A 57,671-nucleotide genomic window follows, 5' to 3' on the forward strand; every position below is an offset into this window, starting at 1 on the left:
ACAAAGAGAAGTGAATGAGCAGCAAATGAGAAACCAAAACCATCACACAGTCTTAAACGCGCCAGTGAAAAGTCAAAAAGTAGCTCCCCCCGTAACCCGTAACCCGTAACCCGTAGCCCGTAGCCCGTACCCTAAGTTAAATTAATCAAAAATGTTTAAACAAAAAAAGGCGCTTCCGGTTAAGGTGAGCGCCTTTTTGTTATTTTAACTGCTTCTTATTTTACGATTTTCATTTCGTCTAATAAGTTTTGTGCGTTATCTACTTTATCCATTACCCAGAGCATGTAACGTGAATCTACATGGATTGAGCGATTTAGCTCTGGGTTGTAATCCCAATCACCAATAATGCTTTCGTACACACCGTCAAACAGTAAGCCTACAAGTTCTGCTTTGCCGTTAAGTGTTGGTGAACCTGAGTTACCGCCTGTCGTGTCTACATTTGATAAAAAGTTAACCGGAACAGTATTCATGCCACCAGTGTAATCACCATAAAGCTTCGCTTTAATTTGCTCTTGCAGCTTTTTAGGCGCATTAAATGGGTCAACATCGGTGTTTTTAGCAAGCAACCCTTCAAGTGAGGTAAACGGCGTGGCCACTAAACCATCTTGCGGAGAATACCCGCCTACCGTGCCGTAAGTTACACGTAATGTGCTATTTGCATCGGCGTAAACCGGTTTGTTTTGCGCTTTATTAAAGGCAATAATCGCACTCATTAACTCTGGGCGAGCGGCTTGTAACTTACCTGCAAGGGCTTTTGACTTATCTTCCTCAGCTTTCATTACCGTGAATATGGCTTTTGCATATTGCATGAATGGGTCTTGGCTTTGGTTTAATTGGCTAAGCGTTTGCTCAAATAATGAATTACGTACAATTTCGTTATCAAGCGTTGATTTAGCGTACATTTCATCAAGTAATGCACTTTGTTTTGCTTTATCAAACCCATTTTCTAAAGCAAAGGCTTTATCAATTTCACTAAAACGCTCTGCTTTAGGTAATGCTGCATATTGCTCTAAAAAGTGCAGTAATATGGCTTTATCTACGTTTGCGTCAAAGCGACGTGACATACGCTCTAAACCCGATTTAATACGCGGTAAATCACGTTCTTGATAACCCGATTCACGCTCGCTATTTGGCTTTTGTTTTTCATAAGCTAAACGGTATAAACGACGTGCCGTGCTGATCATTTGTGAACGGTGAACATAGCCTACCATACGGTCGCGCTCACTGTGCTCTTGCGATTGTGCAACAAGTGCTGATAACTCATTAAGTACGTTACCGTAGCGCTGTTTACGTTCGCTATCGCTGTTTATCCAGCTTGTAAGTTCTTGTTCAAACTGCTTTTTACGCTCAAACATGGTGCCTTTTTTAAAGCTTTCGATCATCGAGCCATAGTTTTTAATGTAGTTGTTATAACCAGCTATGGTGCTTTCGTAAGCAATACGCGCTTTACTGCCATCTTCTGAGTTTTCTTCAATTAATGACACGTATTTAGTATTGTGCATGCGCGCTTTAGGGTAGCTGTCGTTAAATACATAATCGACCTCTGCCGCAATACGGTAACGATTGGTTCGTCCTGGATAGCCAGTAACCATGACAAAATCACCCTCTTGCACGCCTTTAGCACTTACACTTAAGTAAGACTCAGGCACGTACGGTACGTTGTCTTCGCTGTATTCTGCTGGTTTGCCGTCTTTACCTACATAGGCGCGGTAAAAACCAAAATCGCCTGTGTGACGCGGCCACATCCAGTTATCGATATCGCCACCGTATTTACCTACGCCCATAGCAGGTGCATACGCTAAACGTACATCTTTAATTTCCAGCGATTTAATAAGGTAAAACTCTAAACCACCATGAAACGAATATACATTACAACGGTAGCTTTCATCGGCTTCACACTCTGCAACGAGGGCTTTTTGATTTTTTTCTAACGCATCGTAGCGTGCTTTTGCACTTAGCTCGTCAGTGCCGCTAATTACTTTATCAGTCACGTTGGTCACTGTTTCTGTAACGTACACACGCGAACCTGGGGCAGCAGGTAAATCTTCAGCCGGTGTTTTTGCTAAAAAGCCGTTTTCAAGTATGTTGTTTTCAGGCGTTGAATTATATTGCACTGAGCCATAAATACAGTGATGGTTAGTAACAACTAAGCCCTTTGGCGAAACAAACGAGGCTGTACATCCGCCTAAGCTAATAACCGCATTCATTGGAAATTCGGTTAATTTTGAAATTGAATCAACACTGATTTCAAGGCCTTTGGCTTTTAAAATTGATTCCAGCTCTGGTAGCTGATGAGGTTGCCACATACCTTCATCGGCATTGGCCGCAGAAGAAAGTGCCAGTGAACAGGTTGCTACCAAAGTGGCAACAAGAGGTTTTAAACGCATTATAGAATCCCTTTTATTATTGAACCTGCAGATTACTCATTAAGTATGAGTAAGGTCAACTGCGCTGAGATAAATTGTTACAATATAGCGCCCAATAAACAAAAAAGGAGCTCAGGGTTTGTACCCTAAGCTCCTTTTTAAACAATATGATATACGATGTTAGTCGTCTTTTTTCACATCATTTGGATGCGCTACACCCATCCATGCTTTAAATAATGCTTTTTGCTCATCAGTGGCATTTTTATTCGCAACCACTTTTTTAGGTTTATCGAAATCTTCAGACAACACAAGCTCAGTCGACATTAATGCATCACGACGAATAAAATCAACAGTGACTTTATCGCCTGCTTTAAAGGTTTCTAGGCTGGCTGTTAAGTCTTTACCTACATGCTTTTTATTAATAGCGACGAGTTTATCGTCGGTGGTTAAGCCGCCTTGCCATGCTGCACCATCGCGGCGTACATGGGTAAGCGTAAGTAACTCGCCAGTATTTTTAGTAAATGCATCTAAGCTTGGTGTGGCCTTGGCTTTTTCTGGTAATTCAAAGCTTAAACCTACTTTTGCTAGCAGTGCATCAAAATCAAGGTTGGCTGGTGAGCTAACATTTGCCTGCCACCACGCGCTGTAATCACGCCCTGATAGTTGTTTTAAAATAGCCAGTACGTCTTGCTCAGTAAACCCTGCCGGTAATTTATGCTGTTTATAAAGCGCTTTATGTACATCTCTGTAGCTAATTTTACCTTGGCTATTTTCAAGTAGGTCGATATCTAACGCCATCGACAATAATGAACCTTCAAGATAAATATTAGTGCTGTAGTTACGTGCGTGATCGCCGCCTTGGTTTATCCATTTATCAAAACTGGTTTCGCTGGCACTTTGCACTTCACGCCCAGGGGTAGTGAGGTGGCGGTTAATGGTTTTGCTTAATACTTTAAAAAGCTCATCGTTGGTTTGAATACCCGAACGCACTAATAAATGATCTTCAAAATAGCTGGTAGAGCCCTCTGCTATCCATAGCAATTTTGAATAATTAATATTAGTGTAGTCATATGGCGCAAGCCCTTTAGGACGGTACGCTTTTACATTCCAAGTATGAATAAACTCATGAGCTGCCGTACTTATAAAACCTAAATAGTCTTCACGTTTAGCAAAGCGGTCACGTGGGCGCTGAATAATCGTTGAGTTTAAGTGCTCAGTTGCCCCGCTTGCGCCTGATGTAGCATGTACCATAAATACATAGCGTTCATACGGGTAGCTGTCCCAAATCACATTGCCGGTAGCCACTAGCTTTTTCAAATCGGTTAGCATCAGTTCAATATCGTAATTGCCCTCACCCCATACCACCAGTTCGTACTCACGACCATCAACTTCAAAAGTGCGTAGCTCGTTAATACCGGTTTCGATTGGCGAATCAACTAATACATCGTAGTCACTGGCTTTAAAGCTGTGCTTATTTTTATAATTTTCCATGCCTGACACAGAGCGCCATGCTTTAGGGACGTTTAATTCAACCGTTACTGGCTCTTGGCGAAATGATTCGCTAAACATAAAAAAGCCTGATGCATCAATAAAGGCATGGCTGTCGTCAATATGGCGGGCGCGCTTACCTAGCTCATTGGCATACACTTGGTAATCTATATTTACTTCAGTGGGTTCATTTAAATGAACGCGCCATGTGCTGTGGTCAATCTTTTCCCACTTTAATGCATTACCTTCATCATCACTGGCTTTAAAGTAGCGAACGCCATTGGCAAGATTTAAAATTTCATAACGACCAGTGCGCCATGCTGGAAGTTTCACATCTAAGAAAGACTGCGCCGTTTTAGGAAATTCTACGTTCACATCACCTAAATGATGCTCTGGCTGAGAAATGTTTAAAGCGTAATTAACGTCGGCAAATACCGGTGCTGAACAGGCAGCTAAAATTGATAAGGCAAGTAGCTTTTTCATAAAGGCTCTTTTTTATATAACGTATTGTTGTACCAAGATTAACAAGACCCATTTTAAAAGTGAATTAAAAGCGATAAATACACTTATATTTAAGATCGTTCGTATTTTGTTGCTAAAAACATTAAGTTTTTGATCTCATACCTACTATTAATATGTTTTTGTTGTAAACTAAACCAATAAAGGTATTAAAATAATGGTGTGTAGGTGTCTAGGAGCTCCAATACGGTGGAACAAAAACTAAAACAAGCAATTGACAGTAGAAAAGTAATAGAAAGCGCTCGTAAACATCAAGTTGACACCCTTTCTAACTTTGCGGCTAAGTTATCTTTAAGCTGTAAAGGACTTGATATTGAGCTTGATAACCGCCTAGCAAAGTTCCGTAGCGCATTAAACAAAGGAATGGATTTTGAAGACTTCTCTCCTTTGGTAGATGATATTTTGGCCTTGCTAAAAAATCAGGAAGCGATTCAACTAGCGCATCAACGCGACCTGTTAACCAGCGTACAAAATGCAGGAAAACAGTTACAACAAACGAAAGGCCTGCCTGACGAAACCCGCAGAACGCTGCGTCATTTATTAGATAACCAACTTGACGATATACAATCGGTGCATGGGTTTATCCCAATATTAAACCAATTGATCACCTTTTATCATCAAGCTTTAATTGCTAAAAGCAATAAAACCTTTGAACCACCCAACCTAAGTGTGCTCACTGAAAAGCTTTTTAAATTAGTTAGTGAGCTCGTGCTAGAAGAAGAAGCCAACGAATCACTGTATTTAATAAAAAAACGCATTGCTAAAAATAAAGCCGTTGACCAGTTACTTGATGCCGCAATAGATGTGATTACTTTAATTGTTAAAAGTATTCACGTTGAACGTGAATCAGCGCAAAGCTTTTTAGCTTCATTAAACCAAACACTTGAGGAGCTGCATCGCTCATTGGTATCAACCAGTGAACACTCTGAATCAATGAATGTTGAATTTGACTCAATAAATCAACGCATTGGTGAAAAGCTAGAAAGTTTAAATACACAAACAAAAAATGCGACCTCAATCACAGCGTTAAAGCAGCTAGTTGAAAACGAGTTACGCTCACTCAGTGCAGATATTTTAGAAAAAGAGCAACTCGAACAAAAAGATCGCAGAATTTTAGTTGCCAGCTTTACACAAATAAATGAAAGAATTAATAGCTTAGAAAACAAAGTCAGTAACTATAAAAAACGTTTAAATGAGCAACGGTTTAAAAGCTTACTCGACAGCCTGACAAAACTGCCTAATCGCGCGGCATTTGATGAGCGTTACAACCACGAAATTAATTTATTTAACGAACAACCGTCAGACATAACGCTAGTTGTTATAGACGTCGACCATTTTAAATCAATCAACGATCGATTTGGCCATACTGCGGGCGATATTACTTTACAAGTTATTGCCAAAGCACTGCAAAAGTCGATTAGGCAATCAGACTTTATTGCACGCTATGGCGGCGAAGAGTTTGTGCTATTAATGCCACGCACTTCACTTGAAAACGCGACAGCGCACCTCAATAAATTAAGACAGTCTATTAAAAAGATACCGTTTAAATTTAAAGACAAACAAATTGAAATTACTGTTTCGCTAGGCGCAACCCAATTTAAAGAGGGTGATACCCCTCTAAAAGCATTTGATAGAGCCGATCAAGCTTTATACGATGCTAAAAATTCAGGCCGGGATCGTCTGTGCATTAGTAAATAGTGTTATGCATTTCTACCTTTGAGTACAAGGCATAATTACGCAGTAAATTTACCCAAGAAGTATCAAGGAGAATGCCGATGCTAATACAGTTAAACCCAACAGGGGTATTAGATTTATTATCGCAGCTAGAAGTAGACCTACTAGAACAGTCATCAACAAGCGAACGCTACAGGTTATTCAGAAATTGTGTTTTAGCTGTGCTTAATGTAGGCAGCCATACCGATGTAAGTAACGATATATACGAAAAACATAAAGACTTTGATATTCGTTTGGTAAGCCGTGAACGCGGTATTAAAATTGAATTAGAGAACCCGCCGCAAACGGCCTTCGTTGACGGCCACATAGTCACCGGCATACATGAGCACATATTTTCGGTTATTCGCGATATCTTATTTATTTGCCAAAAGTATGAAAAAAACCTCCAAGAAACTAAAGCCATTACCCACATGGTTTTTGACATGCTTAGAAATGCCGACGCTCTTAAAGTAAATAGTGAACCTAACATGATTGTATGCTGGGGCGGCCACTCTATTAACGAAATAGAATATAAATACACTAAACAAGTAGGTTACGAATTAGGCTTACGCGGATTAAATATTTGTACTGGCTGTGGGCCTGGTGCAATGAAAGGCCCGATGAAAGGCGCCACTATTGGTCATGCCAAACAACGTATAACTAACAACCGTTATTTAGGTTTAACTGAGCCTAGTATTATTGCAGCTGAGCCACCTAACCCGATTGTGAATGAACTGGTTATTTTACCCGATATTGAAAAGCGACTTGAGGCCTTTGTTCGCACCGCTCATGCCATTATTATTTTTCCTGGTGGTGCAGGCACAGCTGAAGAACTATTGTATTTATTAGGTATTTTGTTGCACCCTGAAAACGAAAAGCAATGTTTACCTGTTATTCTTACCGGTCCAAAACAAAGTGAAGCTTACTTTGAGGAGCTGTGTCAATTCATTCAAATGACTTTAGGCGATGCAGCCCTAGATAAATTTGAAGTGATTATTGATGATCCTCAATTAGTAAGCCAAAAGTTAAAGTCGGCAATGAATGGTGTACGCGAATACCGTAAAAGCCAAGGAGATGCGTATTACTTTAACTGGACCTTGAAAATAGACAGTGATTTTCAGCAACCTTTTTACCCCTCTCATGAGGCTATGGCGTCGCTTGATTTACACCTTGATCAACCCAAACAACAGTTAGCGGCTAATTTACGCCGTGCGTTTTCGGGAATAGTGGCGGGAAATGTAAAAGAAGAAGGTTTAAATGCGATTAAAAAAGACGGCCCGTATGTCCTCAGTGGCGAGCCTGATTTAATGAAAGCAATGGACACACTTTTACAAGCGTTTGTAGAACAAGGTAGAATGAAACTCCCTGGCAGTAAGTATATTCCTTGTTATACAATAAAAGCGTGAGTTTATAATTGAATCCCCATTTACTTCTTATTGATGCGCTTAATTTAATTAGGCGCATCTATGCTGTTGATGCTAACCAAACGCATCACAGCGACGAACATATGTTAAAAGCATGCTGCGCTCGAGTAGCACATGCCTGCAAAAAACTCATAACAACCACTAATGCAACCCATGCAATTGCTGTATTTGATGGCGATAAAAGTTGGCGCTATCACTTTTACAAAGATTACAAACATTCGCGCGCCCCGATGCCACAAACGTTAAAAGAAGCCTTGCCACATTTTAAAGCGGCCATTGAAGAAACCGGCATTGTGGTATTTGAGCCGACTAACGATGAAGCCGATGACATTATTGCAACATTAGCCCATAAAGCCGCCAACAATCAGATAAATAACACTATTGTCTCTACCGATAAAGGGTTTTTACCGCATTTAAATGAGCAAATTGAAGTGTATGATTACTTTAAAAAACAACAGCTCACACAGCAGCATATCCAAGAACGTTTTGGCGTGGCACAACACAAACTCATAGACTTTTGGGCCCTGGCAGGAGACAAAACCAATGACATTCCAGGTGTTAAAGGCATTGGTGTTAAATCGGCGCAACAATTGGTGAATCAGTACAACACTCTCGAAGAGGCATTAAGCGATGAATCATTAAGTGCGCGCTTACAAAAAAAGCTTGCTGATGATATGGATATGTTTGTTATTTCTAAACAATTGGTGAGTTTGCGTACTGATATCCACTTAGGCTTTAGTTTAAAGCAGTTAAGGCTTAATTAGTCGCAAGTTAATGGCACTGAACGATCGCAATACGTATACTAGTAATAGTTATATTGGTCTGGGTAGGCAATGTTTAAAAAGTTTTTTAGGTATTTGATATTGGGATTAGGTTTATATGCACTGATAGCCACGTCGGTTATTATGTTTTATAAAGACGATCCACAAGCAATGATTTGGCAAGACCGCGAAGCATTCAATAAACGCTATATTGAAAAACTGCGCTTAGAAGATGCTTTTACGCTAAATGCTGTGCTTGAATATTTAGGCAGCCCAGATTTAACCTACGCCAAGCGCGATGGTGAACAGGTGTGGCAAGTTATATTTTATCGTACACAACATAAAACCTCGGATGGCATTACCACCATGGATGAATGTACCGGGTTATTATTTAAAAACGGCCAACTAATAATGTGGGGCCCAAGTGCTTATGAAAAATACCTTGAGCAAAATGATGGAACAATTTAATGGAAGCACCACTGTCGGGTAACCTAAAAAAGCTACTCGAAAGCACACAGTTGCTTTTAGCATCTCACAATAATAAAAACCAGTGGCATACTTTTTACCCGATTGTTTGTAAACTTGCAGAGCAATACGCAGCGTTATATAAACAAAACCCAGCAGCGTTACAAGCTCAGCTCAATTTGTATAAAACACACTATAGCTTTGCAACCAATTTAGTGGTTAATCAATGTGTTTTAACTTGTGCATTAAGTGCTAGCCAAAATTACGATAAACACTTAACAGAGCTTTATATCAGTGCCTCATTGGTGGAACACATTTGTGTTGCTAATCAGTTGAATAAACTAGCCCAACAGCAAACATTTACTAATACCGACACTAAAATGTGGCAGTTACGCCATAAACTCGCTGCCAAAGTGATATTGACATCACAACAACCAGCACATCAAATTGCCCATATTTTAGCTAAACTAGCCAAATACAAACACGCATTATTAAACACGCCTAAAGTCATGCTTTATGACGGAGCCAGTGTATTGGTTGCTCTGGCAAATATTTTGGCGCTTAACGTAACCTGCAACGCAAAACAGCAGCATATTAGTTTTTATAAAGCCGTAGCTGATATGTACGTAAGAACCCCCAACTCATTTGCACAGGGATTATTAAAAGGCTTAGTGGCACACGTTGGCGAATATGTACCAGGTAGCCAAGTGGTTTATGCTGACCAAACAATGATTTATTTGGCTACAGATTCGGCAGGCCGTCATATTATCGTTAATAATGCCAATACAAAAATGGCCTGGTATCGAATAAAAGCATCATTAGAGGATGGCTTAAAGGCATGGCCGTGTAATGACGAGCGCTTGTTTTTAAAAGTTTGGGACAGTGAGTACCTGCATATTGTTCATAAGAGTGACAATACACAGTCCTCTTTGTACGAATTAGTTAAACAAATAAAAAACCAACAAGAGTACAGTTACAAAGCATTAAATACATTACTTACCCCTTATCCTAATGTTATAAAATCAGTGTGCCATGCAGTAAAACAGTATAATAAAGAGCTGCAACCGGCAAAAGATTTAAGGCATAGCTTGTCTATGGTCGGTTACGATAAGGCCCCTGCGATTATTCAAGGCATGGTTTTCGAGCAGTTAGTAAATAGTATTGCCCATCCTTTACATACATTTTTGTGTACCCGCATGGGTTGTTTAGTCAACATTGTAGAGCTGTTAGTAAAACACGATAAAAATTTGCAAAGTGAACGCATTAGTTTGAGCCTATATGCCTATTTATATTATCTATTAATTAATTACAGCCCAGAAGTTTCTAGAAAAATCACCTTAGACCAAACACCGAATAAATCCTTAGATACGCCAATATGCACATTTTTTGGCATAAACAATGTTGATACCCCTCATTTAACTAATGAGCTTAATGAATTACTTAGTAGCGACCCTTGGGCAATAGCGTTATTAAAAGCTGAAACATTGCCTAAAAAGCAGCTCGATGATAGCGCTAAGTTGTGGGCAGCTTTGAAAGTTGTAGCCCAGCGCGTACTTAAACCTAACCAGCCATTAACAGCATGGCAACAGCAGATATTAAATCAACAACTCACCCGCCATGGTTGGAAAAGTGAGGCCATTTTTTATCAATCCCTGCAGCAATTAGGTCTGCACAATAGTATTTAGCTGACTTATTATCACTATAAATTAAAGTTATACCCTGTATTTGCAGTATAAACTGGCAAAATGTTCAATAAATTGGTATAAATGCCGGCTTAAATTTAGCACCCCTGTCATATAAGTAGTCTAAACTCTGTGAGTATTTTTTATTTATGTGTGTATCCAAATCTTTAAAGGAAAAGTTCATGGCCAAACAAACCATAACAGTGATCAAAGGCGACGGCATCGGCCCAAGCATTATCGACTCAGCACTTGAAATACTAAAAGCCGCAGGATGCGATTTTGATTATGAATTTGTTGACGCTGGCCTCGCTGCGCTTGAAAAAACGGGCGAATTGCTTCCACAAGAAACAATTGACACGATTGCTAAAAATAAAATCACTTTAAAAGGTCCATTAACGACCCCTGTAGGCGAAGGCTTTACATCAATCAATGTAACACTTCGTAAGCAGTTTGGTTTATACGCTAATGTTCGTCCTGTGAAGTCGTTCGCAGGTACTAAAGCACGTTACGATGACATTGATATTATTACTGTTCGTGAAAATACCCAAGGTATGTATTCAGGTGCAGGTCAAGTAGTGAGTGCTGATGGCAACGAAGCTGAGGCAATGTCTGTGATCACGCGTGAAGGCGCTGAAAAAATCGTTACTTTTGCATATGAGCTAGCTGTACGCGAAGGTCGCAAAAAAGTAACCGCTGTTCATAAAGCAAATATTTTAAAATCAACATCGGGTTTGTTCTTAAAAGTTGCTCGTGAAGTGGCTGAACGTTACCCTGAGATTGAATCAACTGAAATGATTGTTGATGCAACCTGTATGAAACTAGTAATGACACCGGAAGAGTTTGACGTAATTGTAACGACTAACCTATTCGGCGATATTTTATCTGATTTATGTGCTGGTTTAGTTGGTGGTTTAGGCATGGCGCCTGGTGCTAACATTGGTGAAGATGCGGCTATCTTTGAAGCTGTTCACGGTAGCGCACCTGATATTGCAGGTAAAAACCTAGCAAACCCTACGTCAGTTATTTTAGCGTCTATTCAAATGCTAGAGCATTTAAATATGGGCGATACGGCAGAGCGCATTCGTAGCGCAGTGGCAGATGTGATTAAATCAGGCGACCGTACTACTCGCGATTTAGGCGGCAGCCATGGTACAACTGACTTCACTCAGTCGGTAATCGACCGTCTGTAACAGTATAATTGAATTATAAAGCCAACATCTGTTGGCTTTTTTTATGCCTGCTCAAAACCGCTTGTATCACTTTAATGTAATTAATGTGTATTTAAGCCCCCTACTCCTTAAAATTAAAAATGCATAATTTCTGCTTTTAACGTGAGAATATTTCACAACAATTAGAATTTAAGATTAAAAAAGATATAAAAATGAATTTTTAATCCAAAAACTTTAGTTTTGGGTTGACATGAGCGCGCAAAAGCCTTAAAAATAACCACATACAAAAATTGTAATTTAAACAGCATTTTATTTTAAAGAGCAAAACATCATGAACACACAATTTCGTCTTTTAGTCTTACTCGTACTGGTCTTAGTGATAAGCCCAGCGGGGATGTATTAAAAGGTGAAACATGCTTTTTAAAACCCTCGCACTACGCGGGGGTTTTTTTTTGCATAAATCAGTCAACAGAGGAATGAGGATGAGTAAACAAGAATATAATGGCTCTGAATTGGTTGTTAAGTCATTAAAAGAGTTAAACGTTAAGTATATATTCGGTTACCCCGGTGGCTCAGTATTAGACTTATATGATGCGCTATTTCAGCAAGATGATATTGAACATATTTTAGTCCGTCATGAACAGGCCGCCACACACATGGCCGATGGTTACGCAAGAGCAACCGGTGAAGTCGGTGTTGTACTTGCCACTTCTGGACCAGGGGCAACAAACTGTGTAACAGGCATAGCAACTGCGTATATGGATTCTATTCCGATGGTGGTGTTATCAGGTCAGGTGCCAACCAACTTAATTGGCGATGACGCGTTTCAAGAAACGGATATTGTTGGCTGCTCTCGCCCGATTGTAAAGCATAGCTTTAATTGTAGAAGCGCTAGTGAAATCCCCAATATTCTTGCTAAAGCCTTTTATATTGCCAGCTCAGGTCGCCCAGGCCCAGTTGTCGTTGAACTTCCTAAAGACATGCTTAACCCTGAGCTAACCTTTGCTTACAACTTTCCAGCGGCAACAGAACTCAGAACCTACAACCCTAATACCAAGGGTCACTCTAAACAAATTCGTAAGGCCGTTACTGCTATTTTAGAAGCGAAAAAGCTGGTTATTTATTCTGGTGGCGGAATTGTGCTTTCAAATACATCAGAACAACTAACCCATTTAGTCGAATCGCTTAATGCCCCTATTACCAATACCCTAATGGGACTAGGCGGTATATCAGGCATTCACCCTAACTTTATTGGTATGTTGGGTATGCACGGTACATTAGAGGCAAATAAAGCCATGGCCAATGCTGATGTTATTTTAGCCCTTGGCGCACGATTCGATGATCGAGTTACCAATAACGTACAAAAGTTTTGCCCTAATGCCACTATCGTGCATGTAGATGTCGATCCGACTTCAATTTCCAAAACCATAAAAGCACATATTCCGGTTGTTGGCTGTTTAGCCACGGTACTTGAACAGTTACAAACTGCTATAGATAAAAGCCCAATAAAAATAGACCGCAGTGCACAAGAAGATTGGTGGCGACAGGTGATCAGTTGGCGCGAACAAAAATGCTTAAACTACAATACCGATGGCGATAAAATTAAACCTCAAGCAGTTATAGAGGCTATTTATAAAGCGACTAATGGTGATGCTTATGTCAGTTCAGATGTGGGCCAACACCAAATGTTTGCAGCGCAGTATTACCCATTTAAGCACCCTCGTCAGTGGATCAACTCAGGTGGCTTAGGCACCATGGGCTTTGGCTTACCAGCAGCTATGGGGGTTAAGCTCGCCTTTCCGGATAAAGAGTCTTTATGTGTGACTGGCGATGGCTCTATTCAAATGAACATTCAAGAACTTTCGACCTGTTTACAATACAACTTAGCGGTAAAAGTGATCTCGTTAAATAACCGTTCACTAGGTATGGTTAGACAATGGCAAGATATGATTTATGGCGGCAGACACTCCTCTTCCTATATGGAATCACTTCCTGACTTTGTAAAACTTGTAGAAAGCTACGGCCATGTAGGAATACGAGTCAATACACTGGATGAATTACAGCCAGCAATAGACAAAGCCATGTCGATAACCGATAGATTAGTGTTTTTAGATATTTTAGTAGATGAAAAAGAGCATGTTTACCCGATGCAAATTAAGCACGGTGGCATAGATGAAATGTGGTTAAGAAAAGGAGTAAAGGCATAATGCGTCGTATATTATCTATATTATTAGAAAATGAACCCGGTGCGTTATCACGTATAGTGGGGCTTTTTTCTCAGCGAGCTTACAACATTGATAGTTTAACTGTTGGAACCACTGATGATGAATCACTCTCGCGTATTACTGTCACCACTAAAGGCGATGATAGAATTGTTGAGCAAATCACCAAACAGGTAAATAAACTGGTCGATGTACTTAAGGTGATTGATTTAACCGAAATGAGCCACATAGAGCGCGAACTGTTATTAGTAAAAGTATTTGCTCAAGATGAAGCTACGCGAGCTGCTGTAACGCGGGTTGTAGATGTATTTCAGGGCGCTATTTTAGATATGGGGCGTCAAAGTTACAGCCTACAATTGGTAAGCAGTACCGATAAAATAGAGTCGTTTTTAGATACCTTACGTCATGAAACAGACATTATAGAAGTGGTTCGCTCTGGCGCGGTCGGCATTGGTCGCGGAGATAAGGCGCTTAAAGCTAAATAAGCGTTAAATTTACGGCAAAAAAAAAGGGCTTAATAGCCCTTTTATTATTTTTATAAACCTAAACCTTATAGGTTTACTTGGTCTTTAAGACCTTTACCTGGTTTAAAGCTTGGAATAGTCGCTGCTGAAATTTGGATTTCTGCACCTGTTTGTGGGTTACGACCTGTGCGAGCAGCACGTTCTTTAACTGAAAAAGTACCAAAACCAACTAATGCAACAGAGTTGCCTTCTTTTAGTGAAGAAGTTACAGCGCCTGTGAATGCATCAAGTGCACGTGTAGCGGCTGCTTTAGAGATTTCTGCGTCAGTAGAGATTTTTTCAACTAGTTGAGCTTTGTTCATTATTAGATTCCTATTCGTTATTATTTTGCCTTCGCAAATCCTATCTTTATGCATTTTCGAAGAGTTAGCAACAGCAAATTACGTTTTTTATCTAAAATACTAAAAAATTAGTAAAATTATAATAATTCACTGTAAAATACAGCGAGTTGGGTTAACAAAAACTTAATTTAAGCACAAATATAGTGCAGCTATGCACTGTGATGAGTCGCTATATTTTTTCTATTACTAAAGTCACTTCCCCGACCTCAACGCCAAACTTAACAATAGATGTGCGGTTTATCAAGCGCGTATTGGTGACTAAATACATCCAATCATCAAAGTTAACTTCAAAAGTGCTGCCATCGTAAGGAATTTCTACATTGTAGTTCCAATGAAAAACACTGCCATCACTTTTGCCTGTGGCCGTGCCTAAAACATCAGAAGCAGTACCGGTTAACGTGTTGTCGTCGTTTAAGGTTATTTTCCAAATACGTTTTTGGGTTTCGCCGTCATCATAAACGAAGTCTTCCTCAATAACGCCTTGGTTGCCATCCCACGTAGCGCTCAAGTCTACAACAAGCTTTCGGGTTAATTCGCCTTTAAAGTCTTGTACAACACCGTAGGCTTTTAAATCGCCGCTAAAAAAAGTCTTAAAATCGAAATTAGGTTCTGAGCCTTTGTAATGCTCTACACTCGGCGCTGAACAACTTGCAATAAAGAAGCTTACTACCAGTAGCAAAGTTACTTTGATACGTTTTAGATTAATCATATTAAATCCCTAAAAGTTGATTTCTAATCGATGGTTCTGAGGTGTTCTCACTTAGCCAAATAGCTAAGAAGTCATCTGCAAAAGTGGTGTCTTCTATGCGGCCTATTTCATTGTCATTGTGAAAGAAAATACTGCGTCCTTGCTGATCGGTCAGTAAGGTTAACGATTCACCCTTTTTAATGTCTGGCCATATGGCTAATAATTTATCTGCATAGCGAGCTGATAATTGTGATTTACCTAAATATTGCCATTGCTCTTTAGTGGCTTTTACAATGTCTTTAGCATCAAAGTCGCGCAGGTAAGTTAAAGTAAATTTAACCGGCGTTTGCTTGGGACTATAAGATCCAGAGGGAGTAAAAAGCGTTGCATCATAAACATCCCAAAAAAGGTATTCCATACGTGCCTCGCCCACTTTGTTAAACTGGGTATCAGCATAAGCAGCATGGTTAAACAGGGCATAAATTAGTACTAAATTTAAAAGCGTTTTCATAATCAGCTCCAAGCAGTAAATACAATTGTTTTATTGCTTAATAAACGCGCCAATTTTACCGTTAATAAATAAAATAACGCTAAACGTTGCAGCCCATAAAGCACCGTATAAAGGCCAAAATTGCCATAGCGGCAAGCCGAGTTCTAACACGTCGAATCGCGCCCCCGCCCAATAACTTCCTGGTGCAAACGCTAAACATACAATAAACGCTTGCCAAGGTTTGAGGGTTGTTAAAAACGACATTGAGGTGTTAATACATAGCAATAAAGCAGCCCATAAAAACACTAACCAAAGCGGAAATGGCGCTACTTTAAATTCAATCAGACCGAACTTAACCGCGATAAATTCACTTAGTAAGGCTAGTGGTAAGCACTTTAGAAGCAAAAAAGCATCCTGTTTTTTTTGCGCTGACAAATAAAACATTAATGCAATGACTACTGTTGAATAGACAATTGAATGCTGTTCAAGCAGTAGGCATAAAAACCACACTACTTGAAACAGTACAAAATTAATAAGCGAGTGCAATCTCATCATTACTACTCGTAAAACGGGGTTTGCGTGCCATTAAATGCACGGTGCTTGTTGCGCGAGTTCTAAATGCGCCCTCGCAATAAGCAAAATAAAATAGCCATAGACGATAAAATCGCTCATCAAATTTATTACTATCGAGGTTTGGCCAACTTGCAATGAAACGATCTCGCCAATCAGCAAGGGTTCTTGCGTAGTGAGCACCAATATCGCTAACTGTGTGGATATTCATATCGGTATGATTTTTTATTTGCTCACTCATTTCGTTGAGCGAAGGCAAACACCCACCAGGGAAAATATATTGCTGAATAAAGTCAGAATTTTTTAAATAATGCTGGTAACGCTGGTCGCTAATTGTAATTGCTTGAATAAGCATAGCACCGTCGTCTTTTAATAGCTGACCGCACTGAGTGAAAAAACTAGGCAAGTACTCATGACCAACCGCTTCTATCATCTCAATTGATACTAGCTTATCGTATTTACCGGTTAGTAAACGGTAATCTTGTTTGAGTAAAGTTATTTTGTTTTCAAGCCCAAGCTCTTTAATTTTATTTGCAACATAATCGTGCTGTTCATCAGAGATGGTAGTGGTTGTTACATGGCAGTCGTAGTGAGTAGCCGCATATATTGCAAATGCTCCCCAACCTGTACCAATTTCAATGACGGTGTCGCCTTGTTGTAACTCGACTTGTTCACAAATACGCTGAAGTTTGTATTGCTGTGCTTGCTCGAGGGTGGCGTCTTTACTTGGGTATACGGCACTTGAATAAAGCATTTCTTTGCTTAAAAAAGACTCGTATAAGTCATTGCCTAAGTCGTAGTGTGCAACAATATTCTTTTTAGAGCCCGAGTGAGAGTTTTTATTTTTAATGTGGTTTATACGATGAGCAATGTTACTAAAAAAAGCGAATTTCTTTTCAAATGCGTCTAGTTGGTCTTGGTTAATTGCAAAAATTTCTATCAACCGAGTTAAGTTATCACACTGCCACTGCCCTAATATGTAAGATTCTCCCGCGCCAATACTTCCCGAGAGCGCAAATGCTTTATACATAGCAGTATCATTAACGGTTACCGTTACTTTAAGCTCTGATGACATATCGCCAAATACAGACTGCTGATTATTGTCTACAAGCACTATTTGGCCTGTTTCAATAGACGAGAACGCTTTGAATACTAACTTCTTGTATAAGTTAGTAAACCAACTTGTGCGTTCTTGAACGCGTAAGCTCGATACCTTTTCCATACACTTACCTATATTATTGTTATTACTTGTTAAACAACATAAATTAATAAAAAATCATGATCTACCTGAATGACCTAAAAATGGGACTTTTTTAACAAATAGTTTAAACGCTTGATAATAAATACCTTTGAAAATAGACCATGTCATTGCTGGAAAACGCTTAAGCAATTTACTCATTTGTTCACAGCTCAGTGTTTGACGCTGTAACCTTAGTGATGCGTCAAAAAGTAATTCGTCATCACGCTTATTTTCTATACGTATCAGTATATTGTCTTGCTTTTGTCGAACAGTCCAATGGTAGTTCATATCTAAGTTCATGAAAGGTGATACGGAAAAAACTTTCTTAAAGTTCACTTTTTTTTGTAGTGGAACCAAGTAGTAATGTCGTTCATTCCATGGGGTATTACTCACCTCAGCGACCATGTAGCTAAATTGATTATCATCATGGCCAAAAAAATAAAAGTTAACGGGGCTAAAGTAAATACCCAAGCAGCGTAACTGCCCTAACATATAAACATGACTGAACTTTTCTGTAACCCCTAGCGCAGCTAACTGACCGTGAGCACGCTCTACAATGGGGTTATTGTCAGTATTCGCCAATCCTTTCAAATAATCAGACTGTTTAAATTTTAAAGCCTTAAATCCTGTGGTACCAAGTTGTTTATGTACCCCGTTAAGTGCTTCGATGTTATTTAAGTCAACCCACATCATATAAAGCGGGTAATTAAACGCGTGGTGTTTAACAGCAAAACGGCGATGTTTAACATCGCCTAAATACACTGCGTTAGTCAAACTCTACTCCAAGTTGCTTGGCCACATCAACGGCGCTGCGCACACCATCCTCATGAAAACCGTTGTACCAATACGCTCCGCAAAAGTACGTGTTATTTTGTCCATCAACGGTATGTTTTTGCTGTTGGGCGGCAATAGACTCTTGGTTAAATACAGGGTGGTGATAGGTAAATTCACGTAAAATTTTACTCTGATTAATACCTTCTAAGTGGTTCAAGGTAACGCAGAACTGTGTATCTGATTCTATCCCTTGCAGTATATTCATTTGATACGTAACCACCGCCGCTTTATCGGTATTATTATTGAGTAAATAATTCCAACTTGCCCATGCAGCTTTTCTATCCGGTAATAATGATTCATCAGTGTGAAGTACTACTGAATTTTCTGTGTACGGGATAGCACCTAAAACAGTGGTTTCTTGCTCACAAGGATCGCCAAGCAAAGCTAAAGCTTGATCAGAGTGACAGGCAAAAATGACTTTATCAAACTGTGCTTGCTGATCATCTGCAAAGGTAATTGTTACGCCTTCTGCGTTTCTAGTGACAGACTTAATGTGACTGTTAAGTTTTATGTTGTCGGCAAAACCGGCAATTAAAGGCTTAATGTATTCTCGCGAGCCACCGGGAATAACGTACCATTGAGGTCTATTGGTAATGTCTAGCAAACCATGATTAAAGAAAAACTTTACAAAAAACTCAACCCCTACATTTTCCATTTCTTTAATGCTAGTAGACCAAATGGCAGCACCCATAGGTAAAATGTAGTGGTATTTAAAGAAATCATTAAAGCGATGTTGTTGTAATAATTGACCTAGTGATTGCTCTGTGTAGTGACCTTTTGCGTGCAAAGCCTTACATAACTTATTAAAACGCACGATGTCATATAATAAACGCCAAAATTTAGGTCTAACTATATTTCTGCGCTGAGCAAATAAACTACTAAATGTATGCCCATTGTATTCAAAGCCGGTTGCTTCGTTATGCACACTAAAACTCATTTGTGTCGGTTTACGTTTTACACCAATGCGTTCAAGCAACTTTTCAAAATAAGGGTACGTTCTATCATTAAATACAATAAACCCCGTATCTACCGCGTAATTAATACCGCTGTGCTCTACATCTACAGTTGCGGTGTGACCACCAATATAATCATTTTTTTCAAATAATGTGACATCGTAATGCTTGTGCAGTAAATGTCCGCAGGTTAAACCTGATACGCCAGTCCCAATTATTGCTATTTTTTTCAACGGGTTAATCCTTTTGCAATTTTAAGCCAAAGCGAAAGTGGCAATATTCGCAATGCTTTAAGTATAAGTGTAAAACGATAGGGGAAATGAACTTCTTTGCGGCGTTTAGCGACGCCTTTTATTATATAGTCAGCTGCTTTTTCGGCTGTAACAGCCATCGGCATAGGGAAATCATTTTTATCAGTTAAAGGGGTTTTTACAAAACCAGGGTGTACTAATGTCACATCAACATCAGTTAAATCTACCGCTAGGCTCTTAGCTAAATAGCTAACGCCTGCCTTTGATGCACCGTAGGCTTCTGAACGTGGTAATGGTAAATAAGTAACACTTGAACTAACCATTACTAATTGCCCGCCAGAGACTATTTTTGGTAAAAGCGCCTCTAAGCAGTAACCCATTGATAACAAGTTAACGTTAATAACGCGCTCAAATAAGGCGCTATCAAAATTACGTGCATCGTCAATATACTCGCAGTTGCCAGCATTGAGAATTACGCGGTCAAATTGAGTGTACCCTAACGTTGCCGCTTTTATATCTTGTAAATTAGTGGCGTCAAATTGGCAGGTTTCTATGTTGTTGTGTTTACCTAGTTCAGCAAGTTTTTGCGTATTACGCCCGCAGGCAATCACTGTATCACCCTGCTCGGCATACTTAATAGCAAGTTGTTCACCAATACCCGACGTTGCACCTGTAATAAGGGTAATCATAGTTAACCAGCCCTTTTATCAATAAAATTAATGATATTACCTAGTAATGGGATATGCTTGTATAACAGCTCACCAGCATTAAAGTAATCTCGATGTTTTACAATCTTGTCGCCTTCAAATACCAACTTGCTGTGCCCTTGCACTGTGATGGTTTTACCGGCATTCAGTTTTGGATGAGAGTAATACATTGTCCAATACACAAATGCGTTATTATCGTTGGTAAATGAATCGGTTATGTCAAATCGACAATCCTTAACATTACTGTATAAACCACAAAAATAACGCCTTAAATCTTCTAGACCATTAATTTCGTGCAGCGGATCTATAAATTGTATATTTTTTGCGTAAATTTCGGTTAATAACTCAAGGTTATTTTTATCAAGCTTTTGATATATTTCTACAAATTTATCGACTGATAATTGGTTATCCATATCACACCTTAAATGCATCTAAAGCCCTAGCTCGTGCTGCTTTATGATCAACAATTGCCGGCCAGTAACAGTGTTCACTTTGCCCCGTTGCTGCTAAATAGGTATGAGGAAAATGAATGTGTTTATCTGGGACTTTTTCTAATTCAGGCAGATATTTACGAATAAATTGACCACTTGGATCAAAGCGTTCACTTTGAGTAATAGGATTAAACACTCTAAAATAAGGCTGTGCATCACAGCCTGTACTTGCCGCCCATTGCCAGCCGCCATTATTCGAGGCTAAATCACCATCAATAAGGTGCTGCATAAAAAACTGCTCGCCCTTACGCCAGTCGATTAAAAGATGTTTAGTTAAGAAACTTGCCACTACCATTCGCAAACGATTGTGCATCCAACCAGTTTGCAATAGCTGTTGCATGGCAGCATCAACAAGTGGATAGCCAGTGCGGCCTTCACACCAAAGCTTAAACTCAGCCTCATTATCACGCCAAACAACACTATCGTACTTTTCGTTAAAATTAGCACCGCGCGATAATTTAGGAAATTCGGCAATGAGGTGTTTATAAAATTCACGCCAAATCAGCTCGTTCACCCACGTAAAGGTTTTACTTTTTGAGGTAGTCAAAATATCTGGATACTGCTGTTGTATGTTGACCATTAACTGCTTACTGCTAACAACCCCTAATGCTAAATATGGGCTTAAACCCGATGTTCCTTTTACACTAGGTATATCGCGTACATCATCATAACTTGCTAATTTATCATGGATAAAATTATCGACCACATTAGCTAAAGTGTCGTCATCAACCGGCCATTTTTTTGAACTGTCATCACTGCTGAGTAATTCACACGATTCAATGTCAATAGGGTTTGAAGATAATGGCCACGGCACCAAGCTAAAGTGAGTATCTTGATACTGTTTTAGCCACGCCCGCTTAAAGGGCGTAAACACTTTATACATTTCGTTGTTTTGTGTGCGTACACTGCCAACAGGTGCAATGATGTCACCTTCGTATAAAGTAAATGTTATTTGCTGTTGATCGCATTGCGCTTGAATCGCTTTATCTCTATTAAACTCATTAAGCTCATATTCTTTATTGGCTATTATGTGTTTAATCTCATACTGCTGACAAAATTCGAGAAGCTTAGTTTGGCAGTCTGTGAAATAAGGAGCCTCTATCACGTGTAAATTAATGCCATACTCAGCTAATTTTTCACGGATATAACTGACTCTGCGTTTTAGCAAATCAATTTGAATTGGGGCAGTGTTATGCTGTGCCCATTGTTTTTCGCACACAAAAAAAATGGTGTGTTTAGCACCATTATTTAACGCTTCAATAAGCGCTTCGTTTGAAAAAAGGCGCAAATCGCGCCTAAACCAAAATAGTGTATTCATTACAAACCGTAACGTAACTTTAATTCATTAGGATAAGGGTTAAAGTATATTTGCTTGCTTAAATATTCATTAGGATGAACCTTTAAGTGATGCTTAAGCAAGGTTAGTGGTACATAAAGCGGTACCAACCCTTGGCGATATTCGTCTATTGCATCTCGCATTTCTTCTTTTTCGATTTTCGATAAATCTTTTTTGAAGTAACCTTGCAAGTGCATTAAGGTGTTTGAGTTGTTTTTTCTTGACGCTGGACGTTTCAACGCTGTCATTAAACCGAGAATATACTCATCAGCTAATGCGTTTATATCATCACCTAAATAAGTACCAAGCAAGTGGCCTAAGTCACGGTAAGCTTGATAGTTATGAGCCATCAACAAGTATTTGTATTGCGCGTGAAACTGAGTTAACCGATGAACTGTAATGGGTTCTTTCACCAACTGCTGCCAGTTATATAATGTATAAACACGCATAACAAAATTTTCGCGTAAATGAACGTCGTTCAAGCGACCGTTTTCTTCACAGGGCAGTAATGGGTTGTGTTTCATGATTTGTTCTGCAAAAAAACCAATCCCTTCAGAGGTGTTACCGGTTCCTGCTTCATTGTAAATTTTAACGCGCTCCATGCCGCAACTCGGGCTTTTAGCACAAAAAACAAAACCACTTAAATGACCAGCTTGCTCTGTGGCTATTTTTTTGCCGTATTCTGTTAGCTGAGGGCCAACATCACCTGTACCATCTGGACGACACACTTTAATAGTATCAGCAGTTCTTACTTGACGAATTGTCGGGCGCGGTATAGGTAAGCCAACCGCAACCTCAGGACAATACATTTTATATTCAACATGTTTTGCCAGCTCTTCCATACAAAAGTTAGATTTTTTGTGGCCGCTGTCAAATCTTACCTTTTCGCCTGCTAAGCAGGCGCTAATACCTATTTTTATTGTATCTGTTTGCATAGATTCTCTTAATAAATCAAGCTGCCAATTGGATTAAGCAACTTGCTAAGTCCTTTATTGAAATGTAGCGCACTACTAACTACAGTAAAGCACAAACATCCCTCTTTTGTTAAAGGAGTATGTTGATGACGGCCATCTTGCCAAATAAAATCACCTGGTACATAACTGCCTTCTTCATCTGTAAATTCGCCATCAAGAAGTAGCGTAACTTCAAAACCTGTATGTGTATGCTCAGGAATTTCACCGCCTGCGTCTATGTGCAATAAACTCGAGCGCAAATGCCCATCGTCAAGCGCTATACGTGAACGAGCAAGCTTACCTACTTGTGTAAATTTGCTATGAGAAATACGTGTTAATGCTCTTGGTAAGCTGTAATTATAGTCATTCACTTCAATAGTGACAGGTTCAACGGCATAAACTTCATCAATCGAATCGTCTGACGTGATTAATTCAAGCAACCCTGAGTCCGCTATATCGTCGCTTTGCTCATCGTTATTAACATTCATGTTGTCACTAAACACTGCTTTTGCATTACTTGCCTCGATTTTTTCAACCTCAGCTTGGCATATTGGGCACATATCTACATGAATAGATACGGCTAAGCTTAGTGATGCGGGAAGTGTTGCTGCACAGTATTGTGTCAGTAGTGTTTCACTCGGGTGATGTTTAATCATGCTGATCTCCCATTTCATTACGTAATTTCTGCAAGGCTAAACGTAATCGTGATTTTACCGTGCCTACTGGAATGTTTAATTGTTGAGCAAGCTGCTCTTGCGACATATCTTGAAAGTAAACACCGCGTACCACTTCTCTTTGTGCTTGTGGTAGTTTATCTAGGTAGCGCTTAATTTGTTTATCTTCAAGGTGGTCACTGTATTCGTGATGTGTATCTTCTGATTCATTCAATAACGGCCAGATGTCTTCGCTGATATTTTCTTCTTTGTTGCTTTTCATTTTTCGAAGCATATCAAAGGACGCATTACGCATTACCGTATAAACCCACGTAGTGGCTGCGCCTTTGTCGCTGTTGTACAAATGCGCTTTTCGCCACACTGAAGTGAGCGTTTCTTGCACCAACTCCATTGCTTGGGCTTCTACACCAAACTGCTTAATGCCAAAGCGTTTGATCTTTGGTGCAAAATATTCAAACAAGTACGCGAAAGATTTTTTATCGCGAGATTGGGCTACATTAACTAATGCTTCCCTGAGTTCCGTACTTGGCGTTTCTGGCATGGCAGTATACTTACCTGTGTTAGGTTCACAACGTAATGTTTGTTGTTGACTTACCATAGTAAAATGTCCCGTTATAGCTTTTGTAAGTACCATTACGAGCTAAGAATGTAAGCGGATCAAAATTATTTTAGGCAAATTCGTTATTAATCACAGTATGGAGGAAATTCAGCAAGTTATCAAAATTAGTTTCAAATGCAAGTTGTTGTTTTTTCTCAATAGAAATAGGGAGAAGCTCAAGCCATCTGGCAACAACCCAAGTAAGTTGATTAAACTGGGTATGTTTATAAAGAGACTGTAGCTGTGGGTTATTAGAGAATACTTCTTCTAGTGCCACTTGAAGTAGTTGATGTTCACCAATGTCATGATTACTGCTATTGTACCAATAAGGTGTATTGCACGCAGAGACCTCGCCATGGCGTAACTCCTGTTCGTCTTGGTACACGTTATCTAGTTGCACACTTTTTGATGCAAAAACATCAATCAACAGCATACCGCTTTCGTCTTGATCAAAATCAATAATATCCATTAAACACCCTTGGGCGCTTATATTAAATGGTGTGTCGTGTTCGAAGGTGCAAAGTACAAAACCGCTGTTTGTTTTTAATGCGTTTTTAACCATCGTCAAATAACGAGGCTCAAATATACGTAATCGCGTATAGCCTTCAGGTAATATAAAAATCGGTAATGGGAAAATCGCACGTTTCATAAAGTCTACTTCTTTCAAACACTCTGCCTTTATTTACGTGCGCTCTATTGAAGTCGATCAGCTTTAGTTACATCGATTGTTTTACCGTGTAAGTGCATTCGCTAATTAAACCTCGTTCCCACATTTTTTATCATGTAAGCGATGTAATATACACTCAGTACACTTGCCACTGGCGCCAACATCAGGGCTAACAATTCGAACTCGCTGTTCATCACTTATTCCCTATTTTTATTGCTTTTGTTGTGTTTTTACTACAAGTTGCTTTTCATCAATGCCACTATTATCAACAACTGGGTTGGTTTGTAGTAAACCATCTAAAATAGCTTGGGCATCAAAAGAAACGGCTTCTTTTACTGACTGTTCAAGTTCATGGGTTGCTTGTGATACATAAGTTGTCACCGTTTTAGTCAACATATCTGTAATATCTAAATCGACCTCTGTTGCATGTACTTGAGATGAACCTAATAAAAGTAAACTAGCCAGTGTCATGTTAATTGAAGTTTTCATAATGTTATTCCTTGTTTGTTTATTGGTTAATACACCTAGATACAATCAAGGGCTGTGCCATAAAGAAAAAAATCAATAAATCTTTGTTTTATAAAGATATAAAATAAAAATGTTAAGATTTGCAAAATATGGGTTAGTTAATTTAACTAACCATTTAAAAAATATAACCAAATAGTAGTGTATTTTTTAACATGCCGTAATCCATAAACTGGCAGCACCATGTCAATCAATTCTCAATTGATAATTTCAGCGTACACTTGTACACTAAACGTTAAATTGTAAGTGGTAGGATCTGTTATGTCTTTTGAAGCGCCCTATTCTAAAAAAGAAGAGCTATTAAATGTTGTTAGCCATGCTTTAGGTATTTTATTTGCTGCATTTGTAATTTGGGATTTATTTAAACAAGCTAACTCTGTAAAAGGTTACGCCAGCACAGTCGTTTATGGCAGCAGCTTATTTATTTTATTTTTGTCCTCTACACTTTATCACGCCAGTGTTCGTCCTAAATTAAGAGCGTTTTATAAAAAATGTGACCACTGTGCTATTTACATGCTTATTGCTGGCACATATACCCCTTTTTTATTACTCTCTTTATCTGGGGTTTGGTCTTGGGCTACCTTGGTATTTATTTGGACAGTAGCTTTAGCCGGTGTTGCTTATAAACTGCTTGTTAAAAATGGCAATAAAAAAGTGTCACTCGCTACCTATTTATTAATGGGCTGGTTTGCACTGGCAATTATATACCCACTTTACTCAAACTTACCTATCAACGCACTATACTGGCTACTTACTGGTGGTTTATTTTATAGCGTGGGTACATTGTTTTACAGCGCTAAAAACACTCAATATAGCCACGCTATTTGGCATCTTTTTGTCATTGGCGGTTGTGTAAGTCATTATATTGCCATTACTCACTATGTGTATTAACTAAATACACATAGTGCCTTCCTAGCTAATCTCACAATGTAGCCTATTATTTTACTCAAGCTTTAGTAAATCATGGTGGTTATTTTAAAGTATAATTAAATCTCCCTAATGCTTTAGATGACTGTTTGCTATACTGTTTCAGGAACTTAAAACGCCATTGATCTAAATGGACGCGGCTTAAACAACGCTAGGTGTTATTTACATTGTCACCATCTAATACTCGACCACAGATACTGAGCTTGTTTATAAAAGCAAGACTGGTGTTGATCACATTGTTAATCTCAACGCTTGCATCTGTGTATTCAATCTCCTTACTTGATCAATACATTTATCAGCAAAAGCAAAACTCTATTAGAAAGGTGGCGGGTAGCTACGTTAACCATATTAGAAATAACCTTAACCAAGCACTTTCTGCAGCCTACCCAATTGCGGCATTAATTCGTACTCAAAATGGCGAGACTAAAGGCTTTGAAGAACTCGCTTCTGAAATGTTAAGTCTTTATCCTGGTCTTGACGCCTTACAACTTCATAAAAACGGTATTCTTACACACGTTGTTCCACTTAAGGGCAATGAAAGTGCTATCGGTAATAATGTTTTAGAGAACCCACTGCGAACGCAAGAGGCATTTTTAGCCAAAAAAACAGGTAAATTAACCCTTGCTGGCCCTTTTGAATTATTTCAAGGTGGTATGGGTGCAGCGGCTAGGCTGCCTGTGTATCTAGATACCTCACAGGGAAACCAGTTTTGGGGATTTGCCACTGCGCTTATTCGTTTTCCTGATATTCTTCAAAGCGTTAATTTAGCTCAACTGCCACAGGCAGGCATTGGTTATGAGCTTTCAAAAGTCATGCCCGATACAAATGATGTGCAAATCATTGCTACCTCAGACAACCAAATAACAAAAAACACGGTCGACTTTAACATACAAGTGCCAAACGGCGTTTGGGTATTTAAAGCCTACCCTATCAGAGGCTGGCAAGACAATAGTATGCTGTTACTTGGTATTGCTATTGCGGTTGTGTTTACTTTCTTAACTACACTTTCATCTTATCTGATAACCCGATTAAGAGCGAGCCACCTAAAATTAGAAAAAAAAGTAGAGCAACGTACTCATGCATTACAAAATAACATTAAAGCATTAACTGATACCGAAAGACGACTTCTTTTAAGCCAAAAAGTGGGGGGAATTGCGACTTGGGAATGGGACATAAAAACCAATATAATCCGCTTTTCTGAACATGGTATAAGACTAATTACCGGCAATGTTAAACAATTAGAAATGACTAAAAATGAATACCTAGCCAGTATTCACCCAGATGATCGCGCCAATATAGTAAGCGATATAAATCAATGTATTGACGCGGCGAAAGAATATAATGTTGATCACCGTATTATTACTAAACGGGGTAACGTTCGTTGGTTTAATACTAAAGGGACTCTTGTTAGAGACAGCTCTGGCAGCGCAATTACCATGTTGGGTGTCTCGGTTGATATTACTGAACGTAAATTAATTGAAGAAAAACTACATTTATCCTCTCGGGTTTTTAGAGATACCCACGAAGGGATAATTATTACAAATGCGGATAAAGTTATTGTTGATGTCAATCCTGCCTTTTGTCATATAACCGGTTATAGCCATGATGAAGTTATAGGTCGCAATCCATCATTTTTAAATTCGGGCAAACAAACTGAGTCATTTTATAAAAACATATGGAAACAGCTCAGCCTATATGGTCATTGGCAAGGTGAAGTATGGAACTGCAAAAAAGACGGTGAACTGTATGCTGAGCTACTCAATATTTCAGTTTTAAAAGACGACAACAACGTTACTTTTTACTTAGGAATTTTTACCGATATCACCCAAGCTAAACGCCAACAAGAGCAACTTAGTCGTATTGCACATTATGATTTATTAACTAACTTGCCAAACCGCGTATTGCTTGCCGATAGACTCAGTCAAACCATGTTGCAATGCCGTCGCCTTAACAATTCTCTGGCTGTGGTGTTTCTTGATTTAGATGGATTTAAGCATGTTAATGACTCTCATGGCCATGATATTGGCGATAAATTATTAATTGCACTTTCTATTCGTTTAAAAGATGCACTTCGTGAAGGTGATAGCTTAGCCCGTATTGGTGGCGATGAATTCGTTGCTGTATTGACTAATTTAGGATCAGTTGCCGATTGCGTGCCCGTACTTGAGAGGCTTCTGGCCGCAGCAGCTAAACCTGTCACTGTTAACGATATTGTTTTGAATGTCTCTGCCAGTATTGGCGTAACAATATATCCAGAAGATAATTTAGATGCTGAACAACTGATGCGCCATGCCGATCAAGCCATGTATATTGCCAAACAAATGGGCAAAAATCGTTATCATTTATTTGATACGAGTCAAGGAGATACAGTTAAATTACAGCAAACCGGTATTTCACTTATCCGTGAAGCCTTAGCCAATAATTGGTTTGTACTTTATTATCAACCAAAAGTAGATATGCGAACGGGCAGTATGATTGGTGTTGAGGCATTAATACGCTTGCAACATCCAGAGCGCGGTCTGCTTAGCCCTATTGAATTTTTACCGGTAATTGAAAACAACGCGCTTATGATAGACGTTGGCGAATGGGTTATTAACGCTGCATTATCTCAAATTAACCAATGGCAAATTTTAACACCTAGTTTAAACATAAAAGTGAGCGTTAATGTTGCCGCAGTTCAATTACAGCAGCCTGAATTTAAAGCGCGGCTAACTGAATTACTATTGGCTCATCCACAGGTCGATGCTAGAAACCTAGAGCTAGAAGTACTTGAAACCAGTGCACTTAAAGATGTGGCCCACGTATCTAAAACCATGCAAGATTGTAAAGCTTTGGGCGTTGAGTTTTCACTAGATGACTTTGGTACGGGTTACTCCTCACTCACATACTTAAGGCGTTTACCTGCAAGCTTAATAAAGATAGATCAAAGCTTTGTTAGAGATATGCTTGAAGACTCGAACGATTTAGCAATTGTAAAAGGCGTTATTGCACTGGCTAATTCGTTTAAACGAAGCGTTATAGCTGAAGGCGTAGAAACCCCTGAGCATGCAGCAACACTAATGCTACTTGGCTGTTATCTAGCACAAGGCTATGGTATTGCTAAGCCAATGAAAGCCGAAGATATTCCTATTTGGCTAGACGAATGGACCGCAGATGAAATTTGGGCTTTAACTGACTTACATAAAATGGATAATTAGTTTATTGCCAGCGGTGTTTTGCCATATTGATTCGTTGATTGTTAAAAGTAACACCCTCAGAAAGTAGCTTTTCTCGTTGCGTTTGATACAGCGCACTGCCCTGTGCAAACGCTATTTTACCTTGGCTGTTAACCACTCTATGCCAAGGGATCGTCGAATCTTTTGGCATCTCTTTTAATAATCGGCCAACTAGCCTTGCATTATTAGGATACCCTGCAAGCGCCGCTACTTGGCCATAACTGGCAACACACCCTGAGGGTATACTCGCAATAATAGTATAAATAACCGTTTCTTTATTAACGTCCATTATTGTTTAAGTACTCCTGACTGAGTAATTCAAATTGCTGCCAAATTTTACGGGCAACAGGACCATGGTGCATGGCATGTTGACGAAAAGCACGAATTTGCGCGCTAAACTGATGCTCTCTGTCTGTTACTATTATTTGCTGTAATGAGCCCGCGGCAATTTCTTTTTTACAGTGGCCTAAGCTCATCATTGCCCATCCTGCACCTGACAATAAAAACGACTTTAGGGTAGATATGTCATCTATTTTCATCACCGCAGCCCCTTTAGAATAAGACAGCCTGTCGCTGTCTATGCTCAAGCCACTTTCAAACATCGCTAAACACGGGTAAAGTTGTAACTCATCGTAGGTAAGCTGCTTAGGTAAGATCCCTTTTGCGCCAACAATACCTATATCGAGCTTGCCTATCGGTAAGCTTTCTAAATCGCCGGTGGCATGAAATAAATCAAACCATGGGCCAATCCCAAGCTCGGCTTGGCCGGTATTCACTTGCTCTAAAGATACAAACCGTTTACCACTAGTTAAACGAAATTCTGTACTAGAAAAATGCTTAAAAGTATTACTTATGATCTCGTTATAACTTTGCACATGACAAATTTGCTCATAGCAAACTCTATATTGTGCTTCATTCCCCAGCGCCAGCTCGGTTGCAAGCTGTGTAAGCTGCTCATTCGCGTTTAAAAGCTGTTTAGCTTCACGATGAAAAATACGTCCTTTTTCGGTAAGTTGTAATCGGTATTTAGAACGGTCGAGTAGATCAAAACCTAATTTCGCCTCTAAGTTTTTAATCGCCAGTGTCAATGCAGGCTGAGTTTTATGTAGCTTTAATGCAGCGCCACTTAAGCTCGCACTTTGCACAATAGCATCTAAAATTTGTAATTGATTAAGTTTCATCGTCAGCCTAGCACATTATAAGTAAAACTTATTGAGTTTCTAAAATTTAATGAATTTTATTTTATATGTTTGCAGCGTATGCTGCACTGACTTATTTAGCCTTTTTTATCATGGAGATATCATGCCACTGTTTCGCTTATGTTTACTATCTGCGACATTACTAAGTTTAATAGGCTGCTCGGAGCCAGAAAAAATAGTTAAAGAAGAGCCGATTCGCCCTGTTAAATTATTTAGTATTGGTCATGATTCGCAAACAAACATACGCAGTTTTCCTGCGGAAGTCGTTGCAAACCAGGGCTCGTACCTGGCTTTTAGAGTCAATGGTGAGTTAGTTGAATTTCCTGTATTAGCCGGTGAGCAGGTAAAAAAAGGGCAACTATTGGCGAAATTAGACCCTGAAGATTTTCAATTACAATATAATGAGCGCAAAGCGCGCTATGAACTGGCTAAGTCGCAGCTAAAACGTATTAAACAACTATTTGATAAAAATATCACCAGTCAATCCGAGCTTGATCAAGCGGTTGCCAATGAACAAGTCGCTGAGTCAGCGTTTAAAATTGCAGAAACAAATTTAGAGTACAGTGAACTTCGTGCTCCTTTTGCTGGCATAGTAGCCAAAGTGTTTGTAAAAAACTTTGAAAGTATTCAAGCAAAACAAAATGTTTTGCGCTTAGAAACCCGCGATTTTATGGATGTAGCAATACAGGTTCCTGAAAAAATCGTGGCGCGTATTCAAAAAGATACCCAATATCAGCCTATGGTTGAATTTGATGGCTATCACGACAAGCAATACAAACTCACGCTTAAAGAATGGGATACCCAAGCCGATCCTGCAACACTCACCTATAAAGTGGTGTTTTCATTACCGGTGCCAGAAGATTTTAACTTACTTGCGGGTATGTCGGGACAAGTGATGATAGATTTGAGCAAAGTTACACGCTCGCAAACCCCCTACACTATTTTACCTATTGAGTCGGTATTTTCAGATCCTAATAAAAGCCTAAGCGATAATGCCTATGTGTGGGTTTTTAATCAGCAAACTGGCACTGTGCATAAACAAGCAGTACAAGTGGGTCAATTGCATCACGACACTATTGAAGTTCTTAGCGGCGTAAAAGAAGGCCAACAAATTGTCTCTGCTGGTGTTCACTCTTTACAAGAGGGCATGTCTGTTCGTCCTTGGAATAAAGAGCGAGGCTTATAATTATGGGCTTTGCGCAACTATCTATTGAGAAAAAAGTCATTAGCTGGATGTTTACGCTGTTACTGTTAATTGGCGGCAGTGTGTCTTATTTTGATTTAGGCCAGCTGGAAGACCCTGAATTCACTTTAAAAAAAGCCATGGTGATCACTTTATACCCGGGCGCCTCTCCACAGCAAGTAGAAGAAGAAGTCACATTTCCGATTGAAAATGCCATTCAACAGCTCCCTTATGTTGATTATGTCACCTCTATTTCATCCAATGGTAAATCACAAATTACCGTAGAAATGAAAAGCACCTATCGTAAACAAGAGCTTAGACAAATATGGGATGAAATGCGTCGTAAAATTAACGACCTTAGCCCGTCGCTGCCAAGTGGTGTTTACCCCAGTAATGTGATTGATGATTTTGCCGATGTTTACGGCGTTATGTTTGCCGTCACGGGCGATGGCTACTCGTATGATGAATTAAAAGACTATGTTGATTATTTAAAACGAGAACTTGTTTTAGTCAAAGGAGTGAGTAAAGTTACAATTGCGGGACAACAGCAGCCACAAGTAATGGTTGAGGTATCGACGCAAAAGCTTGCCCAACTCGGTATTGCGCCTAGTCATATTTATGATTTACTGCAATCACAAAACACCGTATCTAACGCTGGACGTATTCGCGTGGGTGATGAGTCTATTCGCTTGCACCCTACTGGTGAATTTAAAGATGTAAAAGAACTTGAAACCTTACTAATTTCAAAATCAGGTGCCAGCGAACTCATTTATCTAGGCGATGTTGCAAAGGTTTACCGTGAATATGCTGAAGTACCGACCAATGTGATTCATTACAATCAACAACAGGCTCTGCTTATTGGTGTGTCGTTTATGTCTGGGGTCAATGTTGTTGATGTGGGTAAACACATAGATGAGCACTTAGCATCTCTTGAGTATCAACGCCCACATGGTATTGATATTAGCTCAGTGTATAACCAACCTAAAGAAGTAGAGCAGTCGGTAGATGGCTTTATTGTTAGTTTAATAGAGGCCATTGCAATAGTTATTGTAGTACTACTTATTTTTATGGGCTTTAAAAGTGGGGTTTTAATCGGCGGTATATTATTACTGACCGTATTAGGCACATTTATATTTATGAAGCTGTTTGCGATTGACTTACAACGTATATCATTAGGTGCGCTAATTATTGCACTAGGTATGCTGGTCGATAACGCCATTGTTGTGACCGAAGGTATTCTCATCAACCTCAAGCGCGGACAAACAAAGCTTAAAGCGGCAGTTAATATTGTCGATCAAACTAAGTGGCCACTACTTGGCGCAACAGTTATTGCCATAACCGCTTTCGCACCGATTGGTTTAAGCTCAGATGCCAGTGGTGAATTTGCTGGTAGCTTATTTTGGGTGCTGTTTATTTCTTTGCTCTTGAGCTGGATCACCGCAATTACGCTCACGCCGTTTTTTGCCCACTTGATGTTTAAAGAAACCGAATTTAAACACGAACATAATCAAGAGCATGAAGACCCTTACCAAGGCATCATATTCAATGGTTATAAAGCGATATTAAATTTAGCTATGCGCTTTAGAAAAACAACCTTAGTCCTTATGGTTGCTCTTTTATGCAGCGCTGTAGTGGGGTTTGGTGCTGTGAAGCAATCATTTTTTCCAGCCTCGAATACCCCGATGTTTTATGTCGATTACTGGCAAGATCAAGGCGCTGATATTCGCGCAACCCTTGAGGGCATTAAGCAGCTAGAAGCTTATTTACAAAAGAATGAACTGGTCACAGAAATCACCAGTACGGTTGGCCAAGGTGCGCCGCGTTTTATGCTGACTTACGCGCCTGAAAAATCCTACCCTGCTTATGGACAGTTAATTATTCGTGTCACCAATCGTGAAGCCGTCGCAAAAGTCATGCAAAAAGTGCGCGATTACGCAAAGCAACATCCACTGTCAGCAAAGTTAAAAGTAAAACCAATGGAGATTGGCCCCTCAACTGATGCCAAAATAGAAGCGCGGTTCTCAGGCCCCGATCCGGTTGTTTTAAGACAGCTTTCATCACATGCTAAAGAGATTATCGCTAAAGACGACGGTGCCTTTAACATTCGAGATGATTGGCGTGCACGCACTAAAATGATTCGTCCGCAATTTAATGAACAAAAAGCGCGCCGTTTAGGGATCACCAAATTTGATCTTGACCAAGTTCTGTTAACGAGCCTGTCGGGTAAGCAAGTAGGTGTGTATCGTGATGGTACGCAATTATTGCCTATTATTGCCCGTTCACCGGCAAGCGAGCGTTTAAATGTAGACAGTGTTCACGATTTACAAATTTATAGCCCTGTTTTACGCGTGTTTGTGCCGGTTACCCAAGTGGTTGATGAATTTATTGTTGAGTGGGAAGACAGCTTAATTATGCGTCGCGATCGTAAACGCACCATTACTGTGATGGCAGATCATGATGTTTTGGGTGATGAAACGCCTGCAAAATTATTTGCTCGGGTTCGCGCTGAGGTTGAAGCAATTGATTTACCCCGTGGCTATGAAATGCAATGGGGCGGCGAGTTCGAATCATCAAGCAAAGCGAAAAAGGCTATTTTTGGCTCGTTACCACTGGGCTATTTAGCAATGTTTGCAGTAACAGTATTACTGTTTAACTCAGTGAAAAAACCTTTGGTTATTTGGGCAACTGTACCGCTGGCTATTATTGGTGTTAGTGCAGGCTTATTAGTGATGAATGCGCCGTTTAGCTTTATGGCGCTACTGGGCTTATTAAGCTTAAGCGGCATGCTAATTAAAAACGGTATTGTACTGGTTGATCAAATAAACTTAGAACTGAGTGAAGGTAAATCGCCATATCAAGCAGTGTTTGACTCAGGCGTAAGCCGTGTGCGCCCTGTAGCCATGGCCGCTATCACGACAATACTTGGCATGATCCCATTACTATTCGATGTATTTTTTCAGTCGATGGCGGTCACCATTATGTTTGGCTTAGGGTTTGCCACCATACTGACGCTAATTGTAGTGCCGGTTTTATACACTGTGGTATTTAGGATTGATTACCCTAAACAGTAGGCTAACAAAAAACGCAGCTAAGGCTGCGTTTTTATTTGCTTTTTTACACAAGCTTAATTACTTTTTTAAGCTTAACGTGCCACTGCTGCGGGTTTTGTTTCCTGTGGCAGTATTTGCTTTGTGAGTATTTGATTTACCCACATAAGTAGTAGAGCGTTTTTGATAAGGCGTATTTCGACTACTTTTTTTAGCTTGCTTTTGTTGCTCGTCATTATTTTCACGACGTAGTTTCCCGCCCTGAAAGTCACGCTTATGAGCAGATTTAGCGCCACTATTTTTAGCTTGTTCAGTGTAATTGCGCTGTTCAGTATCATCATAAAGTGAGTGTTCTTGCGTTTTACCTGAATCAGCAATTGAGTCGTTAATGACCGCCATTTCAGCGTCGCTTAAATGTCGCCACTGCCCTACTTTTAAGCCTTTGAGAGTTACGTTCATAATACGCACACGTTTTAGTGTAACCACTTCGTAACCTAAGTATTCACACATACGGCGAATTTGACGGTTTAAACCTTGGGTTAAAATAATGCTAAATTGCTGCGCACCAGTCTGAGTAACTTTACACTTTTTAGTCACGGTATCTAAAATAGGAATACCGTTCGCCATTTTATTTACAAACTGACGATTAAGTGGTTTGTCTACAGTAACCACATATTCTTTTTCGTGGTTATTGCCAGCTCGTAAGATTTTATTAACGATATCGCCTTCATTGGTTAAAAAAATCAGCCCTTCTGAGGGTCTGTCTAAACGACCAATCGGAAATATACGTTCAGGATAATTAACGGCTTTAACTATATTACTTTGAATTTTACGCTCTGTGGTACAGGTAATGCCCACAGGTTTATTATAAGCAATATACACACGTTTAGGTGGTGCTTTTAATGGTTTACCATCAACCAAAACTACATCTGATTGGGCAACTTTAACACCCATTTCTGGTAATTCGCCATTAACGGTAACACGACCTTGCTCAATATATTTATCGGCTTCGCGGCGAGAGCAAAACCCGGTTTCACTAATAAATTTATTTAAACGCTTCAAGTCTGTCATCAGGCAAATCTTCTTAAATATAAAGGCGCATAGTTTAAACTACTCAAGCTATTTTTTCGCGGTTAATTTTCGCTAATTTACGCCATAGGTATTCAAGCGGGCCTTGCTTAAAATACCGGCAATAAATAGCTGTAAATATAAGCTGTACAATCACTAAGCTAATAGCGACGAGCCAATAATCGAGTCGGTTAAATTTGAGCGTCCACTGCGGAAAAAACACTTTAAACAATAATAACTGCATAATGGTTTGGCTTATGTATAAAGTAAACGCTAAGCGTCCAACTTGTTGGATAAGCCCCCCTATGTGGGCGCTGTTGTCACAAAGTTTAACGATTAAATGAATATAAAGCAGTGCAACACATAAGGCAGCAAGTTCATTAACAGGCTCTTGTAAGGCATAACCAATACCTTGATTGTATGGCACTAACATTAACCTTAAGCTAATAAATAACGCACTTAATAGAATAAGCTTAATAAGCAGCGCCTTACTAAGCCCTTTACTAAACACACCGTATTTGTAAGCCAAAATACCAATTAGCATAAACCCAGCACTAGCCCACAATAATAAAATAGGCACAGCCAACAACATATAGGCGCTCATTGCTATATTTTGGCTAAAGTGAGCACCGATGCTTTGGTAGTAACTAGTGTATATTTCGTAGTACTCGGGGGAATCTCTGTATAATGGCGCCTCATTAAGTCCTAACATAAATATGGCAATAGTCATTAAAGAAATAAAAGTAAAAAGCGCAGCTTTGTTTTTAAGCTCTTCATTCGTGTAATCTAAATAGCGCAATATAAATAAACCTGACACCCCATATAAAAACAAAATGTCGCCCGCCCACAATAAAAAACCATGTATTAAGCCAAACACAATTAGCCAATGTAATCGTTTTTTTAGTGGCTCAGTGCATTGGTATCGCTGATACTGAATATAAAGACCCGCACCAAACAGTAAAGTGAATAAAGTGCGAAACCGCCCTTCAACAAATATAAGGCTTAGTATGTTTAGAAACTGATCACTAGGTGGTGGTGTTGTGAGTGGCGTATAATTAAGCTCGAAAATAGCGAAGGAAAAACAGTTAATAAATACCAGACCAAGTACGGCTATGCCCCTTATAAAGTCCATATTATAATTGCGCAAAGCATGAATTCCCTAAATATTATCTTTATAGCTATCGGCCCATTGTACCGCTTGTTTGTATAATTTTGGTAAAAAAGCACTGTCTAAATTAATCAGTAATACTGCATTCTCAAGCGCCCACCAGCTTCCTGTTTCGTAGGCTTTTACTGTTTCAAGGATATAATATAAGTTATTTTTTTCACCAGTTAACGCTGCTTTTATATCTTCCGGGAATGGAAGTTTATCAACCAGCAAGTCCATTGGCTTGTCTAAAATAGCATCGAGCAGTGAAAAAAGCCCCGTTAAAAATGCTTCACCTTGAACCTGCTTAGCAACTTTAGCGGCTATTAATTCACAAAACCGTGCGCGAATAACGCACATCTGCATGAGCTCTATAGGCTTAGAGCGTGCTGTATGGGCAGTGACAATTAAACTAACAAACTTTTTTAAACGTGCTTGGCCGAGGTAAACTAACGCTTGTTTTAACGACGAAATTTGGCTTTGTAGCGGAAACACACCGCTATTTAATAAACGCAGTAACTTGTAGGCCAATGCCGCATCAAGCTCAAATAAACCGGTGATCACTTTAACATCAGGATCTGGCTTCATTACTTCTGAGTAAATAGCGATCACTAGGCCGTAATTATAGTGAATATCTTTTTGTTCTATCATCACTGGGCGCGCAAAATAATAACCTTGAAAATAATCAAAGCCCATTTTACGGGCCAATTTATATTCTTCATCGGTTTCTATTTTTTCGGCTAGTAGTTTAATATTTTTGTACTTTTTAAGCTTATTAACCACCAGTGGAATTTCAGCAAGTGGAGTAAGGCGAATATCAAATTTAATTAAGTTGACCAGCTTTAAAAAGCGCTCCCACTGCGGCGTATAAACAAAATCATCCAGGGCTAATTTGTAGTTACTGTGAAATAGTTTGCGACATAGCTCGTAGGTATCGTCGGTGGGCTCTATGGTTTCAAGTAATTCAATAACCACATCTTTACAAGGTAAAAAATCACACAAATCAAGTTTTAACGACTCAGGGCCAATATTGATCAATGCTTTTTTACCCGAGGTAATGTGACGAGTACCTAGGTTAAGCTGGTTTTCCATGATAAGCCTCGCCGTTGCTTGACCATCAGATACACCAGGAAAGCAATTTTCAGGACTATCGCGAAATAGCAGTTCATAAGCAACTACATTTTGATTTCGATTTAGTATTGCTTGCCTTGCCACAAATACAGACACATTACCTACTTTATATTATTTCCACCAGACTAAGTAATTAAAGCGTAAATAAGAACGGATGTCACTGAACTTTATAAAATTTTTTAATATAAGTATGTTATATAATCAGTTACCACACTATCCCAACTAAATCGTGCATCAGCAGCTCGCCTTTTTATTGCTTGCCATTGCTTAGGGTTTGTTTGATATAGGCTAAGTGCCTCAGTTAAACTCTGCAAGAGTGCATCAGCTTGTGTACTTAGTGTATCGCCGTTAAAACAAAATCCACTGACATTATGCTCTACGGTATCTTTTAAACCTCCGACACTGTGCACTAAGCAAGGTTGGCCGGCTCGCATTGCGAGCATCTGGCTAATCCCACAGGGCTCAAAAGAACTCGGCATTAAAAATAAATCACCTAATTGATACATTAAATCGCCAACACCTTGCCCATAGCCTTTTAAAAACAAAAAGTTGTTATTACGTGCCATGGCGCAGGTAAAAAGGTGTTCAAGTTTACTATCGCCTGAGCCCAGCACAAGTAAACGCCCCTTAAATTGATTAATGATCTGACACACTGAATCAATAGTCAGGTCTTTGCTTTGTTGCTGGCAAAGTAACAATACTTTTTGCTCAGTGAGCCGCCCTACACTTGTTACAAGTGGCCCTTGCTTATCACACGCCATAAATTGTAAAACACGCTGATGGGCGATGTAGTGGCTGCTGTGTAATTGCGCGCTTTTTGCCATCCAACTAAACAAAGTCGATTCTATTTGCTCTAATAGCTGACTATAGGTTGCTTCATGTTCGTCTTGAATTGCGTAATCACAGCCATTGAGTATGCCAATTAATTTGCCTTGCTCAGCCGCTTGTTGTAAATCTCGTTCAAGTCCTTCGCCACCAAAGAATCCGTGGGCGTCATTACTTGCTATTTGCACTTCTTGGCTATAACTCGGTGAAACCACATGTACTTTGTCGGCTAAATTAATGGCACTGCGCATAGGGTTAAAGCAATGCGGATAACGAGGGTCACATAATCGTTGCCCGTCGTAACTTAACGAGGGAAACCATGCTTCTAAGCTGGAATCATCCCCTTTAAAAGGACGAATTCCCTGCAAAGCTAAATTGTGCACCGTATATACCAAGCGCAGCTTAGCAAGCTTGCCATAACGAGGGTTAAATTTAAGTAACACGGCCACACAGGCACTGTGCCAATCATGCAAATGTAATGTGTTGGGTTGTGTTAATACGCCCTGTATCAGGGCTTCACAAATAGCGGCATTAAACAGTGCAAACTTGGTTGCATCGGTAGCAAATGGTCTATTATCGTTGTCGTTACAATACACACTCAATGATTGACTAAAAAGAGGATGACTTATAACTATTTGCCTCACTCCTTTTTGATTCTGTGGAATTTCAAACAAAGATAAAACGTGGGTCTCTGACTTAAATGCCACACTCACTTCACCAATAAAACAGCGCTCACCTAGTTCAAAACCATAATCAGGAATAACCACATCTACCGTCAGCCCCTGCGCCACTAACGCCTTTGGTACATCACGAATAACATCAGCAACACCACCAACTTTGGCATTAGGTAACGCATCATTCTCTGCAGCAACCATTAATACATGCATTAATTTACTCTTATAGTTTGCTGCAAGGCTTTCGCCTTGCTCTTTTAATTATTATTTATTAACGATGTGACTTATTGTCTAACTTCATCAGCATATCGCGGGTGACCAATACAATCCCTTTTTTTGATACCCGAAATCCATTGGCTTCATCGGTTTTACGATCAAAACCAATCTCTAATCCAGGTGGGATCTCACAGCTTCTATCTATAATTGCTCGCTTAATTTTACACCCTCGATTTACAATCGCACCGGGCAAAATAACCGACTCCTCAATGGTACAATATGAACGAATATGTACATTAGAAAATAATAATGATTTTCTCACTAACGAGCCGGAAACAATACACCCACCCGACACCGTTGAGTCAACCGCCATCCCTCGGCGATCATCATCATCAAAAATAAATTTGGCAGGAGGAAGCTGCTCTTGGTAAGTCCAAATTGGCCAAGTAGGATCGTACAAATCCAGTTGAGGCTCCGGCATAACCAGTTCCATATTTGCTTCCCAAAACGAATCTAGAGTTCCCACATCGCGCCAATAGGGTTGTCCTACTTGTGCGGGATCTCTAAACGGGTAGGCAAACACATTATGCTCTTCAATAATAGCCGGAATTATATCATGGCCAAAATCACGCCCTGAGCCCTCTGTTTGCGCATCTTTTTGTAGCTGCTCAAATAAAAACTCAGTATTAAATACATAATTTCCCATTGATGCTAAACAGGTGCCTGGTTTACCAGGCACTGAGCTGGGCTCGGCAGGTTTTTCGTCAAAGCGACGTACACGACTTTCTTCATCAACCGTCATCACACCAAAGGTACCCGCAGCTTCTTCAACCGGTACTTCTAAACAGCATACCGTCATGTCGGCGCCATTTTCTACATGCTTTGCCAACAGCCCGCCATAATCCATACGATACACATGGTCGCCAGATAAAATCATCACATATTTAGGTAACTCATGGCGAATAATATCCATATTTTGAAATACCGCATCGGCAGTACCGCAATACCATTCATCACCATGGCGCTGTGACGCAGGTAATATTTCAACTGACTCACCTAATTCCTTTTTAAAATGCCCCCACGCTCGATTTACATGGCGAATCAGTGAGTGTGATTTATATTGCGTTGCAATTCCGACACGTCTTACACCTGAGTTAATGCAATTTGATAGTGGAAAATCAATAATACGATGTTTACCACCAAAATAAACGGCGGGTTTAGCACGCCAGTCGGTTAGCTCATGCAAGCGAGAACCGCGACCTCCGGCAAGAATTAAAGCGTAGGTTTCTCTGGTTAAATTACTTATATAACGATTTGCATAACTGGGCATATTACTCTCTCCGTTTAGTGTCAGCTGTTAGTGTCAGTGTTTGTTTTTACTTTTTGATGTGTGGTATCTAGTGGAGTTAAATGCCATATATCATCACAATATTGACTAATTGTTCTGTCACTAGAAAATGAGCCACTGGCGGCAGTATTTAAAATACTCATTTGAGTCCAGTAGGTTTGATCTGCATAGGCTTTATCAACATCACGTTGCGCAGCTATATAGCTGGCAAAGTCATGGGCGGTTAACCAAGGATCGTTGTTACTTTTAATGCCATTAATCACATCGTCAAATAAGCCAGGTTCAAATAGATTGAAATGGCCACTTTCGAGTAAGTGCATCACACTATTCAAATCAGGGTTATTCGCAATTATTTCACTGGGGTTATAATGCGCTTTTATGTCGTCAATGTGCTCAGCTTGTGCGCCAAATAAGAAAAAGTTCTCAGCCCCAACAGCGTCACGTATTTCGATATTAGCGCCATCTAGGGTGCCTATTGTTAGCGCGCCATTCATCATAAACTTCATGTTGCCGGTACCTGAGGCCTCTTTGCCAGCGGTTGATATTTGCTCCGATAAGTCCGTTGCAGGGCAAATGGTTTCCATGGCGGTTACATTATAATTAGGTAAAAACGCGACTCTTAGAAAAGCAGATACCTGTGGGTCTTTATTGATCACCTCAGCAACATTATTAATGAGTTTAATGATTTTTTTAGCCATCATGTAACCCGGTGCTGCTTTACCACCTAATAAAACGCAACGAGGCACCATGCCTTGTGTGTCGCCACGGCGTATGCGGTCATATAAATGAATAACGTGTAAAATGTTAAGTAACTGGCGCTTATATTCGTGAATACGTTTTACCTGCACATCAAACAGCATGTTAATATCAAACTCTACGCCACATCTTTGTTTTACTAAATCAACTAAGCGTTGTTTGTTTTGCTGTTTTGCTTGCTGCCACTTTATATGAAACTGCGGGTCATCGTAGTAACGACGTAATTGGCCAATTTGTGCAAAATCACCTATCCAGTCTTTGCCTATTTTTTCGCTAATGATCTGGCTTAAACTCGGATTGCAGTATGCAAGCCAGCGCCGTGGAGTAACACCATTGGTTTTGTTGTTAAATTTATCAGGCCATAGCGCGTAAAAATCTTTAAACAAACCCGCGGTTAATAACTGCGTATGTAGCGCTGCCACACCATTGACAGAGTAACTGCCGACAATGGCTAAAAAGGCCATACGTATTTGCGGCTCGCCCCCTTCTTCAATTAATGATAAATCCCGTTGTTTTTGCACATCACCTGGCCAATGCATGGCCACCTCGGCTAAAAAGCGGGCATTAATTTCATAAATAATCTCTAAAATACGCGGTAATAATTTAGCAAATAACGATACCGACCACTTCTCTAATGCCTCTGGTAGTAAGGTATGATTTGTGTAAGCCATGGTTTTGGTGGTGATATTCCATGCCTGATCCCAATCCAGTTCATGGTCATCAACTAAAATTCGCATCAGCTCGGCAACCGCAATACTTGGGTGGGTATCGTTAAGCTGAAACACATGATGCTGAGCAAATTCAGTAAAATCATTACCGTATTGTTCAATCCATTGTGTAAGTACATCTTGAATACTTGCCGATGATAAAAAGTATTGTTGACGTAATCTCAGCTCTTTACCATTTTCACTGCTGTCGTTAGGGTACAACACCATGGTTATTTGCTCAGCGAGATTTTTTTGTGCTACCGCTTCAGAATAACTTCCGGCATTAAATTCTGTTAAATTAAATTCGTCCGTTGCTTCAGACTTCCAAAGTCTAAGGGTATTAACAATATTATTTTTATAGCCCGGAATAGGTACATCATAAGGCACTGCTAATACATCTTGAGAACTGATCCATTGGCGATGCTCACGGCCAAATTTATCGGTGTAGCTTTGTACATAACCAGAAAACTTAACTCGTTTAGCTTGCTCCGGTGCGCTCAATTCCCAAGGATGACCTTCTCGTAACCAGTTATCTGGTTGCTCAACCTGATTACCTTCTTTTATTGACTGATTAAACATGCCATATTCATAACGAATACCATAACCGACCACTGGCAGCGCTAAACTCGCACAGCTATCTAAAAAACAAGCCGCTAGTCGCCCTAAGCCGCCATTGCCTAAACCGGCATCATGCTCAGCTTGTTCCACACTTTCAAGCTCAGTACAGTAAGCTTGCAGTGCCTTTGTAACTTGTGATTCTAAATCTAGATTTAATACTGCATTACCCAGCGCTCTGCCCATTAAAAACTCTAACGATAAATAGGCTGTTTTACGGCGTTTTTGTTGTTTTATTTGTTGATTGGTTTCCCTGCAGCGTGCCACTAACCGGTCTCTGATCGTCAGTGCTAATGCATGATACAAATACAGCTGTGACTCGCCCACCACATCACGCCCTAAGGTGTAATAAAAGTGTCGTGTTAAATCATCACTTAAAGTACTTTCGTCAATCACTGGGCCTGCTTGCCAGCCTTTTACTACACACACTTGCTCGTCTTGCTTAGTCATAATCATCGCCTTCTAAATTGGCACTAAAAACCCAACTACTTTGTGCTGAAATATTCACGGTTGCATCTTCTTGAATAACAGATGATGCGTTATTTACACTTGATAATACTAACGTCCATGGCGCGATAATGGGCGATTGTGGTAATTGGCAGACCACAGGCTGTTTACTAGCATTAAGAATAATTAATAACGCATGCTTATTTTGCTTATCAAGTAAGCTATACATTAAAAATTGCCGTGTATCTTCATGCCAATGTGTTTCATCCATTTTTTTACCTTGCTCGGTAAACCACTTAACGGTGAAGCGCTCATCAATATCATCCAAAAACACACTGTGTTTAAATGCACTGTGACCACGCCTGATTTTTAGCGCATCATCAATAAACTGAATCAATGAATGATTCAGTTGTGAGTCTTTCCAGGCAAGCCAGCTGGTGCGATTATTTTGACAATAAGCGTTATTATTACCGCCTTGCGAGTGCGCCATCTCACTGCCAGCAGCTATCATTGGCACGCCTTTGGAGAGTAATAAGGTGAGTAGAAAGTTTTTTTGTTGTTGTAAGCGCAAACTCATTACTTCTGGGTCGCTGGTAAATCCCTCAACCCCGCAGTTAAACGAATAATTAGCGCTATGGCCATCTTGGTTGTTTTCACCATTGGCCTGGTTATGTTTTTGCTCATAACTGACTAAGTCGGCTAACGTAAACCCATCATGGCTGGTAATAAAGTTAATGCTATTTAGCGGGCCTCGGTTACTGTGTTCAAAAATATCAAACGAGCCATGTAAACGCTTTGCGACATCACTAATAATGCCTTTTTCACTTTGCCAAAAGCGTTTAATCACATCACGATATTGATCGTTCCACTCTCGCCAAGGTGAAGGAAATGCACCAAGCTGATAACCACCAGGGCCTATATCCCACGGCTCACTGATCAGTTTAACTTTATTTAACACAGGATCTTGGGCAATTGCTTGTAAAAAGGTGTGAGACGCACTAAAGCCCGTATTTGAACGCGCTAAAATGGTGGCTAAATCAAATCGAAAGCCATCAACGCCCATAACTTCAACCCAGTAACGTAAGCTGTCGAGTACCAATTGTAAGGTTTTAGGGTGATCGATATTTAACGTATTGCCACACCCTGTATCATTAATATAAACATTGGGTTGCCCCTCAATGGTGCGATAATATGTCAGGTTGTCGAGCCCTCGCAGAGATGAAATAGGGCCATCATTTCCTCCCTCTGCGGTGTGGTTGTATACCACATCCAAAATAACTTCAATATTGGCGCGATGTAACTCACTCACCATTTGTTTAAATTCGTTTATATCGTCATTAACCAAATAGTCTTTATGAGGAGTAAAAAAATTAAGACTATTATAGCCCCAGTAATTTTGCAGTCCTTTAGCGGTTAAAAACTGTTCGCTTATAAAAGCATGCACAGGCAAAAGCTCAATAGCCGTTACCCCTAAACTTTTTAAATGCTCAATAAAACTGGGATGACTCAAACCTAAAAATGTCCCTTGTAGCGCTTTAGGGATATCAGGATGGCGACAGGTAGCACCTTTAACATGGCACTCATAAATAACGGTATTGGCCCAACTATGCTGTGGCTTATTATTTGAATAAGCAACCGGCGCAGTCACTTTTGATTTAGGCATATCTATCGCATTATTAACCACGCTTTTAGTGCCAATGGGCATTTGCCCGTAATGACGTTCGCTCCAAGTAAATTCGTTAAACAAGTCTTTTGCATACGGATCAATCAGTAATTTATGCTCATTAAACAACATGCCTTTTTCTGGGCTGTATTCGCCATCAACCCTAAAGCCATACAATGCGCCTGTGCTTAATGGGGCTATGTGAATGCTCCATACGCCGCCTTCATTGATATTCATGGCTATTTTTAATATTTCTGTATGACCACTTTTATCAAATAAGCACACAAAAGCTTGGCTTGCATTAGGGGCATACAAGGCAAAGTTAACGCCTTGGTTTTGTACACTCGAACCCAGTGGCAAAGGCGCACCCTGAGTAACCTCAAAGCAATTACTCATCATTCACCTTTTCTAAGTAAAGTGTAGTTAAGCCGCCAATATTAACTGTAATACTGTGATCAAACCCATGACTTGGCTGAACGACTGAATGGATAAGCTGGTTTTTATCCTCTGTGACACGATAACCTGAGCCAAAAAAGCAGACCTCATCGGTATTTAATACCACTTTATATGTGCCCTTCGCTGGCACACCTAAGGTGTAGTGTTGATAAGCCGTTGGTGTAAAGTTAGCGACAATAACCATAAAGTGGTCAGCATTTTTAGCATAACGAATAAAACTAAACATACTCTGCTGGCTGTTATTATTATCTATCCATGAAAAGCCCGTTGCACAGCTATCAAGCTCATATAAAGATGGATGCGCTTGATACACTTGATTAAGACGTTTAACCGTATGCTGAATCCCTTGATGGCTTTGATGCTCAAGCAAGTGCCAGTCTAGTGAATGGTCATGATCCCACTCTTTACGCTGTGCTATTTCGGCGCCCATAAACAGTAATTTTTTACCTGGGTGTGCCCACATAAACGCATAATAAGCACGTAAGTTTGCAAACTGCTGCCAATCGTCACCGGGCATTTTGTTTAGTAGTGATCCCTTTCCATGCACCACTTCATCATGACTGAGCGGTAAAATGTAATTTTCACTAAATGCATACACCATAGAAAATGTCATTTTATGATGGTGATATTTTCTAAATAACGGATCTTGTTGCATATAATCTAAGCTGTCATTCATCCAGCCCATATTCCATTTATAGCCAAAACCTAAGCCATTGTGTTCAACACTTTGCGTGACCCCAGGCCAAGCCGTTGACTCCTCGGCAACCATCATAATGCCGGGGTTATTTTTATAACTGCGTAAGTTCACTTGTTTTAGGCACTCTATTGCCCCTAAGTTTTCTCGACCGCCATAACAATTAGCTACCCACTGTCCTTCTTTACGACTGTAATCAAGGTAAAGCATTGACGCCACCGCATCTACACGCAGTCCGTCTATGCCAAATTGGCTAAGCCAATACATCGCATTAGAAATTAAAAAGCTTTTTACTTCAGGGCGGTCATAATTATAAATATAGGTGTTCCAATCAGGATGAAACCCTTGGCGCATATCAGCGTGTTCGTATAAATGGGTGCCATCAAAGCAATGTAAGCCATGTGGGTCGCTTGGAAAGTGCCCAGGAACCCAATCAAGTAATATGCCTATGTTAGCTTTATGACATTGCTCAACTAAGTATTTAAAGCTGTTGTAATCACCAAAGCGGCTCGTAGGTGCAAACAGCCCTACTGGCTGATAACCCCAAGAGCCATCAAACGGGTATTCACTGATCGGCATAAGTTGTAAATGCGTGAACCCCATTTCAATCACGTAGCCTACAAGCTTATCTGCAAGCTCGGTGTAGCTTAAGTAACGGTTATGCTCAGCGCGTTGCCAAGAGCCTAAGTGCACTTCATAAATACTAATAGCGGCATCAATATGATTACGCTTTTGGCGATTTATAATCGCTTGTTCACTCAGCAAAATAGGCGCTGGTTTGTACTGTAATATACTGGCAGTGCCCGGTGCTTGCTGCATTTTAAATGCAAAAGGATCGGCTTTATCTAAAACTTCGCCACTGAGCGTAGTAATAGCAAATTTGTAGCACATGTCTGCACTTAAGTCGGGGATAAATAATTCCCATACCCCACTTGCCGGATGAAATCGCATAAAATGGCGATTCGCTTGCCAAAAATTAAACTCACCAATAACCGATACACTGGCGGCATTAGGCGCCCACACACAAAAACGAACACCATCTACCCCTTGTTGTGTAGTAAATTGCGCACCTAGGTGAGTATAAGCATGCTCAAGGCTACCTTCGTTAAACAAGTACATAGCCTGTTCATCCAATGTACTGCTGAAGCTGTATTCATTATAAAATGTAACATCGCTATTTTCATAACTAACCTGGCATTGGTAAACACTGCTAGGCATGCTTGATAACTCAGCGATAAATAAATCACTGTGTTTATAGCGTAACGCGCTAATAACTTGACCATCAATTAACAGTTCGACGCGTAATGCCGCTGGCAAATACACGCGTATTTCAGTGCCACTTTGGGTGTTGTGCGCGCCTAAAAAACTAAACGGGTCTTTAAATCGCCCTGCAGTTAATGCGTTTACCTGTGCGTCATAATCAACGAATTGCGTTGATACCCTATTTTTAGTACTGCCCATTTACGCATTCCTTATTGAATGTATTGCAGCCAAAAGAGCAGCATTATCTTTAAAAATATCGTCGCATGTATGTGTGAGTACCCGTCGCCAATTAGGATACTCTTTATCGGTGCCAGGAATATTGACTGGGTAGTGTTGCTTGTCTAAATCATCAAGCTGTAATGCAAATAAACGAGACGGCGATTTAGCTAAACATACAGCCAAAGCGCTATAAACGTCAAAAGCATCCGTGTTAAGTGAAAAGGAAGTGTTTTGTGGATTTAAAAAGCGTAATAACCGGTGTTGCTCTTGCTCTCGCTGCTGAACTAACTGCTGATACTCATCAGTATCAATCAGCCCATACTGCTGTTTAATTTTTAAATCGCTATGCTGCCACCAGCCCACAAATGGCGGTACATCATGATTGGCTATCATTAGCAGGCATTGATCGCTAAGGTCATCGCTATTTACAAATTCATCATTTTGTTGTTTTTCAAAATAAAATAAGCTGTTTGAGAAAATGCCACTATCAACCAGTGCCTCTTTTACCTCCGGTGGTACAACCCCTAAATCTTCGCCTATTACTATGGCCTGATTAAGATGAGATTCAATTTTTAAAATTGCTAATAAATGCTCAAATGGGTAGTACACATAACAGCCATCTTCGGTATTATTGTTTATGAAACACCACCACAAACGCCTAATCGCCATTACATGGTCGATTCGTAACCCGCCTACTGCATCCATATTGGCGCGTATAAGTGAACGATAAAACTGATAGTTATTGTCAGCAAGGCGCTGCGGGTTTATTGCTGGCAGCCCCCAATTTTGGCCGTTAGGTGCCCAAGGATCTGGTGGTGCACCAAGGGTTGCATCTTGACTAAATAATCCCTGCTGATATTTAAATTCAGTGCCCTCATTAGCACAGCCCACCGCTAAATCATTAATTAAACCTATAGCCATCCCTTGCTCAAAACAATGCTGTTGGCATTGCGTAAGTTGGCTGTGTGCTTGCCATTGGAGGTAATATTCAAATGTGGGTTCTGTAGTTTCTAACATAGCCAGTACATCACTGTACTGTTTACAAAACGCACTAAATTCGTTTTGCCGTGCTTGACTGCCCTGTTGTTGAAAATGCTTAAAAAGCAGCTTAAAAGCAGCATATTTACGCTTAGTAACCGTTTTATAATCAATAAAGGCTACATCTTGGTCGCTGAATTTACTTGAGGTATTAGCAGATAACAACTTAGTTAAATCCGGATTGTTAAAGCTGTCTGGCGATAAATTAATTGCGATATATAGCGGATTGAGTAAGGCACGATTGTTTGGGTTGTAGGGGCTGGCGCACTCAGGGTTATCTGCAAACAATAAGTGCAATGGGTTAAGTAAAATATAGTCCATATTTTGCTTTGCACATAAGGTTGCCAACTCAAGTAAATCACTAAAATCGCCAATCCCGAGTCCGGCTTTATTTTTTAATGTATATAACTGAATTGATAAGCCAAAGCGTTTTTTATCCGCTATTTGGTAGGCTTGTTCAGGGGTCGACCAAATTTGTGTTTTTGCTGATTGCTCACCCATCGTTAATAACGCATCATAATAGCCGGTTGGTAAATGCGTCAGTGGTAGCGCTATTTCTATATAACGACACCCATTTACAAAGTACTCACCTAATGCTGCATACTGAGCAATGTGTTCAAATTGCAGCTTTATATTTAATGCTGCCACAGTTAATGTAATTTTATGATGCGTATCAGCTTCATTAACACGCACCTTTAGCACATTACTAGCCTGATCTATTATGCTAACAGCAGGTGCGAGTGTTAACCATGTAGCCGCATCCAATTGATAATTTAACTGGGTTATTTGCGCCGTATCACGTGTGTCAACGCCACAGCAGTGCAAAGCAGATTTACGGGTGTCTTCGCTAAATATAACGTGTTCACCCGTATACTTAGTGTATTCGTAACCAATACCATGCAAATAAAACAATTGCGATAGTGCGTCCATTCAGCGACCTTAATTAATGCGTTGTGTATTTACTATACTATTTTCTGTACCAAAATTATTAGCAATATACCCATCAGCCTGATGATCGTTATCCCACTGTTTACCATTTATTAAATAGCGAAAATGAAACTCTTTATCAACGGGAAGACGTTGCTTGCATTTAAATACGCCAAGCTTTTTGTTGTGCTTCATTGGCACCGGCTGCCAATCATTAAATTCTCCAAGTAAACAGACATCATCTGCATCTGGGTGAGAAAATTCAAAGGTTACTTCTGCTTCATTTTTTGTTTTAAAAAAGCGTTTATTCAACATAATAGGCTCCAACTAAACCATAAGGGTTATTCATCTTTGCCACAGGCCAAACAGCTTAAAAAGGCGATGTGGAATCCATTCATTCACATAAAAACAGCTTTAAAGTTAATCAAAACTTTATTTACGCATTATTACAGTGCGTTATTTATTTTACCGCACTGGTTTGGTGCAATTTTAACCATTAAAACTGATTTTTAAGTAAGCACTGCAACTGAGCAACTTTTAAACCAACTACACCATAACAGCTAATTAATTTGCTTTTGTCCTTATACACATACTTATTAATTTTTATTACTACATTAAAACTATAAAAACCTTTAGCTTAACAACATCATCAGCGATAATAACTATCTACTCAGCCAACCCGATGAACACTTAAATACAATGTTGAAAAAAAGCATCCTTATTACTTCTGTTATCGTCTTTAGCATCATTACGGCTGTTGTAGGCAGTTCAATTTATACACTATATAGTAAAAAGGTAGTCTCTGTAGACCCAAAACTAAAAGAAATTTCAGGCATTGAGTTTGATAAACATAAACGGCTTTGGGCTATTAACGACAGTGGCGACGAGCCTAAGCTTTATAGGCTCAATGACGATGGTTCAATTGCAAAAGAAGTACTCGTCACGAATGCAAAAAATATAGATTGGGAAGATATGACGCAAAATAAGTTTGGTCATTTCTTTTTAGGCGACTTTGGTAATAATAAAAATGAACGTAAATGGCTAACAATTTATAAAATAGAAAACCCCATAGATATAAAAACCAATACAACAGAAGCTGAAATTATAAAGTTTACCTACCCAGAATTAGATGGCAGCCCAATACAACCTGATCAACGTAATTATGACTTAGAAGCGTTTGTGGCTTTTGGTCGACATTTATACTTGTTTACTAAAAATCGCACAGAGCCATTCGATGGAATTACTAACGTTTACAAAGTAGGTGACCATGCAGCGAATTTTGATGCCCAGCTGATAGATTCATTTAAAACGTGCACCACCATGGAAAAGCTTTGCTGGATCACATCCGCAGCACTTAGCCCAGATAGAAAAAAGCTCGCACTATTAGATTCAACCAGTATTTGGCTGTTTGAAAACTTTAAAGGCGATAAGTTTTTCTCTGGCGATGTATTTAAAATTGACTTAGGTATTGTAACCCAAAAAGAGGCAATCACCTTTTATGATGACAATACCATCGCCTTTACCGATGAGGAGTTTAAAGGCATTGGCGGCAATGTTTATTTTATAAAGCTCGACCAAGTAACCAAAGTGAAAGTGCAGCGAAGCCATCCTCAGCCGCAGTAGTTTAAAATAAATCTATTTCTGAGGAATTAACTTGTACACTGATTAAGTTCTCGGCAAGTAAATCTTCATAGATACAAAATTTATCTCGGCCATTATTTTTTGCATAATAAAGCGCTTTATCTGCGCTTTCTAGCACTGCAATTGGAAAATCATAAGGACTAATACGCGCTAAACCAGCACTGATCGTCATATTTTCAACAAAAGGAAACGATGTATCTCTAATGAGCTGTATAAATTCAGCCATTTTATTACTGATTGAGTCAGCATTTGTGGGCTCAAAAACAATCACGAATTCTTCCCCACCAAAACGAAAAATTAAATCTGTTGAGCGAAAAAAGTGACGCATTTTTTGCGCTAATACGAGTAACACTTCATCTCCACAGATATGACCGTATTGATCATTTATATTTTTAAAATGATCAATATCTAAAATAGCCAGCCAAGATGTTGATGCCTGCTTTTGTTGCCTTTTATCCTTATCTCGGGATGAGCCGTGCATTTTTAATACTTGTTTTTCAATTAGCTGTTTTATTTTTTTCTCAAAGGTCTGTCTATTTAACAGCCCCGTTAATTTATCTCTTTCGTTTTCATGGAGTATTACTAAATAGTTTTCAAATATGCGGCAAAAAGCATTTAGCATCACTTGAGCCGAACTATCTAAACTTTTTGAAACCACAGAAATGGCAGCAACTGTTTTTTCTTGGCGGGTAATGGGGAGCCAACGGCGTTCAATTCCATCGGCAGACTGAACAGTAATAATACAGGCAGAACGTAAACACGATAGAAGTTCATCCTCAGGCTGTGCAACAATTTGTCGTTGTACCCACTCGAATTGCTTTTCACCCGTGACTTTTAAGCAAAGACTTTGCTCAATAGTCAGTTGGCCTTGAACTTCTATATCTTTATAAACTGAGACTTCTTTACAGCCTATAAATTCTTGGATGGTCGATATCAAACTATATTCAAGAGAATCTACATCTCTATTTTTTGTTATTTTGATGACTGAATTCAGTAAATTTTCTTGCATTGTACTCCCTAAAGCAAACTGGGCGTTTGAGCATTAATAAAATTTAGCATAGACCACGCAGTGGAATATGCTAAATAAAATTAAAGCATCAATGCTCATCCAGTTTAGGAGCCGCATTTTTAATAAATTAAGAACTGTAAGCGCTATTTTAGCTATTGGTCATGCAATTAATAAACTTCTCAGAGAGCTGTGTTATTGCCACTTTATCAGTGTACATAGGCTCGTTATTTTTTATTATAAACTCAGCACATTGTGCTTGAGATTGTTTGAATTTTTGCTTGCATGAGTTTACCGATTCGCCAATTACTTCTTGGTAGATGCTTTCATCACACAAGCTATCGGCAAATTGACTCGCCCCGGTAATAATTTCATTAATGCTGACAGGAGAGGATTCTAATTTGAAGAATATATCGCTGTAAGTTTCAACCGTTATGCTCTGTGCAGGGTCAAATAAAGTCGCTTTTGCACTTAAATATGAGCCACCTATTAATAATGCCACAGCAGCCATTGTTGTGTATTTCATAACATTTCCTTGTAAAGTCTTAGCCCAGTGGTGCCAAAAACGTCCTATTTCACTCACACCTTATTAGCCAATGCTAATAAGATTAATAACTGTATTGATAAGATTTATTAAGTACTGGAAGATTGCAACAAATGCAGGGCAATAAGCCTATTGATTTGGTTAAAAACATTCCTTGTTCCTAATATCAAGTAGACTACAATCAAGTTAGCTTAAATGCAAATAATTAATGCTCACTGAATGTACTAAATAAATCGAATTAACGCTTAAATTTAGTCTCTAAAATAACCGATGAACGGGTACGCTCTACCCCATCTAAGTTACCAATATCATCCAGCAAGTGGCTTAACTGCTCAAGGTTCTGTGCTTCTACAATAGCAATTAAATCAAACTCTCCACTAATTGCATACAACTGAGAAATCGCATCAATTTGCTTTAATTCAATATTAGTTTTTGTTGTTAGCTTCTGTTTTACTTTTATTGAAACATGCGCAGAGACCAAGCTATTTAAAAAGTCATCTCCAAAGTCAACGCTATAACCCTTAATGATCCCACTTTGCTCTAATTTTAGCATTCGGCTTTGCACCGTTGAACGAGATAAACTCAAATGCCTTGCAAGATCAGAAATACTAGCGCGGGCGTTCGTTTTTAATACTGAGAGTAGTTTTTCATCTTGGGGAGTTATCATAATGCTAATTAAATTCGTTAATTTGACTATTATTCTAATCATTTTTCACAAAATAGTACTGCAAATTTCATTCATAACCTTTGATAATGACATTTTTAATAAGTAAAACACATTGTATTGCTGAATCATCCTGACCTTATCGTTTTTTTTTCAGCAACGTATTTTTTTATGTGAATAATTTAGGTGTAAAAATGCAAGTAACCAGAGATTTATTTAACGACGTAATGGTCCCTAATTACAACCCTTCAGCTGTTGTTCCTGTTCGCGGTGAAGGCTCACGTGTGTGGGATCAGAACAATAACGAATTTATCGATTTTGCCGGTGGTATTGCAGTTAATTGTTTAGGGCATTGCCATCCTGCATTAGTCGGTGCACTTAAAGAGCAAGGCGAAAAAATTTGGCACTTATCAAATGTAATGACCAATGAGCCAGCTCTTCGTCTAGCTAAAAAAATGGTTGATGCCACGTTTGCTGAAAAAGTTTACTTTGCAAACTCAGGGGCTGAAGCAAACGAAGCAGCATTAAAATTAGCACGTCGCTTTGCACTAGATAAATTTGGTGCTGAAAAAACTAAAATTATTGCTTTCAATAAAGGTTTTCATGGTCGTACATTTTTCACTGTAACAGTGGGTGGCCAAGCTGCTTATTCTGACGGTTTTGGTCCAAAACCTGCTGATATTGTTCATTGTGACTACAATGATATTGCCGCTTTTGAAGCCTTAATTGGTGATGATACCTGTGCGGTAATGATGGAGCCATTACAAGGTGAAGGCGGCATTGTGCCACCAACTAATGAATTTGCACAAAAAGTACGTGAACTGTGCACTAAACACAACGCACTACTTATTTTTGATGAAGTGCAAACCGGCGTTGGCCGTACAGGTCACTTATACGCATACGAAGGCTTAGATGTTATTCCTGATATCTTAACGACGGCTAAAGCCTTAGGTGGCGGTTTTCCAATTGGCGCTATGATCACCACCACTGAAATTGCAGCACACCTAAAAGTAGGCACGCATGGTTCTACATATGGTGGTAACCCGTTGGCTTGTGCTGTTGCAGAAGCGGCATTTGATACCGTTAATACGCCTGCTGTATTAGATGGCGTAAAAGAGCGTGAACAAATGTTCCGTGATGGCTTAAATGCAATTAATGAAAAATACCATGTATTTAGCGAAGTCCGTGGTAAAGGCTTACTAATCGGTGCGGTATTAAATGAGAAATTTGAAGGCCGTGCTCGTGACTTTTTAGTAGCAAGTGCAAATAACGGCTTAATGAACTTAGTAGCCGGTATGAACGTTATTCGTTTTACACCTTCATTAGTGATCCCATTTGAGGACATTAAAGAAGGCTTAGCTCGCTTTGAAAAAGCAGTTAGCGATGTAGTAAACGGTTAATAACTAAGTAAAACATAACTAAGTCCTGAGGCAAACACACGTTTACCTCAGGATTTTATATGTTGTTGGAGCAAGTAGTTAATGCAAGTATTACGTCCTATTACTGTCAATGATTTTGCAGCACTTAAAGAGATTGCTATTGAGTCTGGCCATGGCTTTACCTCTTTACCTGTCGATGATGGGCAACTACAAGAAAAAATTGATCGTGCGCAAAACAGTTTTACTAAAAACGTAGATAAGCCCATCGACGAAAGCTATCTATTTGTTTTAGAAGACAGTGAAACCGGCAAGGTAATTGGTACTACCGCCATAGAAGCGGCCGTCGGGTTATCTGTACCTTTGTATCATTATCATCTAGGTAAAACCGTTCACCATTCACCCACTTTAAACGTTTACAATACCGTAGATATTTTGAGTATGTGTAATGACTACACTGGCTGCTCAGAAATATGTACTTTATTTTTACGTGAAGACAGTAGAAAAGGCCTGACGGGACGTTTTTTATCACGTTCACGTTTTTTATTTATGGCGCAACACAGCGAGCGCTTTGCCGACACAGTAATTGCTGAAATGCGTGGTGTTAGCGATGAAGACGGTCACTCGCCTTTTTGGCAATGGTTGCAGGAACACTTTTTTAGCATTGAATTCCCACAAGCCGACCATTTAGTGGGGTTAGGCGATAAAGTGTTTATTAGCGAACTCATGCCTAAATATCCTATCTATGTGAATTTACTGAGCAAAAAAGCACAAGCGGTGATTGGCCATGTGCATGATAAAACCAAACCAGCACTTAAACTGCTTGAAAAAGAAGGTTTTGAACACCGCGGATATGTTGATTTATTTGACGCAGGCCCCACAGTAGAAGCAAAGCTCGGTAATATTCGCAGTATTCGTGATTCACAGGTATGCCCTATTACTATTGGCGAGCTTGAACATATCAATGAGCAAAGCTCAGACACCCTTGCTATTTGTAATCAAGGGGTTAGCGATTTCAGAGCCACATTTACTAAACATGCTCATTACAATCAGGCAAAGCACACCTTAATTATCAGCCAAGAAGTAGCTGATGCACTTCATTTAAAACAAGGAGATGCAGCGCGATTTTTCCGCCTGTAACATTATTTATGAACACACAACTAATTAATAATCAATGGCTTGCAGGCAAAGGCCCTGCGTTTGATTCTATTAACCCAAGTAATGGTGAAATTGTATGGCAAGGTAATGGCGCCAACGCAGAGCAAGTTGACAGTGCCATAAAAGCGGCAAGAGCCGCGCAAGTTCAATGGGCAGACATGCCAATTGAGCAACGTATTACTATTTTAGAAAACTTCGTAGCCCAACTAAAAGAACACAGCGAAGAGTTTGCCACTATTATTGCTCGTGAAACAGGTAAACCGCTATGGGAAACACGCACAGAAGTGGGCGCGATGACAGGCAAAGTGGCCATTGCGATACGTGCTTACAATGAACGTACTGGTACAACCGAAAACCCAATGCCTGGTGCAAAAGCCTTTATTCGCCACAAACCTCACGGTGTGGTCGCTATTTTTGGTCCGTATAATTTCCCTGGGCATTTACCAAACGGCCATATTGTACCAGCCATATTAGCCGGTAATACCGTGGTATTTAAACCATCAGAATTAACTCCTCATGTAGCGCAGTTTACCTTAGAACTATGGTTAAAAGCAGGCTTACCTGCTGGGGTTATAAACCTTGTTCAAGGTGAGTTAGAAACAGGTAAAGCGCTGGCCTCACATCAAGATATAGATGGCCTATTTTTTACTGGTAGTTCAAACACAGGTCATTTATTACATAAACAATTTGCTGGCCACCCAGGTAAAATTTTAGCGCTTGAAATGGGCGGTAATAACCCGCTAGTGGTTAAAGATGTTGCTGATGTTAGCGCCGCCGTGCACGATATTATTCAATCGGGTTTTATCACCTCTGGTCAACGCTGTACTTGTGCACGCCGTTTATTTATTGAAAAGTCGCCCAATGGC

At 39.7% G+C, this 57,671-nt stretch carries 48 protein-coding genes (1 of these 48 running past the window's edge); 16 read left to right on the plus strand and 32 right to left on the minus strand.

Annotated elements, in window-relative coordinates:
* Window positions 1–215: 215 nt before the first annotated feature.
* Together N523_RS0118360 and N523_RS0118365 are read right to left on the minus strand one after the other, a co-directional pair.
* The gene (locus tag N523_RS0118360) at window positions 216–2,387 is read right to left on the minus strand and encodes a S46 family peptidase (RefSeq protein WP_028834805.1); all 2,172 of its coding nucleotides are present in this window, start codon (window positions 2,385–2,387) and stop codon (window positions 216–218) included.
* A 159-nt stretch (window positions 2,388–2,546) separates the two neighbouring features.
* Window positions 2,547–4,337, minus strand: a complete 1,791-nt coding sequence (locus N523_RS0118365; RefSeq protein ID WP_028834804.1) for a M61 family metallopeptidase — start codon at window positions 4,335–4,337, stop codon at window positions 2,547–2,549.
* Between the two features lie 225 nt (window positions 4,338–4,562).
* On the opposite strand from N523_RS0118365, the gene N523_RS0118370 reads away from it, so the two are divergent.
* The 8 genes from N523_RS0118370 to ilvN all read left to right on the plus strand — a co-directional run bounded on the left by N523_RS0118370 (window position 4,563) and on the right by ilvN (window position 14,294).
* Entirely contained in the window at window positions 4,563–6,071 is a 1,509-nt protein-coding gene (locus N523_RS0118370; RefSeq protein WP_081745142.1) for a GGDEF domain-containing protein, read from the plus strand.
* A gap of 77 nt (window positions 6,072–6,148) precedes the next feature.
* Window positions 6,149–7,492 carry a nucleotide 5'-monophosphate nucleosidase PpnN gene (gene ppnN / locus N523_RS0118375; RefSeq protein ID WP_013463271.1) on the plus strand — a complete coding sequence of 448 codons (1,344 nt, stop codon included), beginning with the start codon at window positions 6,149–6,151 and terminating at the stop codon, window positions 7,490–7,492.
* An 8-nt stretch (window positions 7,493–7,500) separates the two neighbouring features.
* Window positions 7,501–8,274, plus strand: a complete 774-nt coding sequence (gene xni, locus N523_RS0118380; protein ID WP_013463270.1) for a flap endonuclease Xni — start codon at window positions 7,501–7,503, stop codon at window positions 8,272–8,274.
* Window positions 8,275–8,343: 69 nt separating this feature from the next.
* Window positions 8,344–8,739, plus strand: coding sequence for a DUF3192 domain-containing protein (locus N523_RS0118385; protein WP_024600863.1), 396 nt, complete (start codon window positions 8,344–8,346; stop codon window positions 8,737–8,739).
* On the plus strand, window positions 8,739–10,421 hold the full coding sequence (locus N523_RS0118390; protein ID WP_028834802.1) for a hypothetical protein: 1,683 nt from the start codon (window positions 8,739–8,741) through the stop codon (window positions 10,419–10,421). The genes N523_RS0118385 and N523_RS0118390 overlap by 1 nt, the downstream gene beginning before the upstream one ends.
* A gap of 179 nt (window positions 10,422–10,600) precedes the next feature.
* Window positions 10,601–11,608, plus strand: coding sequence for an isocitrate dehydrogenase (locus N523_RS0118395; RefSeq protein WP_013463267.1), 1,008 nt, complete (start codon window positions 10,601–10,603; stop codon window positions 11,606–11,608).
* A 461-nt stretch (window positions 11,609–12,069) separates the two neighbouring features.
* Window positions 12,070–13,794: an acetolactate synthase 3 large subunit gene (locus N523_RS0118400; RefSeq protein WP_013463266.1), complete on the plus strand. Its 1,725-nt coding sequence runs from the start codon at window positions 12,070–12,072 to the stop codon at window positions 13,792–13,794.
* Window positions 13,794–14,294, plus strand: coding sequence for an acetolactate synthase small subunit (ilvN, locus tag N523_RS0118405; protein WP_013463265.1), 501 nt, complete (start codon window positions 13,794–13,796; stop codon window positions 14,292–14,294). The genes N523_RS0118400 and ilvN overlap by 1 nt, the downstream gene beginning before the upstream one ends.
* A gap of 65 nt (window positions 14,295–14,359) precedes the next feature.
* Here the strand turns inward: ilvN and N523_RS0118410 are convergent, their stop codons facing one another.
* The 15 genes from N523_RS0118410 to N523_RS0118480 all read right to left on the minus strand — a co-directional run bounded on the left by N523_RS0118410 (window position 14,360) and on the right by N523_RS0118480 (window position 25,615).
* Complete coding sequence (locus N523_RS0118410) at window positions 14,360–14,635, minus strand: HU family DNA-binding protein (protein ID WP_008112559.1); 276 nt, start codon at window positions 14,633–14,635, stop codon at window positions 14,360–14,362.
* 208 nt (window positions 14,636–14,843) lie between these two features.
* Entirely contained in the window at window positions 14,844–15,383 is a 540-nt protein-coding gene (locus tag N523_RS0118415; protein ID WP_028834801.1) for a DUF3833 domain-containing protein, read from the minus strand.
* Window position 15,384: 1 nt separating this feature from the next.
* A complete protein-coding gene (locus tag N523_RS0118420; protein WP_028834800.1) occupies window positions 15,385–15,873 on the minus strand; it encodes a chalcone isomerase family protein in 489 nt (162 codons plus the stop codon).
* Window positions 15,874–15,903: 30 nt separating this feature from the next.
* Window positions 15,904–16,404 carry a DUF2878 domain-containing protein gene (locus N523_RS0118425; protein ID WP_028834799.1) on the minus strand — a complete coding sequence of 167 codons (501 nt, stop codon included), beginning with the start codon at window positions 16,402–16,404 and terminating at the stop codon, window positions 15,904–15,906.
* Window positions 16,382–17,644 carry an SAM-dependent methyltransferase gene (locus N523_RS0118430; protein WP_024600867.1) on the minus strand — a complete coding sequence of 421 codons (1,263 nt, stop codon included), beginning with the start codon at window positions 17,642–17,644 and terminating at the stop codon, window positions 16,382–16,384. The genes N523_RS0118425 and N523_RS0118430 overlap by 23 nt, the downstream gene beginning before the upstream one ends.
* A 54-nt stretch (window positions 17,645–17,698) precedes the next feature.
* The gene (locus N523_RS0118435; RefSeq protein ID WP_028834798.1) at window positions 17,699–18,436 is read right to left on the minus strand and encodes a DUF1365 domain-containing protein; all 738 of its coding nucleotides are present in this window, start codon (window positions 18,434–18,436) and stop codon (window positions 17,699–17,701) included.
* A complete protein-coding gene (locus N523_RS0118440; RefSeq protein WP_028834797.1) occupies window positions 18,429–19,682 on the minus strand; it encodes an NAD(P)/FAD-dependent oxidoreductase in 1,254 nt (417 codons plus the stop codon). The genes N523_RS0118435 and N523_RS0118440 overlap by 8 nt, the downstream gene beginning before the upstream one ends.
* Window positions 19,679–20,389 carry an SDR family NAD(P)-dependent oxidoreductase gene (locus tag N523_RS0118445; RefSeq protein ID WP_028834796.1) on the minus strand — a complete coding sequence of 237 codons (711 nt, stop codon included), beginning with the start codon at window positions 20,387–20,389 and terminating at the stop codon, window positions 19,679–19,681. Before N523_RS0118445 ends, N523_RS0118440 begins: the two co-directional genes overlap by 4 nt.
* Window positions 20,390–20,391: 2 nt before the next feature.
* Window positions 20,392–20,820 carry a nuclear transport factor 2 family protein gene (locus tag N523_RS0118450; RefSeq protein WP_013463257.1) on the minus strand — a complete coding sequence of 143 codons (429 nt, stop codon included), beginning with the start codon at window positions 20,818–20,820 and terminating at the stop codon, window positions 20,392–20,394.
* 1 nt (window position 20,821) lies between these two features.
* Window positions 20,822–22,216, minus strand: coding sequence for a deoxyribodipyrimidine photo-lyase (gene phrB, locus N523_RS0118455; protein ID WP_028834795.1), 1,395 nt, complete (start codon window positions 22,214–22,216; stop codon window positions 20,822–20,824).
* Complete coding sequence (locus tag N523_RS0118460) at window positions 22,216–23,169, minus strand: YbgA family protein (RefSeq protein ID WP_028834794.1); 954 nt, start codon at window positions 23,167–23,169, stop codon at window positions 22,216–22,218. Before N523_RS0118460 ends, phrB begins: the two co-directional genes overlap by 1 nt.
* A gap of 8 nt (window positions 23,170–23,177) precedes the next feature.
* Entirely contained in the window at window positions 23,178–23,843 is a 666-nt protein-coding gene (locus tag N523_RS0118465) for a ChrR family anti-sigma-E factor (RefSeq protein ID WP_028834793.1), read from the minus strand.
* Complete coding sequence (locus N523_RS0118470) at window positions 23,836–24,459, minus strand: sigma-70 family RNA polymerase sigma factor (RefSeq protein ID WP_013463253.1); 624 nt, start codon at window positions 24,457–24,459, stop codon at window positions 23,836–23,838. Before N523_RS0118470 ends, N523_RS0118465 begins: the two co-directional genes overlap by 8 nt.
* Window positions 24,460–24,529: 70 nt before the next feature.
* Window positions 24,530–25,108, minus strand: a complete 579-nt coding sequence (locus tag N523_RS0118475; RefSeq protein WP_036950068.1) for an LON peptidase substrate-binding domain-containing protein — start codon at window positions 25,106–25,108, stop codon at window positions 24,530–24,532.
* A gap of 228 nt (window positions 25,109–25,336) precedes the next feature.
* Window positions 25,337–25,615, minus strand: a complete 279-nt coding sequence (locus tag N523_RS0118480) for a hypothetical protein (RefSeq protein ID WP_013463251.1) — start codon at window positions 25,613–25,615, stop codon at window positions 25,337–25,339.
* A 297-nt stretch (window positions 25,616–25,912) separates the two neighbouring features.
* Between N523_RS0118480 and trhA the strand changes: the two genes are divergently transcribed.
* Together trhA and N523_RS0118490 are read left to right on the plus strand one after the other, a co-directional pair.
* The gene (trhA, locus tag N523_RS0118485; RefSeq protein ID WP_028834792.1) at window positions 25,913–26,542 is read left to right on the plus strand and encodes a PAQR family membrane homeostasis protein TrhA; all 630 of its coding nucleotides are present in this window, start codon (window positions 25,913–25,915) and stop codon (window positions 26,540–26,542) included.
* A gap of 203 nt (window positions 26,543–26,745) precedes the next feature.
* Window positions 26,746–29,775, plus strand: coding sequence for a bifunctional diguanylate cyclase/phosphodiesterase (locus N523_RS0118490; protein ID WP_231485864.1), 3,030 nt, complete (start codon window positions 26,746–26,748; stop codon window positions 29,773–29,775).
* Window position 29,776: 1 nt separating this feature from the next.
* On the opposite strand, the gene N523_RS0118495 is transcribed toward N523_RS0118490, so the two are convergent.
* Window positions 29,777–30,082, minus strand: coding sequence for an MGMT family protein (locus tag N523_RS0118495; protein ID WP_013463248.1), 306 nt, complete (start codon window positions 30,080–30,082; stop codon window positions 29,777–29,779).
* Window positions 30,072–30,974 carry a LysR family transcriptional regulator gene (locus N523_RS0118500; protein ID WP_024600876.1) on the minus strand — a complete coding sequence of 301 codons (903 nt, stop codon included), beginning with the start codon at window positions 30,972–30,974 and terminating at the stop codon, window positions 30,072–30,074. The genes N523_RS0118495 and N523_RS0118500 overlap by 11 nt, the downstream gene beginning before the upstream one ends.
* 121 nt (window positions 30,975–31,095) lie before the next feature.
* Here N523_RS0118500 and N523_RS0118505 point away from each other — a divergent pair, with 121 nt between their 5' ends.
* On the plus strand, window positions 31,096–32,178 hold the full coding sequence (locus N523_RS0118505; RefSeq protein ID WP_013463246.1) for an efflux RND transporter periplasmic adaptor subunit: 1,083 nt from the start codon (window positions 31,096–31,098) through the stop codon (window positions 32,176–32,178).
* Window positions 32,179–32,180: 2 nt separating this feature from the next.
* Window positions 32,181–35,246, plus strand: coding sequence for an efflux RND transporter permease subunit (locus N523_RS0118510; protein ID WP_028834790.1), 3,066 nt, complete (start codon window positions 32,181–32,183; stop codon window positions 35,244–35,246).
* Between the two features lie 57 nt (window positions 35,247–35,303).
* Here the strand turns inward: N523_RS0118510 and rluF are convergent, their stop codons facing one another.
* The 10 genes from rluF to N523_RS0118560 all read right to left on the minus strand — a co-directional run bounded on the left by rluF (window position 35,304) and on the right by N523_RS0118560 (window position 50,731).
* On the minus strand, window positions 35,304–36,293 hold the full coding sequence (rluF, locus tag N523_RS0118515) for a 23S rRNA pseudouridine(2604) synthase RluF (protein ID WP_024600878.1): 990 nt from the start codon (window positions 36,291–36,293) through the stop codon (window positions 35,304–35,306).
* A gap of 43 nt (window positions 36,294–36,336) precedes the next feature.
* Window positions 36,337–37,422 (minus strand): DUF418 domain-containing protein, encoded by a 1,086-nt coding sequence (locus tag N523_RS0118520; RefSeq protein WP_024600879.1) that lies wholly within the window; start codon window positions 37,420–37,422, stop codon window positions 36,337–36,339.
* Between the two features lie 27 nt (window positions 37,423–37,449).
* Window positions 37,450–38,664, minus strand: a complete 1,215-nt coding sequence (locus N523_RS0118525) for an EAL and HDOD domain-containing protein (protein ID WP_024600880.1) — start codon at window positions 38,662–38,664, stop codon at window positions 37,450–37,452.
* An 83-nt stretch (window positions 38,665–38,747) separates the two neighbouring features.
* The gene (locus tag N523_RS0118530; protein ID WP_028834789.1) at window positions 38,748–40,280 is read right to left on the minus strand and encodes a glycogen synthase; all 1,533 of its coding nucleotides are present in this window, start codon (window positions 40,278–40,280) and stop codon (window positions 38,748–38,750) included.
* Between the two features lie 58 nt (window positions 40,281–40,338).
* On the minus strand, window positions 40,339–41,613 hold the full coding sequence (glgC, locus tag N523_RS0118535; RefSeq protein ID WP_013463240.1) for a glucose-1-phosphate adenylyltransferase: 1,275 nt from the start codon (window positions 41,611–41,613) through the stop codon (window positions 40,339–40,341).
* Between the two features lie 20 nt (window positions 41,614–41,633).
* On the minus strand, window positions 41,634–44,159 hold the full coding sequence (locus N523_RS0118540; protein WP_028834788.1) for a glycogen/starch/alpha-glucan phosphorylase: 2,526 nt from the start codon (window positions 44,157–44,159) through the stop codon (window positions 41,634–41,636).
* Window positions 44,152–46,215, minus strand: coding sequence for a glycogen debranching protein GlgX (gene glgX, locus N523_RS19190; RefSeq protein WP_051440345.1), 2,064 nt, complete (start codon window positions 46,213–46,215; stop codon window positions 44,152–44,154). Before glgX ends, N523_RS0118540 begins: the two co-directional genes overlap by 8 nt.
* Window positions 46,208–48,430, minus strand: coding sequence for a 1,4-alpha-glucan branching protein GlgB (gene glgB / locus N523_RS0118550; protein ID WP_028834786.1), 2,223 nt, complete (start codon window positions 48,428–48,430; stop codon window positions 46,208–46,210). Before glgB ends, glgX begins: the two co-directional genes overlap by 8 nt.
* Window positions 48,431–50,419 (minus strand): 4-alpha-glucanotransferase, encoded by a 1,989-nt coding sequence (gene malQ / locus N523_RS0118555; protein ID WP_028834785.1) that lies wholly within the window; start codon window positions 50,417–50,419, stop codon window positions 48,431–48,433.
* 9 nt (window positions 50,420–50,428) lie between these two features.
* Window positions 50,429–50,731, minus strand: a complete 303-nt coding sequence (locus N523_RS0118560; RefSeq protein ID WP_013463235.1) for an isoamylase early set domain-containing protein — start codon at window positions 50,729–50,731, stop codon at window positions 50,429–50,431.
* Window positions 50,732–51,115: 384 nt separating this feature from the next.
* On the opposite strand from N523_RS0118560, the gene N523_RS0118570 reads away from it, so the two are divergent.
* Entirely contained in the window at window positions 51,116–52,039 is a 924-nt protein-coding gene (locus N523_RS0118570) for a hypothetical protein (RefSeq protein WP_028834784.1), read from the plus strand.
* 1 nt (window position 52,040) lies between these two features.
* Here the strand turns inward: N523_RS0118570 and N523_RS0118575 are convergent, their stop codons facing one another.
* The 3 genes from N523_RS0118575 to N523_RS0118585 all read right to left on the minus strand — a co-directional run bounded on the left by N523_RS0118575 (window position 52,041) and on the right by N523_RS0118585 (window position 54,274).
* On the minus strand, window positions 52,041–53,066 hold the full coding sequence (locus N523_RS0118575; protein WP_028834783.1) for a GGDEF domain-containing protein: 1,026 nt from the start codon (window positions 53,064–53,066) through the stop codon (window positions 52,041–52,043).
* A gap of 148 nt (window positions 53,067–53,214) precedes the next feature.
* On the minus strand, window positions 53,215–53,589 hold the full coding sequence (locus tag N523_RS0118580) for a hypothetical protein (protein ID WP_008112502.1): 375 nt from the start codon (window positions 53,587–53,589) through the stop codon (window positions 53,215–53,217).
* Between the two features lie 256 nt (window positions 53,590–53,845).
* Window positions 53,846–54,274: an Lrp/AsnC family transcriptional regulator gene (locus tag N523_RS0118585; RefSeq protein ID WP_013463231.1), complete on the minus strand. Its 429-nt coding sequence runs from the start codon at window positions 54,272–54,274 to the stop codon at window positions 53,846–53,848.
* 191 nt (window positions 54,275–54,465) lie between these two features.
* Here N523_RS0118585 and N523_RS0118590 point away from each other — a divergent pair, with 191 nt between their 5' ends.
* From N523_RS0118590 to astD, 3 genes are all read left to right on the plus strand, one after another.
* A complete protein-coding gene (locus tag N523_RS0118590) occupies window positions 54,466–55,671 on the plus strand; it encodes an aspartate aminotransferase family protein (RefSeq protein WP_024600888.1) in 1,206 nt (401 codons plus the stop codon).
* A gap of 81 nt (window positions 55,672–55,752) precedes the next feature.
* Window positions 55,753–56,787 (plus strand): arginine N-succinyltransferase, encoded by a 1,035-nt coding sequence (gene astA / locus N523_RS0118595; protein ID WP_013463229.1) that lies wholly within the window; start codon window positions 55,753–55,755, stop codon window positions 56,785–56,787.
* A gap of 8 nt (window positions 56,788–56,795) precedes the next feature.
* On the plus strand, window positions 56,796–57,671 hold the 5' portion of the coding sequence (gene astD, locus N523_RS0118600) for a succinylglutamate-semialdehyde dehydrogenase (RefSeq protein WP_028834782.1). The gene runs 591 nt beyond the window's last position; only the first 876 of its 1,467 coding nucleotides appear in the window; its start codon is at window positions 56,796–56,798; its stop codon lies beyond the right edge, outside the window.

It is taken from the genome of Pseudoalteromonas sp. 23_GOM-1509m (assembly GCF_000518425.1).
Lineage (GTDB): Bacteria > Pseudomonadota > Gammaproteobacteria > Enterobacterales > Alteromonadaceae > Pseudoalteromonas > Pseudoalteromonas tetraodonis.

Bases quoted from the DNA above. Each gene is read 5' to 3' on its own strand.
- N523_RS0118360 (WP_028834805.1), bottom strand. From the start codon at position 2,387: ATGCGTTTAAAACCTCTTGTTGCCACTTTGGTAGCAACCTGTTCACTG.
- N523_RS0118365 (WP_028834804.1), bottom strand. From the start codon at position 4,337: ATGAAAAAGCTACTTGCCTTATCAATTTTAGCTGCCTGTTCAGCACCG.
- ppnN (WP_013463271.1), top strand. From the start codon at position 6,149: ATGCTAATACAGTTAAACCCAACAGGGGTATTAGATTTATTATCGCAG.
- N523_RS0118385 (WP_024600863.1), top strand. From the start codon at position 8,344: ATGTTTAAAAAGTTTTTTAGGTATTTGATATTGGGATTAGGTTTATAT.
- N523_RS0118390 (WP_028834802.1), top strand. From the start codon at position 8,739: ATGGAAGCACCACTGTCGGGTAACCTAAAAAAGCTACTCGAAAGCACA.
- N523_RS0118395 (WP_013463267.1), top strand. From the start codon at position 10,601: ATGGCCAAACAAACCATAACAGTGATCAAAGGCGACGGCATCGGCCCA.
- N523_RS0118400 (WP_013463266.1), top strand. From the start codon at position 12,070: ATGAGTAAACAAGAATATAATGGCTCTGAATTGGTTGTTAAGTCATTA.
- ilvN (WP_013463265.1), top strand. From the start codon at position 13,794: ATGCGTCGTATATTATCTATATTATTAGAAAATGAACCCGGTGCGTTA.
- N523_RS0118410 (WP_008112559.1), bottom strand. From the start codon at position 14,635: ATGAACAAAGCTCAACTAGTTGAAAAAATCTCTACTGACGCAGAAATC.
- N523_RS0118415 (WP_028834801.1), bottom strand. From the start codon at position 15,383: ATGATTAATCTAAAACGTATCAAAGTAACTTTGCTACTGGTAGTAAGC.
- N523_RS0118420 (WP_028834800.1), bottom strand. From the start codon at position 15,873: ATGAAAACGCTTTTAAATTTAGTACTAATTTATGCCCTGTTTAACCAT.
- N523_RS0118425 (WP_028834799.1), bottom strand. From the start codon at position 16,404: ATGAGATTGCACTCGCTTATTAATTTTGTACTGTTTCAAGTAGTGTGG.
- N523_RS0118430 (WP_024600867.1), bottom strand. From the start codon at position 17,644: ATGGAAAAGGTATCGAGCTTACGCGTTCAAGAACGCACAAGTTGGTTT.
- N523_RS0118445 (WP_028834796.1), bottom strand. From the start codon at position 20,389: ATGATTACCCTTATTACAGGTGCAACGTCGGGTATTGGTGAACAACTT.
- N523_RS0118450 (WP_013463257.1), bottom strand. From the start codon at position 20,820: ATGGATAACCAATTATCAGTCGATAAATTTGTAGAAATATATCAAAAG.
- phrB (WP_028834795.1), bottom strand. From the start codon at position 22,216: ATGAATACACTATTTTGGTTTAGGCGCGATTTGCGCCTTTTTTCAAAC.
- N523_RS0118460 (WP_028834794.1), bottom strand. From the start codon at position 23,169: ATGCAAACAGATACAATAAAAATAGGTATTAGCGCCTGCTTAGCAGGC.
- N523_RS0118465 (WP_028834793.1), bottom strand. From the start codon at position 23,843: ATGATTAAACATCACCCGAGTGAAACACTACTGACACAATACTGTGCA.
- N523_RS0118470 (WP_013463253.1), bottom strand. From the start codon at position 24,459: ATGGTAAGTCAACAACAAACATTACGTTGTGAACCTAACACAGGTAAG.
- N523_RS0118475 (WP_036950068.1), bottom strand. From the start codon at position 25,108: ATGAAACGTGCGATTTTCCCATTACCGATTTTTATATTACCTGAAGGC.
- N523_RS0118480 (WP_013463251.1), bottom strand. From the start codon at position 25,615: ATGAAAACTTCAATTAACATGACACTGGCTAGTTTACTTTTATTAGGT.
- trhA (WP_028834792.1), top strand. From the start codon at position 25,913: ATGTCTTTTGAAGCGCCCTATTCTAAAAAAGAAGAGCTATTAAATGTT.
- N523_RS0118495 (WP_013463248.1), bottom strand. From the start codon at position 30,082: ATGGACGTTAATAAAGAAACGGTTATTTATACTATTATTGCGAGTATA.
- N523_RS0118500 (WP_024600876.1), bottom strand. From the start codon at position 30,974: ATGAAACTTAATCAATTACAAATTTTAGATGCTATTGTGCAAAGTGCG.
- N523_RS0118505 (WP_013463246.1), top strand. From the start codon at position 31,096: ATGCCACTGTTTCGCTTATGTTTACTATCTGCGACATTACTAAGTTTA.
- N523_RS0118510 (WP_028834790.1), top strand. From the start codon at position 32,181: ATGGGCTTTGCGCAACTATCTATTGAGAAAAAAGTCATTAGCTGGATG.
- rluF (WP_024600878.1), bottom strand. From the start codon at position 36,293: ATGACAGACTTGAAGCGTTTAAATAAATTTATTAGTGAAACCGGGTTT.
- N523_RS0118520 (WP_024600879.1), bottom strand. From the start codon at position 37,422: ATGGACTTTATAAGGGGCATAGCCGTACTTGGTCTGGTATTTATTAAC.
- N523_RS0118530 (WP_028834789.1), bottom strand. From the start codon at position 40,280: ATGCATGTATTAATGGTTGCTGCAGAGAATGATGCGTTACCTAATGCC.
- glgC (WP_013463240.1), bottom strand. From the start codon at position 41,613: ATGCCCAGTTATGCAAATCGTTATATAAGTAATTTAACCAGAGAAACC.
- N523_RS0118540 (WP_028834788.1), bottom strand. From the start codon at position 44,159: ATGACTAAGCAAGACGAGCAAGTGTGTGTAGTAAAAGGCTGGCAAGCA.
- glgX (WP_051440345.1), bottom strand. From the start codon at position 46,215: ATGAGTAATTGCTTTGAGGTTACTCAGGGTGCGCCTTTGCCACTGGGT.
- glgB (WP_028834786.1), bottom strand. From the start codon at position 48,430: ATGGGCAGTACTAAAAATAGGGTATCAACGCAATTCGTTGATTATGAC.
- malQ (WP_028834785.1), bottom strand. From the start codon at position 50,419: ATGGACGCACTATCGCAATTGTTTTATTTGCATGGTATTGGTTACGAA.
- N523_RS0118560 (WP_013463235.1), bottom strand. From the start codon at position 50,731: ATGTTGAATAAACGCTTTTTTAAAACAAAAAATGAAGCAGAAGTAACC.
- N523_RS0118570 (WP_028834784.1), top strand. From the start codon at position 51,116: ATGTTGAAAAAAAGCATCCTTATTACTTCTGTTATCGTCTTTAGCATC.
- N523_RS0118575 (WP_028834783.1), bottom strand. From the start codon at position 53,066: ATGCAAGAAAATTTACTGAATTCAGTCATCAAAATAACAAAAAATAGA.
- N523_RS0118580 (WP_008112502.1), bottom strand. From the start codon at position 53,589: ATGAAATACACAACAATGGCTGCTGTGGCATTATTAATAGGTGGCTCA.
- N523_RS0118585 (WP_013463231.1), bottom strand. From the start codon at position 54,274: ATGATAACTCCCCAAGATGAAAAACTACTCTCAGTATTAAAAACGAAC.
- N523_RS0118590 (WP_024600888.1), top strand. From the start codon at position 54,466: ATGCAAGTAACCAGAGATTTATTTAACGACGTAATGGTCCCTAATTAC.
- astA (WP_013463229.1), top strand. From the start codon at position 55,753: ATGCAAGTATTACGTCCTATTACTGTCAATGATTTTGCAGCACTTAAA.